At 48.4% G+C, this 57,671-nt stretch carries 53 protein-coding genes and 3 riboswitches (2 of these 56 only partly in view); of the genes, 27 read left to right on the top strand and 26 right to left on the bottom strand.

The features are described 5' to 3' along the window. The 5 genes from P404_RS0107925 to rlmH form a co-directional block, all read left to right on the top strand. Positions 1-96 carry the end of a two-component system regulatory protein YycI gene (locus P404_RS0107925; protein ID WP_014971727.1) on the top strand. Its footprint begins 741 nt before the window's first position, so only the last 96 of its 837 coding nucleotides appear in the window; its start codon lies beyond the left edge, outside the window; it ends in the stop codon at positions 94-96. Between the two features lie 10 nt (positions 97-106). Continuing rightward, complete coding sequence (locus P404_RS0107920; RefSeq protein WP_026830485.1) at positions 107-898, top strand: MBL fold metallo-hydrolase; 792 nt, start codon at positions 107-109, stop codon at positions 896-898. Between the two features lie 105 nt (positions 899-1,003). Then, on the top strand, positions 1,004-2,293 hold the full coding sequence (locus P404_RS0107915; protein WP_026830484.1) for a S1C family serine protease: 1,290 nt from the start codon (positions 1,004-1,006) through the stop codon (positions 2,291-2,293). Between the two features lie 366 nt (positions 2,294-2,659). Then, a complete protein-coding gene (locus P404_RS18215; RefSeq protein WP_014971724.1) occupies positions 2,660-2,821 on the top strand; it encodes a CxxH/CxxC protein in 162 nt (53 codons plus the stop codon). Positions 2,822-2,893: 72 nt separating this feature from the next. Then, positions 2,894-3,373, top strand: coding sequence for a 23S rRNA (pseudouridine(1915)-N(3))-methyltransferase RlmH (rlmH, locus tag P404_RS0107905; protein WP_012371884.1), 480 nt, complete (start codon positions 2,894-2,896; stop codon positions 3,371-3,373). A gap of 489 nt (positions 3,374-3,862) precedes the next feature. Here rlmH and P404_RS17445 read toward each other — a convergent pair whose 3' ends face one another. From P404_RS17445 to P404_RS0107875, 4 genes are all read right to left on the bottom strand, one after another. Continuing rightward, positions 3,863-4,369 (bottom strand): class I SAM-dependent methyltransferase, encoded by a 507-nt coding sequence (locus P404_RS17445; RefSeq protein ID WP_051590473.1) that lies wholly within the window; start codon positions 4,367-4,369, stop codon positions 3,863-3,865. A 476-nt stretch (positions 4,370-4,845) separates the two neighbouring features. After that, a complete protein-coding gene (locus P404_RS0107885; RefSeq protein ID WP_026830483.1) occupies positions 4,846-5,631 on the bottom strand; it encodes a hypothetical protein in 786 nt (261 codons plus the stop codon). 202 nt (positions 5,632-5,833) lie between these two features. Further along, positions 5,834-6,076 (bottom strand): hypothetical protein, encoded by a 243-nt coding sequence (locus P404_RS0107880; protein ID WP_014971721.1) that lies wholly within the window; start codon positions 6,074-6,076, stop codon positions 5,834-5,836. A 15-nt stretch (positions 6,077-6,091) separates the two neighbouring features. Continuing rightward, entirely contained in the window at positions 6,092-6,724 is a 633-nt protein-coding gene (locus P404_RS0107875; protein WP_014971720.1) for an HNH endonuclease family protein, read from the bottom strand. A gap of 342 nt (positions 6,725-7,066) precedes the next feature. Between P404_RS0107875 and P404_RS0107870 the strand changes: the two genes are divergently transcribed. From P404_RS0107870 to P404_RS0107860, 3 genes are all read left to right on the top strand, one after another. Then, positions 7,067-8,263, top strand: coding sequence for a DUF4317 domain-containing protein (locus tag P404_RS0107870; RefSeq protein ID WP_026830482.1), 1,197 nt, complete (start codon positions 7,067-7,069; stop codon positions 8,261-8,263). 256 nt (positions 8,264-8,519) lie between these two features. Continuing rightward, positions 8,520-9,629: an alpha/beta hydrolase gene (locus P404_RS0107865; protein ID WP_026830481.1), complete on the top strand. Its 1,110-nt coding sequence runs from the start codon at positions 8,520-8,522 to the stop codon at positions 9,627-9,629. 4 nt (positions 9,630-9,633) lie between these two features. Further along, on the top strand, positions 9,634-12,408 hold the full coding sequence (locus tag P404_RS0107860; RefSeq protein WP_026830480.1) for a glycoside hydrolase family 3 protein: 2,775 nt from the start codon (positions 9,634-9,636) through the stop codon (positions 12,406-12,408). Positions 12,409-12,497: 89 nt separating this feature from the next. Here P404_RS0107860 and P404_RS0107855 read toward each other — a convergent pair whose 3' ends face one another. From P404_RS0107855 to tnpB, 3 genes are all read right to left on the bottom strand, one after another. Then, complete coding sequence (locus P404_RS0107855) at positions 12,498-13,493, bottom strand: tRNA dihydrouridine synthase (RefSeq protein WP_026830479.1); 996 nt, start codon at positions 13,491-13,493, stop codon at positions 12,498-12,500. Positions 13,494-13,594: 101 nt separating this feature from the next. After that, a complete protein-coding gene (locus P404_RS17440; RefSeq protein WP_051590472.1) occupies positions 13,595-15,190 on the bottom strand; it encodes an FMN-binding glutamate synthase family protein in 1,596 nt (531 codons plus the stop codon). Between the two features lie 158 nt (positions 15,191-15,348). Further along, positions 15,349-16,521 (bottom strand): IS200/IS605 family element RNA-guided endonuclease TnpB, encoded by a 1,173-nt coding sequence (tnpB, locus tag P404_RS0107845; RefSeq protein ID WP_026830478.1) that lies wholly within the window; start codon positions 16,519-16,521, stop codon positions 15,349-15,351. 217 nt (positions 16,522-16,738) lie between these two features. Here tnpB and P404_RS0107840 point away from each other — a divergent pair, with 217 nt between their 5' ends. Genes P404_RS0107840 through P404_RS0107830 form a run of 3 tightly spaced genes read left to right on the top strand, consistent with a single transcriptional unit; the run spans position 16,739 to position 18,270 of the window. Next, the gene (locus tag P404_RS0107840) at positions 16,739-17,224 is read left to right on the top strand and encodes an LURP-one-related/scramblase family protein (protein WP_026830477.1); all 486 of its coding nucleotides are present in this window, start codon (positions 16,739-16,741) and stop codon (positions 17,222-17,224) included. Positions 17,225-17,241: 17 nt separating this feature from the next. Further along, positions 17,242-17,751 (top strand): LURP-one-related/scramblase family protein, encoded by a 510-nt coding sequence (locus tag P404_RS0107835; protein ID WP_026830476.1) that lies wholly within the window; start codon positions 17,242-17,244, stop codon positions 17,749-17,751. Continuing rightward, positions 17,752-18,270, top strand: a complete 519-nt coding sequence (locus P404_RS0107830) for an NUDIX hydrolase (RefSeq protein ID WP_014971712.1) — start codon at positions 17,752-17,754, stop codon at positions 18,268-18,270. 41 nt (positions 18,271-18,311) lie between these two features. Here the strand turns inward: P404_RS0107830 and P404_RS0107825 are convergent, their stop codons facing one another. Together P404_RS0107825 and P404_RS0107820 are read right to left on the bottom strand one after the other, a co-directional pair. Continuing rightward, positions 18,312-19,556: an MFS transporter gene (locus P404_RS0107825; protein WP_026830475.1), complete on the bottom strand. Its 1,245-nt coding sequence runs from the start codon at positions 19,554-19,556 to the stop codon at positions 18,312-18,314. Positions 19,557-19,769: 213 nt separating this feature from the next. After that, positions 19,770-20,312: a histidine phosphatase family protein gene (locus P404_RS0107820; protein WP_026830474.1), complete on the bottom strand. Its 543-nt coding sequence runs from the start codon at positions 20,310-20,312 to the stop codon at positions 19,770-19,772. Between the two features lie 217 nt (positions 20,313-20,529). After that, a riboswitch (glycine riboswitch) is annotated at positions 20,530-20,605 on the top strand. 162 nt (positions 20,606-20,767) lie between these two features. Here P404_RS0107820 and P404_RS0107810 point away from each other — a divergent pair. Then, positions 20,768-22,135 carry an amino acid permease gene (locus tag P404_RS0107810; protein ID WP_014971709.1) on the top strand — a complete coding sequence of 456 codons (1,368 nt, stop codon included), beginning with the start codon at positions 20,768-20,770 and terminating at the stop codon, positions 22,133-22,135. Between the two features lie 145 nt (positions 22,136-22,280). Here the strand turns inward: P404_RS0107810 and P404_RS0107805 are convergent, their stop codons facing one another. Continuing rightward, positions 22,281-23,807, bottom strand: a complete 1,527-nt coding sequence (locus tag P404_RS0107805; protein ID WP_026830473.1) for a cryptochrome/photolyase family protein — start codon at positions 23,805-23,807, stop codon at positions 22,281-22,283. Between the two features lie 233 nt (positions 23,808-24,040). On the opposite strand from P404_RS0107805, the gene P404_RS0107800 reads away from it, so the two are divergent. Beyond that, on the top strand, positions 24,041-25,534 hold the full coding sequence (locus tag P404_RS0107800; RefSeq protein ID WP_026830472.1) for a malate:quinone oxidoreductase: 1,494 nt from the start codon (positions 24,041-24,043) through the stop codon (positions 25,532-25,534). Between the two features lie 63 nt (positions 25,535-25,597). On the opposite strand, the gene P404_RS0107795 is transcribed toward P404_RS0107800, so the two are convergent. The 7 genes from P404_RS0107795 to P404_RS0107765 all read right to left on the bottom strand — a co-directional run bounded on the left by P404_RS0107795 (position 25,598) and on the right by P404_RS0107765 (position 33,850). Beyond that, positions 25,598-26,140 carry an ECF transporter S component gene (locus tag P404_RS0107795; RefSeq protein ID WP_026830471.1) on the bottom strand — a complete coding sequence of 181 codons (543 nt, stop codon included), beginning with the start codon at positions 26,138-26,140 and terminating at the stop codon, positions 25,598-25,600. A 340-nt stretch (positions 26,141-26,480) separates the two neighbouring features. Then, on the bottom strand, positions 26,481-28,010 hold the full coding sequence (ahpF, locus tag P404_RS0107790; protein WP_026830470.1) for an alkyl hydroperoxide reductase subunit F: 1,530 nt from the start codon (positions 28,008-28,010) through the stop codon (positions 26,481-26,483). Positions 28,011-28,024: 14 nt separating this feature from the next. Beyond that, on the bottom strand, positions 28,025-28,588 hold the full coding sequence (gene ahpC, locus P404_RS0107785) for an alkyl hydroperoxide reductase subunit C (RefSeq protein ID WP_026830469.1): 564 nt from the start codon (positions 28,586-28,588) through the stop codon (positions 28,025-28,027). A gap of 220 nt (positions 28,589-28,808) precedes the next feature. Then, a complete protein-coding gene (gene gnd / locus P404_RS0107780) occupies positions 28,809-30,209 on the bottom strand; it encodes a decarboxylating NADP(+)-dependent phosphogluconate dehydrogenase (RefSeq protein ID WP_014971703.1) in 1,401 nt (466 codons plus the stop codon). Positions 30,210-30,227: 18 nt separating this feature from the next. Continuing rightward, positions 30,228-31,574, bottom strand: a complete 1,347-nt coding sequence (locus P404_RS0107775) for a GntP family permease (protein WP_014971702.1) — start codon at positions 31,572-31,574, stop codon at positions 30,228-30,230. A gap of 25 nt (positions 31,575-31,599) precedes the next feature. Beyond that, positions 31,600-33,141, bottom strand: coding sequence for a gluconokinase (gene gntK / locus P404_RS0107770; RefSeq protein ID WP_026830468.1), 1,542 nt, complete (start codon positions 33,139-33,141; stop codon positions 31,600-31,602). Further along, positions 33,134-33,850 (bottom strand): GntR family transcriptional regulator, encoded by a 717-nt coding sequence (locus P404_RS0107765; RefSeq protein WP_026830467.1) that lies wholly within the window; start codon positions 33,848-33,850, stop codon positions 33,134-33,136. The genes gntK and P404_RS0107765 overlap by 8 nt, the downstream gene beginning before the upstream one ends. A gap of 181 nt (positions 33,851-34,031) precedes the next feature. Between P404_RS0107765 and P404_RS0107760 the strand changes: the two genes are divergently transcribed. From P404_RS0107760 to mmuM, 4 genes are all read left to right on the top strand, one after another. Then, on the top strand, positions 34,032-34,943 hold the full coding sequence (locus P404_RS0107760; RefSeq protein ID WP_026830466.1) for a ketopantoate reductase family protein: 912 nt from the start codon (positions 34,032-34,034) through the stop codon (positions 34,941-34,943). A 213-nt stretch (positions 34,944-35,156) separates the two neighbouring features. Next, complete coding sequence (locus tag P404_RS0107755; RefSeq protein WP_014971698.1) at positions 35,157-36,575, top strand: polysaccharide pyruvyl transferase family protein; 1,419 nt, start codon at positions 35,157-35,159, stop codon at positions 36,573-36,575. A gap of 107 nt (positions 36,576-36,682) precedes the next feature. After that, positions 36,683-36,784: riboswitch (SAM riboswitch) on the top strand. Positions 36,785-36,865: 81 nt separating this feature from the next. Then, positions 36,866-38,266, top strand: a complete 1,401-nt coding sequence (locus P404_RS0107750; protein WP_014971697.1) for an amino acid permease — start codon at positions 36,866-36,868, stop codon at positions 38,264-38,266. Beyond that, a complete protein-coding gene (gene mmuM / locus P404_RS0107745; protein WP_026830465.1) occupies positions 38,241-39,173 on the top strand; it encodes a homocysteine S-methyltransferase in 933 nt (310 codons plus the stop codon). The genes P404_RS0107750 and mmuM overlap by 26 nt, the downstream gene beginning before the upstream one ends. 63 nt (positions 39,174-39,236) lie before the next feature. Here mmuM and P404_RS0107740 read toward each other — a convergent pair whose 3' ends face one another. Beyond that, entirely contained in the window at positions 39,237-39,659 is a 423-nt protein-coding gene (locus P404_RS0107740) for a MarR family winged helix-turn-helix transcriptional regulator (RefSeq protein WP_026830464.1), read from the bottom strand. 184 nt (positions 39,660-39,843) lie between these two features. On the opposite strand from P404_RS0107740, the gene P404_RS0107735 reads away from it, so the two are divergent. Beyond that, on the top strand, positions 39,844-40,299 hold the full coding sequence (locus P404_RS0107735; protein ID WP_014971694.1) for a CBS domain-containing protein: 456 nt from the start codon (positions 39,844-39,846) through the stop codon (positions 40,297-40,299). Between the two features lie 15 nt (positions 40,300-40,314). Further along, positions 40,315-41,553, top strand: a complete 1,239-nt coding sequence (locus P404_RS0107730; RefSeq protein ID WP_026830463.1) for an MFS transporter — start codon at positions 40,315-40,317, stop codon at positions 41,551-41,553. 61 nt (positions 41,554-41,614) lie between these two features. Here P404_RS0107730 and P404_RS0107725 read toward each other — a convergent pair whose 3' ends face one another. Continuing rightward, entirely contained in the window at positions 41,615-42,037 is a 423-nt protein-coding gene (locus tag P404_RS0107725; protein ID WP_026830462.1) for a DUF1801 domain-containing protein, read from the bottom strand. 110 nt (positions 42,038-42,147) lie between these two features. Here P404_RS0107725 and P404_RS0107720 point away from each other — a divergent pair, with 110 nt between their 5' ends. Then, positions 42,148-42,495, top strand: coding sequence for a hypothetical protein (locus tag P404_RS0107720; RefSeq protein WP_236624374.1), 348 nt, complete (start codon positions 42,148-42,150; stop codon positions 42,493-42,495). Between the two features lie 39 nt (positions 42,496-42,534). On the opposite strand, the gene P404_RS0107715 is transcribed toward P404_RS0107720, so the two are convergent. Together P404_RS0107715 and P404_RS0107710 are read right to left on the bottom strand one after the other, a co-directional pair. Continuing rightward, positions 42,535-43,692, bottom strand: a complete 1,158-nt coding sequence (locus tag P404_RS0107715) for an ArgE/DapE family deacylase (RefSeq protein ID WP_026830460.1) — start codon at positions 43,690-43,692, stop codon at positions 42,535-42,537. 168 nt (positions 43,693-43,860) lie between these two features. Next, positions 43,861-44,682, bottom strand: coding sequence for an SDR family oxidoreductase (locus tag P404_RS0107710; RefSeq protein WP_014971689.1), 822 nt, complete (start codon positions 44,680-44,682; stop codon positions 43,861-43,863). A gap of 146 nt (positions 44,683-44,828) precedes the next feature. Between P404_RS0107710 and P404_RS0107705 the strand changes: the two genes are divergently transcribed. Next, positions 44,829-45,701 (top strand): hypothetical protein, encoded by an 873-nt coding sequence (locus P404_RS0107705; RefSeq protein ID WP_026830459.1) that lies wholly within the window; start codon positions 44,829-44,831, stop codon positions 45,699-45,701. 82 nt (positions 45,702-45,783) lie between these two features. Next, entirely contained in the window at positions 45,784-47,649 is a 1,866-nt protein-coding gene (gene htpG / locus P404_RS0107700; RefSeq protein ID WP_026830458.1) for a molecular chaperone HtpG, read from the top strand. A gap of 97 nt (positions 47,650-47,746) precedes the next feature. On the opposite strand, the gene P404_RS0107695 is transcribed toward htpG, so the two are convergent. The 3 genes from P404_RS0107695 to P404_RS0107685 all read right to left on the bottom strand — a co-directional run bounded on the left by P404_RS0107695 (position 47,747) and on the right by P404_RS0107685 (position 50,913). Then, positions 47,747-49,330 carry a Na+/H+ antiporter NhaC family protein gene (locus P404_RS0107695; RefSeq protein WP_026830457.1) on the bottom strand — a complete coding sequence of 528 codons (1,584 nt, stop codon included), beginning with the start codon at positions 49,328-49,330 and terminating at the stop codon, positions 47,747-47,749. A gap of 105 nt (positions 49,331-49,435) precedes the next feature. After that, positions 49,436-49,611: riboswitch (Lysine riboswitch) on the bottom strand. A gap of 69 nt (positions 49,612-49,680) precedes the next feature. Next, a complete protein-coding gene (locus P404_RS0107690; RefSeq protein WP_026830456.1) occupies positions 49,681-50,421 on the bottom strand; it encodes a uracil-DNA glycosylase family protein in 741 nt (246 codons plus the stop codon). A gap of 153 nt (positions 50,422-50,574) precedes the next feature. Continuing rightward, a complete protein-coding gene (locus P404_RS0107685) occupies positions 50,575-50,913 on the bottom strand; it encodes a heme oxygenase (protein WP_014971684.1) in 339 nt (112 codons plus the stop codon). Positions 50,914-50,998: 85 nt separating this feature from the next. Between P404_RS0107685 and P404_RS0107680 the strand changes: the two genes are divergently transcribed. The 5 genes from P404_RS0107680 (at position 50,999) to P404_RS0107660 (ending at position 56,160) form a co-directional block, all read left to right on the top strand. Continuing rightward, positions 50,999-51,631 carry a methyltransferase gene (locus tag P404_RS0107680; RefSeq protein ID WP_026830455.1) on the top strand — a complete coding sequence of 211 codons (633 nt, stop codon included), beginning with the start codon at positions 50,999-51,001 and terminating at the stop codon, positions 51,629-51,631. Positions 51,632-51,671: 40 nt separating this feature from the next. Next, positions 51,672-52,553 (top strand): ABC transporter ATP-binding protein, encoded by an 882-nt coding sequence (locus P404_RS0107675; protein ID WP_026830454.1) that lies wholly within the window; start codon positions 51,672-51,674, stop codon positions 52,551-52,553. After that, positions 52,550-53,356 carry an ABC transporter permease subunit gene (locus tag P404_RS0107670; RefSeq protein WP_014971681.1) on the top strand — a complete coding sequence of 269 codons (807 nt, stop codon included), beginning with the start codon at positions 52,550-52,552 and terminating at the stop codon, positions 53,354-53,356. Before P404_RS0107675 ends, P404_RS0107670 begins: the two co-directional genes overlap by 4 nt. Before the next feature lie 144 nt (positions 53,357-53,500). Then, positions 53,501-54,574 carry a dual-specificity RNA methyltransferase RlmN gene (gene rlmN, locus P404_RS0107665; protein WP_014971680.1) on the top strand — a complete coding sequence of 358 codons (1,074 nt, stop codon included), beginning with the start codon at positions 53,501-53,503 and terminating at the stop codon, positions 54,572-54,574. A 140-nt stretch (positions 54,575-54,714) separates the two neighbouring features. Continuing rightward, a complete protein-coding gene (locus P404_RS0107660) occupies positions 54,715-56,160 on the top strand; it encodes a DEAD/DEAH box helicase (protein WP_014971679.1) in 1,446 nt (481 codons plus the stop codon). A gap of 44 nt (positions 56,161-56,204) precedes the next feature. Here the strand turns inward: P404_RS0107660 and P404_RS0107655 are convergent, their stop codons facing one another. Then, positions 56,205-57,515, bottom strand: coding sequence for an NAD(P)/FAD-dependent oxidoreductase (locus tag P404_RS0107655; protein WP_026830453.1), 1,311 nt, complete (start codon positions 57,513-57,515; stop codon positions 56,205-56,207). A 73-nt stretch (positions 57,516-57,588) separates the two neighbouring features. Next, on the bottom strand, positions 57,589-57,671 hold the 3' end of the coding sequence (locus P404_RS0107650; protein WP_014971677.1) for a nitroreductase family protein. Its footprint extends 553 nt past the window's final position; 83 of the gene's 636 nt are visible here — the last part of the coding sequence; its start codon lies beyond the right edge, outside the window; the stop codon is at positions 57,589-57,591.

Below are 57,671 nucleotides of genomic sequence, written 5' to 3'. Positions count from 1 at the left end.
CAGATTGAACTGAATGGAGAAGAACTGTATTTCGTCAATGCGATCGACGGCGGAGTTCAGACCATCGAACGGCTTGATACCGTTTCAGAGAAATGAGGAATGCACGATGAGCCTACACTATAGCGTCCTTGCCAGTGGCTCGACGGGGAATGCCCTCTACATCGAAAGTGAACAGACGCGCCTGCTCGTCGATGCCGGATTGACTGGTAAAGCGATGATCGCCCTGTTTGATCAGATTCACCGGTCGCCGGAAAAAATCGACGGGTTGTTCGTCACCCATGAACACTCGGACCATATCAAAGGCGTCGGGATTTTAGCACGTAAATATAAGATTCCGCTGTATGCGAACGAAAAGACATGGGCAGCGATGGAGACGAAGATCGGGAAGATTGATCCCGCCCTCAAGTTCCTCTGGGAAGTCGGCGAAGTGAAACAGTTTGGTGACATCGAAGTCGAATCGTTTAACGTCAGTCATGATGCGGCCGATCCGATGTTCTTCCAGTTTGCCCACGACGGGAAACGCCTCGCCCACATCACAGATACCGGCTACGTGTCGGACCGGATGAAAGGGGTCATCCGCGGTGCTGATGCCTATATCTTCGAAGCGAACCACGATATCGGGATGCTCCAGATGGGACATTACCCGTGGAGCGTCAAACGGCGGATCCTCGGTGACTACGGTCACGTCTCGAATGAGGATGCGGCGATCGCGATGAGCGAAGTTTTGGATGATCGGACAAAACGGATCCACATGGCCCACTTGAGCAAGGACAACAACATGAAGGAGCTGGCCCGCATGAGTGTCTCGCAGACACTTACGAGCCGAGACGTCGATCTCAGCAAGATCCAGTTGCTCGATACGGATCCGGTCATTCCGACGCCGCTCTTGAAGCTCTGATTATGGGAAATTACTGAATATGCTCAAAAGACCCCCACATTTGGCTAACTCGTCACGTGATGGGGGTATACTTGTGTAAAGAGAGTTAGAAGGAGGCGTGTGTCGATGGATCGACCAGAAGAACCACGGAACGAATCGGATCAGCCTTACGCATCGACCGATGAGACAAACGGCTTTCCGCCGCGACGACCAAGTGAAGACGAGCCGGTCAGTCCTTATCGTGAATCATATGAAGAAGAACCACCCGTACCAAAACGCCGTGGCGGCGGGAAAGCCTTTTTTGTCGGCTTGATCGGCGGTATCATCGGTGCCTTGTTGATTGCCTTGATCGCCTGGCCGTTCGTCCGCGACGAGATGACAAGTGCACCGGTCTCGACCGCGATGCCGGAACAAGCGGCGACGAGTGCGACGGAATCGGAAAATGATATCGTCAGTGCCGTCAGTCAGACGAAGGAAGCGGTCGTCAGCGTGACGAATTTACAAAGTTCGTTCCAAGGTGCCGATCAAGAGACCGGTGCCGGGTCCGGGGTCATCTATAAAAAAGACGGCAATAAAGCATATGTCGTCACGAACTATCACGTCGTCGAAGGGGCAAGCCGTTTGTCGGTCACGTTATCCGACGGGACAGCGCTTGAAGCAAAAGTGCTCGGAGAAGATCCGACGTATGATTTAGCAGTCCTCTCGATCGATGCCTCAAAAGTGACGCAAGTCGTCAAACTCGGTGATTCGGATACGTTACGTGCCGGGGAGACGGTCCTTGCAATCGGGAACCCGCTCGGGATTTTTGCGAACTCGGTGACGCGTGGTGTCATCAGTGCCCAGGAACGGACGGTGCCGGTTGATACGAACAAAGACGGTCAGCAGGACTTCAATACGGAAGTCATCCAGACGGATGCGGCAATCAACCCGGGTAACTCAGGCGGAGCACTCATCAATACGTCCGGTCAATTGATCGGGATCAACTCGATGAAGATCGCCGAAGCAAGTGTCGAAGGCGTCGGTTTTGCGATTCCGATCAACGAAGCCTTGCCGATCATGCGTGACCTTGAACAAAACGGTGAAGTGATTCGTCCGCAACTCGGCATTCAGATTCGGGATGTCCAAGAGTTTCCGAGCGGTTTCCGGGAAGATCGTCTGAAGTTACCAAATGACGTCACACGCGGAATCGTCGTCGTCGGTTTGACCGGCAACAGCGGAGCGGAAAAAGCAGGAATGAAAGAAAATGATGTCATCGTCGAGATCAACGGCAAGGACATCAACTCGTTTGCCGATCTAAAAAGTGTCCTGTACCGGGATGCGAAAGTCGGCGATAACGTCAAGGTGACGTTCTACCGTGGCGGCGAGAAACAGACACTTGATGTCAAACTGTCGGCGCAAGCGGCGACAGTACAATAACAGATTCAGATCGACTACTCGTATACGTACGGGTAGTTTTTTTGTGCACAGAAAAGATAGTGTCTCTGGTTCTCATCGTATCTTGCTGACATGCGCTTTCCTCAGGCGAGGAACAAGTCGCGGGCTGCTTGCCTGTCGGCGTCGATGCCCGGGTCTCGTTTTCCTCTGACAGCGCGGACGAGCCGCGCTTTTTCCTGTAGGAGTCGCGTGCAGCGGACACGATGAAGGGATTGGTGGTGAAGGGGGAGCCGATCAAGGAAGTAACTCCAAAGAAGAGGTGTGGATAACTTTTTCCGACCGGAGAAGTCAATTTTTGTTATACTGGTAGCGGATAAATGTGGATAACTTAAAAGGAGGAGAAGACCTGTGGATAAATATGTCTGTTTGGAACACGTCGAGTTAGCACTTGACGAAGTAGTCGATGAAACGGAACAATACCCGATTTTGGAAGAGGTATCGGCAGAGAAAAACATGACCTGTGAGTACTGTGACCAGCCTGCGACATATCTTGTGTCAAGCAAAAAATAATTATCAACATGTGGACATGTGGATAACTCTGTGGATAACTCCTGAATTTTCTGTCAGAAAGCGAGAAAAATGATGCAAATTACCATTATCACGGTCGGAAAGCTAAAAGAGAAGTACTTGAAGCAAGGAATTGCCGAATATACAAAACGTCTCGGCGCCTATTGTTCGATTCAAGAAATCGAGGTGCCGGACGAAAAAGCACCGGAACAATTGAGTGATGCCGAGATGCAACAAGTGAAGAAAAAAGAGGGCGAACGGATTTTAGCGAAGATTGGACCGGATGTTCATGTCTATGCACTTGCTATCGAAGGAAAGCAACGGACGAGTGAACAGTTTGCGACAGAACTTGATCGTCTGGCGACGTACGGCAAAAGTAAAATCGCGTTTGTCATCGGCGGATCGCTCGGTCTGGCGCCGGAAGTCATGCAACGGGCGAACGATACAATTTCCTTCTCGAAGATGACGTTCCCGCATCAATTGATGAAAATGATTTTGTGTGAGCAGATTTACCGGGCGTACAGGATTAATCGGAATGAACCGTACCATAAGTAAATGCGGTTGCTCAAAAAATTTCCATGACAATAAATAGTGAGTTCCAAAAGTCAGAAAAGACGACTTTTGAGGATGGCCCTTTCTCCACCTTAAATATAGTTATAACGAAGAAGCACCAAAAACTATACGATAGCTTTTGGTGCTCTTTTTTGGTGCCTAACACCGATTTTAATAGCCTGTGAATTGGAATCAGAGAGGAAGAAGAAAAATATAGATATACAATGGTGTGAGGTGGAAAATGGACGCAATTATTTCTTTCGTTATTCTAGTTTAATTCTATACATAGTACATACTTTAAGAGAGGCATTATTTTAACTCAGCTGCCCAGCCGCCAATTTGGTATGCAGAGTAGAATTTGACAATGCTCTGGAACCCCGCCTCATCCAGTAATTCTAATATCCTTTCTTCTGGAATGAGGGGCATTTTAAGAATTCTTTGTACGTCCTCACTCTTCTCGGGGTCCACCCCGTTACTTCGAAAACGCTCTTTTCAGGCAGCAAAATTTTTGTGGAATTCAGCAGATTCTTTATCTCCAAATATACTCACAAGAATAAAGGGAGCCCCATGTTCCAGCCGTTCAGCCACGCTCTTTAACAAGTTGAGTTTAGCATTATCATCCGGCAGGAATTGGAGAACTAGGATGCAGGTAGCCATATCAAATTTACTATCAGTTGGCAATTCATGAACAAACCCTTGATGCAGTTTGACACGGTTCTCTGTACCTACCTGCCGTATTTTATGCGAAGCAATCTTCATCATTTGGTCGGAAGGGTCCACTCCTGTAAGAAACCAGCTAGGGTGGGTTTGACTAAAGTAAAGTAACTCAGCTCCTCCTCCGGCTCCAACAACCAGGAGATTTGGAGACGTTTTTTTCGGTTGATAAAAAAAAGAATCAGACATCGAAAATAATTGATCATAGGCAGGAACTGCTAAACGAATAAATGAATCATATTGTAAAGCAAAATCAGAGTTAAAATCGGGCTGGCCATTATTCATGATTAACCTCCTAAGATTTCAGATGTTGTTCATGATACCAAGGAAACTTTATCCACCCCCTTTAGAAAGAATCAAATCATTCTCTTGTTCAGCACACGTTGCAATAAATCCACTGATTGCGATAGAGTCAGATGCTCGAATCAATTCATGGATCATGGCGTTGCCTCCTTATAGATAACGGTCAATCTACCTTCTTCTTTTTCGTTAACATTGCTAGGGCTACACCAAAAGTGACCGTAACCAAACCGATAAAACCCTGTGGGATATGTCCATACAACAACATGAAAATACCGGCACTACTCAGCGCTACACCTGATCCAATCAAAATTTCTCTCATACAGAACTCCCTTAAATAAATTATTTGATAAATAATTCTCATCATGAATCAAATGTATTCGATAAATAGGAGCAACATCAATCGACGTATTTTTAATCTTTAGTAACGAGTAAGTGAAAAATGTATAACGACCTGTAGATTATTTAGGATAGCGTATGTATTTTCGCTGCCCTTCAATTATTGGTTTATTTTCTTCTATCATTTTATTGTAATTCAAGGTTATCATGGTTTCAAAATCGTCATCTATGATAAGGTTCAGATTGTCCATGCTCTTACGCATTTTCCCAGGATTACCACTAATTCCTTGAACGAACTTTTTAGATTGTCGATCAAGTTTCCTCCATTGTTTCGTTGTCTTTAAAAAAGAAGAGAAAGCATGTATTTCATCATTGTTATCAAGTAAAATTTTTAAATTTAAGTATTGATAAAGTGTCAATAAATTTGCTGCTTCCTGTGTTTTAATAATGTCTTTCATAAAGATTTCCCGACGTATTAATATATCGCTCTCATAATATTGCTTATATTCAGTTACTAACGAAAATATTTTTTGCTGATTTTTCCAAAGCTCTGAAAATGCTTCTTTTCCAGTCAATACAGACAAATTAGCGTCATCAACAGGTATACTGAGCGGTTGTGTAAAATAGTTTGAATTAATTTTTAAAAAAACTGTTCCGATATCAAATATATTATTATTTAAGTCGGCAAAAATCGCCAAGTGTCTTTGAGCCTCTAATGCCTCGTCTAGCTTTTCATCACCGATGGTCAAATATGCTGTTGCCACAGGAGCATTATTCTTAGTAAATCCAGCCATATAATAAGGTGTTCCATTTACCATCCAATACACCGGATTGACAAACCCTTCCTCTGTCCATTTCTTATACTTTTTTACTTTTTTCATGAGCAGTCGAGTAACTGAATCATCCATTTCTATATCGCCTCCTTTAAACATTATTACCAAATAATAGCACTATCTAAACTATGGGTATGTAAATTCCGTGTTTAAGAAATGAGATAGCATTTCTAAAGATGTGTTGTAATGAAAAATCCCTTTATAAAGATAAGCAGATTCATTGAACTGCTTATCTTTATAAGGGAGATATCAAAAGAATTATATTGTTTTATACTTTTTATGTCCGTTCCAGCACCGTCGCGAGCATCCGGTGCACGACTTCGTGGTCGCGGACATCATGCAGCTGATAATCCTTGCCGGGTAATGTGTAAACGTCGGTTGAGCCGACGTAGGAGATGGCGAGTTCGAGTTTGCCATCTTCTTGGCAGGTCGTCCGTAATTCCAGTTCGCCGCTGATGACGCCGACTTCATTCGTCATCACGCCATGCGTGGCGGTGAAAGTAGAGGTTTTCGTTTCCATCGAATCGACTCCTTCTTAGTAAGTACACGTGTTCAGCATCGTTTGCAGTGCTGTTTTTTCAGAGGATTGGAGACTTAAGCCCCAACGGCTTTTCGTGTTGATCCACATCTTCGAGTACGCACAGCTTGCGCCGGCACGGGTTGGTTTCCATGTTGACGGATCCTGGTCACCTTTTGAACGGTTCGAACTTGCGGAGACTGCAATCAATTGCGGACCGTTGAGGTCGTTTGCGAACGCCTGACGTGTCGTTGTCGTCCAACTGCTTGCACCTGACCGCCATGCTTCCGCGAGCGGCACGACATGATCGATGTCGAGATCGGACGGATTCGTGAATGTCAGTCCATCATAATAACTGTACCATGAGCCGGACGTGACCGGACAGTTGCCGACATAAGAATCCGCATCACGTTTCAAGACGACTTGTCGGGTATCACAGCCGCTTCCTTGGCTGCTCCAATGCGGGAAGAGATCACGGGAGTAACCGATCATCGTGCTTTCGGTCTTGACTGTCAACGCGTTGAGCTCGGATTGCGCCGTCGCTTTTGACGGAATACCGGACGGAAGGGCGGAAACGGGTGAGAGGTCGAACTGAAATGCAGTGAGGAACAAAACAAACGATACGGCGAGTAACTTGAGTTTCTGGAACATGAACTGCCTCCTCTTATGTATGGTCGTGAAAGAAATCTCTCACATCTCCCAGTATCCCATTGAACATTTTGGATAGGGTTAAAATAATGTAAATATTATAAAAGTTGAATACTTTTTATTAAAAATATTTTTTTGGAATTAGGTCCAAAGTAATAGAGAAAGGAATTACTTAAAAAAATAAAATCAATATTAGACAAAAAACAAAGTGAATGATTTAAAATTGCTGGGACTTTCAACATAAAAAAATTCAACTCTTGTATAGTAAAGGGGTACCTCTGTTCGATTCGGACATGAGTTGAGAAGTTATCAGGAATTCAAACGCCAAGGAGCTGAGACCGTACCATGAACAAACAAGACATCAGTGATATCCGTCGCCATTTTAAGGTCGACTCGGAACTACTTAAAATCAACGAAATTTATAACGTATATATCCGCAAGGAAACGAGTGAAATATTCTACGAAGAAAGCCGACCGTTCGCTTTTCTCGAACTCGAGCAACAGGAGCTGTTCCTCGCGAACTTCAAGAAAGTCCTGACCGGGAAACTCGACATCAAGCTGTTTGAGGTCAAGTTCCAGCAACCGGAAGAAGGGGCGACCGGACATACGCAGCAACTGCTGTATGAAGGATTGTACACGGAAGAGACGGAAGACTGGACGGAACAGATGCAACAGATTGCATTGAAGATGGTCCAGGACGTCCAGTACGACAACGATATTGTTGTCACCTTCATCCGCGGACAGTATTACAAGACAACGAAACGGCAGGCGGACGAGACGGAAGTCGATAAGAACGATGAAGTCTATACGACACCGTTCATTCTCAGCAGTCTCAATCAGACGGAACTGCCGAAACAGTCGCTTGTCTTTGACTATGTCGATCTCGAGTTCAAGTCGAACCTGCTGATCAATCCGGTCATCAAACTGGCTTCACCAATCGGCGGCTTTTTATTCCCGTGTTTTACGGACAACGCGGCGGACGTCAACCGTGTCCTCTATACGGCAAGCAAACCAAACAAACCGGACCTTCTGTTTATCGAAAACGTCTTGAACGGTGACCAGATCGTGACGGCGGAAGAAGACAAAGCCGTGTTTGAAGAGATCGTCAAACTCGTCATCGGCGAATCAGTTGATTCGAAAACACTGGCGGGTGTCTACGAGGAAGTGAATCATCTGCTCGTCGTAGAAGACGAGAAGGAAGATGAGGCGGAAGACATTCCGATGCTTAACGTCAAAGAAGTGGAACGGGTCTTAAAAGCAAGCGGCATCGAAGACATCAGCACGGAACAGGTCGAACAGGCCTTCAAGACGGTCATCGATGATACGGCATATGAGATGAAGGCGAGTAACATCGTCCCGAACTACGAAGCAAAATCGATCAAAATCAATACAAAAGTCGCGAACATCTCCGTCAGTCCACAAGACTTGAAGTACATCAAACAAGTCAATTACAACGGGAAACAGTGTCTCTTGATCGAAGTTGAGGAAGACACGATCATCGACGGTTTCAAGCTTGTCTCGGAAGAAAATATTTTAAGTTAATTAAAAAAGGCACTCGTTTCGCGTCATTCCGACAAGGAAAGTACACGAAAGACGGGTGCCTTTTTTTGAATCATCCAGAATGATTGATTAATCGGATGAAGATGCGTATGATTGATTTTGTAAGCGGTATCTTTTTGAGAAAAAAAGATATCGAACATTTTTTTTAATTATTTACGAAAGCGGTTTCGATACTTATTTTGACAAATGAGATATCTCTGATAAGCAGGAATATGATTCGGTTGAAGGAGGAAGATTCATGGCGCAGGACTACAATAAACTGGTTGATCTTTTAGCGACGGACATGACGAGTGAGCTGCAAGACGGTGTTCAAGTCGTCATCAAACCGGTGCCCGACCGAAAAGAACGTGGGGTACTTGATCCGCGTGTCTTAGCAGTCACGCTCAAGCAGCAACAAGAGCACCTAGCTGAATCTGTCCCGTTTTCACTGGAAGCAGCGCGGGCCGGGATGGGCTGGGTCAATACAGATTTAACGACGACGGTGATCACGACAGAAGAAGTGTTGATTCCAAGCGTCGCGCAACCGATTCTGGCGCGGGTCTATCGTCCCCAGTCGACGGAACTGCTACCGGCGGTTGTCTATTTTCACGGCGGCGGCTTTTTTGGTGGAACGCTTGAACCGGTCGAACATCCGTGTCGGCTTTTAGCGGAGCGGGCGAACGTCGTCGTCATTTCCGTCGATTATCGCTTAGCACCGGAACACCCATTTCCAGCCGGTCTGAACGATTGTTTCACTGCCGTCACATGGGTTTACGAACAGGCGGAAGAGCTCGGAATCAACCGCACACAACTGGCTGTCGCCGGGGACAGTGCCGGTGGAAACTTAGCGACCGTCTGTGCCCTGCTTGACCGCGAACAGCAGACACGGATGATCCAGTATCAAGTCCTGCTCTACCCGGTCGTCAATCTCGCCGCTTTGCCGACAGATGATTTCGAGTGGCGTCTTGATGACTATGAAATGAACGAGAATCGGGAACTCCTCGAAGGCATCGTCACAGCTCTTGCAGACACGGATGGCTTGTTGAACCGCCTATACCTGCAAGGGACGACGGACGTCCAGGATCCGCATGTGTCCCCGCTCTTCAGCGACAAGCTGGCAGGACTACCGGAAGCATTGATCATCACGGCGGAATATGATTATCTCCGTCTCGAAGGCGAAGCGTATGGACGGAAACTCGCACGTGCCGGCGTTAAAACAAAACGGATTCAATATAACGGCATGGATCATGCTTTTATCGAAAAACTCGGACAGTATCCGCAAGCGGAAGACTGCATCACGGAAATCGCGAACGGTCTGAAAGGCCGGTTTGCTGTAATGAAATCTGATACAAAAACCATAGGGAGATGAGCAGATGACGACATATACATTAGATTGGAACGCTTATACGGCACTGGCCCGGCAGACGGTCGCAGAAGGTGCGGTCCTTCTGAAAAATGACAAACAGACGTTGCCGCTCTTAGCGGGGACGACGATTTCGGTCTTCGGACGCAATCAGTTTAATTATTATAAAAGCGGAACGGGATCGGGTGGGATGGTCAACGTGTCGCACGTGACAAGTCCGCTGGAAGCCCTGCAGCAACACCCGGACCTGACGGTGAACCAATCATTGCTCGACGTCTACGAGGCATGGCTCAAGGACCATCCGTTTGATAAAGGCGAAGGCTGGGCGGCGGAACCATGGTCGCAGGAAGAAATGTCCGTCACGGATGAAGTCGTCACTCAGGCAGCGGGGCAGTCGGATGTCGCCATCGTCATGATCGGTCGGACGGCGGGTGAAGACCGTGACAATACGGCAGACCCGGGCAGTTACCTGCTGACGGACGTCGAATTGACATTGATCGAAAAAGTCTCGCAGACGTTCCCGAAGACGGTTGTCTTGTTAAACGTCGGCAATGTCATCGACATGCAGTGGGCACTTGATTTTAACCCGAGTGCGATTTTGTATGGATGGCAAGGCGGAATGGAAGGCGGCAATGCACTAGTCGATCTCTTGACAGGTGCGGTCACACCATCCGGGAAACTGCCGGATACGATTGTCCGTTCCCTCGACGCGTACCCGTCAACACCGTATTTCGGCCATGAGGACCGGGCGATTTACAAGGAAGACATCTATGTCGGATACCGTTACTTCGAGACGTTTGCGAAGGACGACGTCCTCTATCCGTTCGGATTTGGCTTATCTTATACGACGTTTGATGTCGTAACAAATACGGTCGATATGACGGAGCAACAGGTGACGTTAACGGTTGCCGTCACGAATACAGGGACGCGCAGCGGGAAAGAAGTCGTGCAGGTGTACCTTGAGAAACCACAGGGACAACTCGGCAATCCGGTCCGCGGACTCGTGACCTTTGCGAAAACGCAGCAGCTCGAACCGGGTCAACAGGAGACCTTGACGTTGACCGTTCCACTGACGGAATATGCAAGTTACGATGATGCTGGTGTGACCGGCCATAAATCATCTTACGTCATCGAAGCAGGGGCCTATCACCTGTACGTCGGCACGGACGTCCGGACAGCGGCGCACGTGGCGACGCAAACGATCGATACGTTACGTGTCACCGAGACGTTAAGCGAGAACATGTCACCGGTCACGGCATTCGACCGGTTAAAGCCGCAACAGACAGAGACCGGGTATGACGTCACGTACGAAGCAACACCGCTACGGAAGATGGATCCGGAAGCCCGTCGCTTAGCCGAGCGACCTGCTGATCGAACGTACTCGGACGATCAAGGACTGACACTGAAAGATGTCTACGAAGGCAACACATCACTCGACGTTTTCCTCGATCAGTTAACGGATGAGGATCTCGCGGCGATCGTCCGCGGTGAGGGGATGAACTCACCGCGTGTCACTCCGGGCACGGCGGCTGCTTTTGGCGGTGTCACCGATCGGTTGACGGCCTTCGGTATTCCGGCAGCCTGCTGTGCCGACGGCCCGTCCGGCATCCGGATGGATATCGGAACAAAAGCCTTTTCGTTACCGAACGGGACGCTTGTCGCCTCGACGTTCAACGTGGATCTCGTAGCGGACCTGTTTGAAATGACAGGACTCGAGCTCCGGAAAAACGGCATTGATACATTGCTTGGACCAGGGATGAACATTCACCGTCATCCGCTCAACGGCCGGAACTTCGAATACTTCTCGGAAGATCCGCACCTGACAGGAATGATGGCCGTCGCCCAGCTCGACGGCATGCACCGGGTCGGTGTGACCGGAACGCTTAAACACTTAAGTGCCAACAATCAGGAATTCCATCGCCATGATCTCGATTCGATTGTCTCGGAACGGGCTTTGCGTGAGATTTATCTCAAAGGATTTGAGCATGCCGTCAAACGGGGACAGGCCTATGCCATCATGACGACATACGGTGCCGTCAACGGACTGTGGACCGCTGGATTGTATGATCAGAACACGCGGATTCTCCGTGATGAGTGGGGCTTTGACGGTGTCGTCATGACCGACTGGTGGGCGAAGATTAATACGGAAGAAACGGAAGCCAATCGTCAACAGACGGCGACGATGGTCCGTTCGCAAAACGATCTCTACATGGTCGTCGGGGAACCGGGTGCGAATCCGTTTGAGGATGATACGTTGTCGTCGCTTGCAGACGGTACGTTGACACGGGCGGAATTGTTACGGAGTGCGGCGAACATTTGTCAGTTCATCTTGCGGTCACCGGTCATGGAACGGACGCTCGGTCAAGAATCGACAGTCGACGTCACCGGATTACCGGAAGAAACAGATGAGCTCAACGAACAGGCGGTGACGCATCAGCAACTTCAGAGCGGCGTCCCGATCGTATTTGATGAACTCGATACGTCGACTGGAAGCAGTCATGTCTTTGCCGTCACGGCAGAAGAAACGGGAATGTATCACGTCACGTTCGAGGCCCGGTCATATGCCGGTGAACTGGCGCAGATGCCGGTGACGTTGTTTGCGAACAATATGCCAGTCGCAACGTTTACATTCAACGGGACAAACGGCGAATGGGTGACGCAGACGAAAGACGTCTTCGTCTTTAATCCGCACAACTACTTCAAGCTGTACTTTGCACTTGGCGGGCTTGAGCTCAAAAACATTACGTTCACGTTAACAGAGTCATTCCATATGAAAAACGGGTAAGTGTGTCACAATATCTAAAAAACAGGGACGACAAAAAGAGAGAAGCGATGCCTAAGCTGCTTCTCTCTTTTTGTGCTTCTATTTTTTTCTTAAATCGAAAACGAATTAACAGCGTGAATGCCTTCTTGTTCGACGAACTCGTCAAGGAGTGCGCGAACGTCATCCGTTGAATTCGTGTCCATCAAACGGGCACGCAATTCGCTGGCGCCGCGGAAACCACGGACATAAATCTTGAAGAACCGACGCAGCGGCTTGAAGAGACGGGGTTCGAATTCAGATGAATACTGATCGTGTAAGTCGAGTTGCAGACGTAACAGATCAAGTAATTCTTCACTCGAATGGTCTTTCTTTTCGACTTCGAACGCAAACGGATTATGGAAAATCCCGCGTCCGATCATCACACCATCAACACCGTACTGCTCGACGAGTTCAAGACCGTGTTGCCGGTCGTTGATATCTCCGTTGATTGTCAAGAGTGTCTGCGGCGCGATTTCATCCCGGAGTTTCTTGATTTCCGGAATCAGTTCGAAGTGCGCCGGGACGGCACTCATCTCTTTGCGCGTGCGTAAGTGAATCGAAAGGTTGGCGATGTCTTGCTCGAGGATGTGGCGTAACCAGTCGTGCCACTCCTCGACTTTCGAGTAACCGAGACGTGTCTTGACGCTGACCGGCAGACCGCCGGCTTTTGCTGCTTGAATCAGTTCAGCGGCGACATCGGGACGGTTGATCAGCCCCGATCCTTTTCCGTTGACGGCGACGTTCTGAACCGGGCAGCCCATGTTGATGTCGATACCCTTAAAGCCCATTTCCGCCATCCCGATACTCATCTCACGGAAATATTCCGGTTTGTCGCCCCAGATATGGGCGACCATCGGCTGTTCATCTTCCGTGAACTCAAGGCGTCCGCGGACACTCTGTTTGCCTTTCGGGTGACAATAACTTTCGGTGTTCGTGAACTCAGTAAAGAAGACATCCGGTCGTGCCGCTTTCGCGACGACGTGACGGAAGACGACGTCCGTGACATCTTCCATTGGTGCAAGTACAAAAAATGGTCGTGGCAGGTCCTGCCAAAAGTTGTTTTTCATCGTATATAAAACCCTTTCCTTAAGGTAATTCGTTTTGCTCAATTAAAATTTCATCAACTATACACTTTAAGCGTAATAAAGAAAAAGTGCAAGTGGATGGTTTAGGAAAGGGGGGGTGTCGGATAATGAATCAAGGCGGTGGCGGGTGTGACTTGTCCGTTTGATTGTTTATAGATGATATGTGCTGCCGATAACTCGGTCGGAGAGGTTAGTCCGGCAGCGGCGGTCAAGTTATACAAACCTTCCCGCAACGAGATGATGTAGTTCGTCACCCGAAAACTTTTTTCATCGACGATCAACGCTTGCTGGAGTTTCGGATCGGTCGTCGCGACCCCGACCGGACAGTGGTTCGTATGACAGACCTGTGCTTGAATGCAGCCGACGTTAAACATCAATCCGCGGGCGATGTTGACGAAATCAGCGCCGAGCCCTAAGGCGACGGCAATCTTATCGGCACTGATGAGTTTTCCGGAAGCAAACAGTTTGATCCGGTCACGGATGCCGTGAGCGACGAGTAACTGATGCAGGTACGGCAAGGCCGACTTGAGTGGTAAACCGGCTGCATCCGCGAGTTCTTGGAACGACGCCCCCGTCCCGCCTTCGCCCCCATCCACGGTAATGAAATCAGGATGTTTTCCGGACTCCGCCATGTAGGCGACAAGTTCGTGAAGATCATGAAGGTTACCGACGACGAGTTTGATCCCGACTGGTTTGCCGCCTGTTTCGCGCAACAGTTCAACAAAGGCGAGCATCTCTTCTGCTGTCTTGAATTCGTTGAATCGGTTCGGACTATCGATACTGACGCCGACTTTGACGTTCCGGACCGCCGCGATTTCAGCCGACACCTTTTCTCCCTCGAGGTGTCCACCGCGTGTTTTTGCACCTTGGGCGAGTTTCAACTCAAACGCTTTGATTTGTGTCAGCTCACTTTTCTTTTTGAATTCCTCGAGCGAAAAGGTCCCGTCTTCCGTCCGGACACCAAAAAGTCCGGGACCAATCTGGAAGATGATGTCGACGTCCCCTTTTAGATGATAGTCGGATAATCCGCCTTCCCCGGTATTCATCCAGGTCCCACGTGCGCGTCCGAGACCGATTGATAGAGCTGTGATCGCCCGGTCCCCGAGGGCGCCAAAGCTCATCGCGGATTGACCAATCAATCCAAACACTTGAAACGGTTGACGACAGGTATGTTCACCGATAATCGGAGCATCACGTGCCGGGAGTAAAAAAGGAGCGATTTGTTTTTCGACCAGATGTTCTTTTCGTGTCAACAGATTATCTTGATCGAGCTGATACAAATGCGTCGAGACCGTATACTGATTGTCGACCCGCAATTCCTGCCGATTGGTCGGGAAAAGCGCATTTTGGAGATAAAAACCCGCTTGTTCAAAATCCCGTTCGGAACCAAACCCCATCGTCCGCGTATTATATTTACCGGATAATACCGCTGTTTTGTAATCATTCCGGGAAAACGGTTTGTCTTCATTGTTGTTGAGGAACAAATATTGCCGGAGTTCTGGACCAATCTTTTCGAGAATATAACGGATTTTCCCGAGAACCGGGAAGTTCCGTAAGATGGAATGTTCTTGTTGTCTGTGATCGATGTTCCAGAGATACAGACCAAGTGAAAGCGGGACGAAGAGGATGAGCGAAATCAATGTCAGGATGATCGTCAGAATGATTGTATCGGTCGACATAGGAGTGCCTCCTTCAAAGGACAGAGCGGCGGAGTGATGAGGATGGGAAGGGATGGAAGGGCATATCTGTCGGATAGGATACGTTGAACTACCCCCACCTACGCCTTGCTTAGAGGTGGGGGATTCCTGAGTTATTCGACCTGACGGTCGAAACCTGATCAGGCTAGCCCCGTCGTCCCGACGGTTGAAGAAGCCAAGATGCGTTTAGCTTCTCGTTTAAGATTCAGTCCTGCGTTCACATCACGGTCGTGGTGGATCCCGCAATTCGGACATGTCCATTCACGCAAGCCAAGATGTTTCACGTCTTTGTGTTGATGTCCGCAACTGGAGCACAGTTGGCTGGAAGCAAAGGTCTTCCCGACCTTCACGACGTTCTTCCCGCACCAGTCCGCCTTATATTCGAGCATGCGGAAGAACTCCGACCAACTGACCTCGGAGATGGACTTGCTCAACTTGCGGTTCTTCTGCATGTTCTTCACCTGCAAGGTCTCGATTCCGATGACGTCGTGGTTTTTGACGATCTCGGTGGATACCTTGTGAAGGAAGTCGGTTCGCTTGTTGTCAATCTTTTCGTGGATGCGGGCGACCTTTCGCTTCTGCTTCTGGTAGTTCTTCGACTCGGAAAGTTTCACTTTCTTGTCCAAGGCCATGCGCTGACGACGAGAGAGCTTGCGTTGCTCGCGCGCCAGCTTTTTCTCGAGCGAACGGAAGTAGCGGTCGTTCTTGTATACCGTACCGTCCGACAGGATGGCAAAGTTCTTCAACCCGACGTCTACGCCGACGGATGAACCGGTCTTCGGCAGTTCGTGGATTTCCTGCTCGACGAGCAGGGAGACGAAGTATTTTCCTGAAGCGTTACGCCGGATGGTCGCGTTCAAGATGCGTCCTGCGACCTGCCTCGAGTTGGCGAAACGCACCCACTTCAGCTTAGGAAGTTTGAGCTTGCTGCCGACGATTGAGACCTCGGGAAGCTGGTTCTTCTTCTCGATATTTGTCTTGTATGATTGGACGGGATTGCGCTTCGATTTGAATCGAGGCCGTTCGTTCTGCTTCTTGAAGAAGCGGTCATACGCATCGGTCAGGTGTTTGACACTCGATTGAAGCGAATGGCTATCGACTTCTTTCAGCCAGTCGAACTCTTGCTTCAGCATCGTGATTTCTTTCGAACAAGAACCGTAAGACAGTCCTTTGCCTGTCGCTTTATACGTCTCATCCCACTTCGCTAAAAAGTGGTTGAAGACGAAGCGCGAACAACCAATGGTCTTCGCGATCAGGATTTCCTGCTCTTTTGTCGGGTAGATTCTGAATTTGTAGGCCTTATGCTTCAACATGATTTTCACCTCCTTGAAAGGTATTATACCCGAAAGGGAGGGGGGCGATTCACCTCCCACTTTCACTTCGTTTAGAAGTGGGAGTACTCTCGCCTAATTTTGATAGAGAGGACTGTTGTATCTCGATACCACTTGTATATGGAATGCAAACCTAACTACCGGGGGTGCCGGAAGAGAATCGGGCAGGCTGATTGGACAGACGAAAGGATGAAGTCGGATGCATACACTGTACATGAAACAGAAAGCACTGAGTTTACGAGGCCGTTTTTCGATTAAGGATGAACAAGAACAGGATCAGTATCTCGTCGAAGGCAGCTTCATGAAAATTCCGAAGTCGTTTTCGATTACGACGACGGATGGGGAAGAAGTGGCGACGATCACGAAAAAGACGTTCAGCCTCCGACCGAAGTTTTTTGTTGAGGTCGATGGACAAACGATGACGATCGAAAAGGAATTTTCGTTGTTCAAAGCCCGTTATACGATTGACGCAGCTGGAATCGAGATTGACGGAAACTGGTGGGACATGGATTTCCAGGTCAAGCGGCAAGGGGAAGTCGTCGGACAGGTTGAGAAAAAGTGGTTGTCGTTTGGCGACAGCTACGAAATTCAGGTGATTGATGCCGCGATGGAGACGATTCTGATTGCGCTCGTCGTTGCGATTGATTGTGTGAAGGCAGACGATGCGGCAAACGCGTCGTCTTAACAGAATAGGAGAGACGGATGAAGCAACTTTTGATGAAACAGACGTTTGAGTTAAACAGGAGATTCACGATTCAAGATGAAGCCGGACAGATTACGTATGAAGTGACGGGACAAGTATTTCAAATGCAGAAAAACTGGCAACTCCTTCATAAAAAAACAAAGGTCGGTCGTGTAACGAAACAAACATTCAGTATGTTGCCGCATGTCCTCGTGGAAGTCGACGGACGTGTCATCGCGACGATCCAAAAAACAGGTGCTTTTATCTTTTCAGATTACCGGATTGACAGCCGTGAACTAAAAATCGACATCAATTGGTCGACGATGGCATTTAGCGTCATGTACCAGGGAAACAAAATCGGGCAAGGCAAAAGACGGTGGGTCCGCTTCGGAAAACAGTACGAACTGACGGTATTCGATGACGCAGCAGAAGTACTGTTTTTAAGTGTCGTGCTCGGACTGGACCGGGCGAAAGCGGATAAGACGGTCTCCACGCTCTTTTCTGACAATTGGACAGGGAGGAAGAAGTGAATGGAGCAATGGGATATCTATACAGCCGACCGTCAAAAGACCGGACGGACATGGCCGCGTGGGAAAGAGTTGCAGGACGGGGACTACCATCTCGTCGTTCATGTCTGTCTCTTCAACCAACAGGGACAGATGTTGATTCAACAACGCCAACCGTTTAAGTCAGGCTGGCCGAATATGTGGGACCTTAGCGTCGGTGGCAGTGCGACGACGGGAGATACGAGTCAAACGGCAGCAGAGCGTGAATTGTTTGAGGAACTGGGACTATCCCTGTCATTCGCAGGACGGCGTCCGCATATGACGATTCCGTTTGAAGTGGGGTTTGACGACTATTACTTAATCGAAACGGACGTTGATCTGACGACACTGACGTTGCAGGAAGAAGAAGTCCAAGCCGTCAAGTGGGCGACGGAAGACGAGATCATTGCCGGCATCAAGGAAGGTACGTTCATTTCATACCATGAACCGTTGATCCGGTTACTGTTCATCTTACGGCATCAATACGGTGCCCATCGAAAATAAACAATCCCCAGGTCGCGAACGACTCTGGGGATTGTTGCGAATCAGGCTGTTTTTTTCGAAGCCGGAACCGCCTGTTTTGGTTTGGTTTCCGGTAAGAAGACACTGAAGAGCAGATACGTCGAACAGCAAAGGAAAAAGACGACCATCGAAGCCGTGTATCCCATTTGTCCGAGCGTATAACTCCAAAGAATCGTAAAAAGTGTCTGCGTCGCATAGGCAATCGCCCAGAACAGACCGAATAAGACGGTGATTTTTTGCGGTGTCATGCCCTTCATCTCGTGGGCCAGATTCATGAAAATCGGATACTGGATGTACATCGCAAACCCGGAAACGAAGGCAAAGACATACGAAACGAGTGGCGAAATGTTGCCGAACGCGACCGTAACGATGAAACTGCCGATCATCACGAATCCGCTGATCAGAAGAATCGGTTTTCGCGGTGTACCACGGCTTCCGATTTTCAGACCGACAAACGTCCCGATGATGCCGGCACCGGAGACGAGCAGATTGACGAGTGATCCGTTTAACTCCGTATACGTATCAAACACCGGTTTGAGTCCGACGAGCGACAGGATATAGAGCGTTAAGAAACCACCAAACGCTAGAGCATACTTCCAGAGGAACCGATCTTTGATCGCATCCCCGTAGCCGTAGGCCGTGACGACTTCGTTTTGATCACTTGCCGTGTTCAAATCAAATTCTTCACTGAAGATCAACCAGGCAAGGAACAGGACGGCTGTCAAAGCAGCAAAAATCGTCAACGTCAGTTGCCAGTTGTTCGTGAACTGTGTCGCAAAAAACGTAAACAGTAACGAAACGACGAACGCTCCGACATTATAGGAGACGGTATTCAGCGCATTGATCCGCAGTTTTTCCGTCGGATCACTGATGTAGCGGGTGACGACCGGATTCATGTAGACGATGACCATCGAACCACCAAGGCCCATGACCATCCGTGCTGCTGTGTAGGCCCAGTAGTTCGGCAGATAGATGGCAACGATCGACATCATCAAGAACAACAAGGCGAGCATCGGTGCTTTTTTCGGTCCAAGCTTCATCAGGATGAGTGCTGCTAAGATATTCGCAAAAACGCGTGCTGTCGTGATTGAATAGTTGACGAGTTGTGAGATCAATGGATCGACGGTCCGGTCTCCGAAGAAATGAGCCGTAATCTGTGGTGTTAATGAGGATCCAGCGACCCAGTTCATGGCGAACGTCGCATACGCGAACCAGAGAACGGCCATCATCAAGTAACCTTTACGTGCATGATTGGATTGTGTAGACATAAGATACCCCTTCTTTTCCTAAGCCGAATCTCCGCGTACACGGGGATTCGAATTACTTCATCTTGTTATCAATTCGTTAAATGTAGCGGAGTTCGAAGGGGAAGTAAAATAGATAATTCTTATGTTTTCCATAAGTTAAAAGAATAGGTTAAAAGTATTCGTATGCGTTTGTCGAATACATGAAAAATACCTTTCACCTTTTTACTGTTCTGTTCAGCCGAAGTTCAACCGTTCGTAAATCAGAGTCTCAGACGTCTGGACGAGACGATACACTTCGGGATTGCGTAGCCGATTCCAGTCCTCGTAACTAAAGGTCGAATCGATTGATTTCAATAATAAGGCCATCGCATTTCCGTGCGTGACAAGTACAGTATGACGGGCGGGATAGAGCAACGCTTCTTCGAGTACAGACGACATTCGTTCCATCGTCTCACGACTTGATTCACCACCGGGAAACCGGAGATCTAGGTCGACGAATGTTTGCTGTAAGGCAGTGCGCCAATCGCTTAAAGGCGAGATGCTGAGAATCCGTTCTTGAAGCTGATCCTCGATTTCAACCGGACAATCATGAAGAGTGGCGAGAGGTAAAATCGTTTCCCGTGCCCGGCGAAACGGACTGGATACAATCCGGTCGACCGGGATGGTCTTGAAAAAGTCGGCGAGTGCGTCTGCCTGGTTTTGACCTTGTTTCGTCAAAGGAGCATCGGGAGCTTGCCCGGTTGCTTCACAATGGCGGACGATATAGTATGTTTTCACGATCAGTTCCTCCTCCTGCTGTAGTCTTGTAGGAGACTTCTGGAAATGGAAGGGAAAGTCCTGTTTCACGTTATGAAAGAAGAAATGAAAGAATTACATAAAACGGTTGACAAACGATCACAAGATTACTAGTATTAGAAACAATTCAGGTGATTATGTCACCTCAGCAACCGAATAAAAAAAGAAAGCTATGATTGTCATGGGTCACACTATGGCAGGAGCAGCTTCTGGAGAGACCGTGTATACGGCGCCGAAGGGTTCACAATCTCAGGCAAAAGGACAGAAGAGTACTGAATTTTGGTTTTTTGTATTGGCATCGCTGATACGGAAAATGATTATTTGCTATTCTGATGATTTTTTTGAGATTGGACACCCGTCCAGTCTCTTTTTTTGTTGGACTGACAGAACAGTCTGACCGAGGGAAACAGAGAGATCATCAAAGGAGGAGTTTTGGTTTGGAACAGCAAGGATTAAAACGGGATTTATCGAATCGTCATGTCCAATTGATTGCGATTGGTGGAACGATCGGAACAGGGTTGTTTTTAGGATCGGGGAAAGCGATTCAACTGGCCGGTCCGTCGATTGTATTTGCCTACCTGCTTGTCGGGATTGCGATTTTCTTCGTCATGCGGGCACTGGGCGAATTGTTATTGTCAAAAGCCGGTTATCAGTCACTGACGGATATCGCGGAAGATTATCTCGGTCCGCGGGCCGCGTTCGTGACCGGCTGGACATATTGGTTCTGTTGGATCATGACGGCGATGGCAGATGTCATCGCGGTCGGTGTCTACGTGAAATATTGGTTTGATATCCCGCAGTGGATTCCGGCCGTCATCGCCTTGTTGATTTTACTCGGTTTTAACCTTTTGACGGTCAAACTGTTCGGGGAACTCGAGTTTTGGTTCGCGTTGATCAAGGTCATCACGATTTTAGCCTTGATCGGCGTCGGGATCGTCTTGCTCGTGATTGGCTTTAACACCGACGCCGGACCGGTCACGGTCAAGAATCTGTGGCAGCACGGCGGGATGTTCCCGAACGGCATCACCGGGTTCCTGTTATCGTTCCAGATGGTCGTCTTCGCTTATGTCGGAGTCGAGCTCGTTGGTGTCTCGGCAGCAGAAACGGCCGATCCGAAAAAGAATATTCCATCAGCCATCAATAAAATTCCGTTACGGATTCTATTTTTCTACGTCGGTGCCTTGCTCATTCTCTTGATGATCAACCCGTGGACAGGACTGAACGCAACGGAAAGTCCGTTCGTCAAGACGTTTAGTCTGATCGGGATTCCGCTTGCTGCCGGAATCATCAACTTCGTTGTCCTGACGTCGGCCGCTTCCGCTTGTAACAGCGGAATGTTCTCAACGAGCCGAATTTTGTATAATCTCGGGAATCAAAAGCAAGCACCCAAATCTTTTTCGAAGCTGAATAAAAACCACGTGCCGGCAAATGCCTTGTTCATCTCGACATTGGTCGTCTCGGGTGGTGCGTTATTAAGTAAATTAATTCCAGGACAAGCGTTCAGCATCGTCACGACGATCAGTGCGATCTGTTTCATCTGGGTCTGGGGTGTCATTCTCGTCTGTCACTTGAAATACAAGAAGACACAGCCGGAACTGCATGCGGCGTCGACATTCAAAGCACCGTGGACACCATTCGTCAACTACCTCGTGCTTGCGCTGTTTACGCTGATTCTAGTCGTCATGCTCGTCGCGGATGAAACACGTCCGGCCTTGCTCCTGACACCGGTCTGGTTCATCGGATTGTTCGTCTTGTACCAGCTGCGGACAAAAAAACATCAAAAAGCAGAACGGCATAGTGCGTGATTGGTGAAGAATACAGAACAGAGTCTGACGAAAAAGAAATCCTTTTTCTTCACTCGCGTTCCTGAGATGAAATACAGAGACCCGATTTCCTGTCGAAGAAGACAGGGAATCGGGTCTTATTTGTCGAGCTGTCTTAGTGACAGACTCAGCGGTGAAATTCTCCGTCCGCCAACTGCTGTTTCAATACGGTCGCTTTTTTACGAATCGCCTGCTGACCCGCTTGATTCCGTTTCGCCCATTGCCGGTACATCATCGTCATCCGTGGGTTGCCGGCAAAACGTTCCTCATGCCGGGCGATGAAGTCCCAGTACAGGGCATTGAACGGACAGGCATTTTCACCGAGTGCATCCTTCTGATTAAAGGGGCAATTCCCGCAGTAGTCACTCATCTTGTGGATGTAGTTTGCCGATGCGATATACGGTTTCGTCGACAGGAGACCACCATCCGCGTGCAACGCCATCCCGAGGACATTCGGGAGAACGACCCAATCGTAGGCATCGATGTACATCTCGTTGAACCAGTCCGCTGTCTGTTGCGGGGAAATCTCAAACAGATTGGCAAAGTTTCCAAGCACCATCAGCCGCTGGATGTGATGGTTGTGCGCATTTTCGATGACGGGACGTAACGACTCTGCGACACACGTCATCGTTGTCTGACCATCCCAGAAGAAATCAGGTAAATCACGGTTATGTTGCAGGACATTGACCTGTTCGTAACCCGGCATCTGACTCAAATAGACGGCCCGCATGTATTCGCGCCAACCGAGAATCTGCCGGATGAATCCTTCGACAGCATTGAGCGGTGCGTCCTGGTCTTCCAGTGCGGCGGCGACAGTTTGAATGACTTCGTCCGGTGACAGCAAGCCGATATTAATCGATGAAGAGAGCAGGGAGTGCGATAACGTATCCTCTCCCGTCAGCATGGCATCCTGATAGGTCCCGAACGTCGCAAGCCGTTCGTCGATGAAACGGGCGAGCGCCCGCTGTGCCTCTGCTCGCGTGACCGGCCAATGAAACGCATCGAGCTGACCCGGATGGTCGGCAAACGACGTCTCGACTTTTTGGATGACGTCACGCGTGATCTGATCCGGGCGGAACCGGATCGGTGCTTTAAAATCAACGCCGTCCTTCGCCGGTTTTCGGTTATCGGCGTCAAACGACCACTTTCCGCCGAGCGGTTTGTTTCCGTTCATCAACAGTCGGCGGTCCTTTCGAAGCTGCCGGTAAAAGCGGTCCATCTTCCACGGTTGATCTCCGAGCATCGACACCGCTTCGTCTTGCGTCAATAAAAAGAGCGGAACATCGGAACAGACATCGACGGTGATCGTTTTCGGGAGAGTATCCTGAAATTTTTGCATGACACGGCGCATCGGTTCTTCTGTGATGGCTGTATACAGGAGATGCGTCGGTTGGTACGTCTTCTGGTGCTGCTTCCACGCATCGTCAAACGAGTCTGCTTCCCGGTAATCGACCGTGAATCCTTTGTCCCGAAGTTCTTCTGCGAAATGACGCATCGCTGAAAAAATCAGTACGAGTTTTTGTTTATGATACGCTTTCCAGGTGGAGCGCGACGTCGCCTCCACCATCAGGATAATATCTTCTTTCGGATCCGCTTCCGTCAGAAGCGGTAAGCTGTGACTGAGTTGATTGCCGAAAATCCAACGCGTTGCCATGCACGTTCCTCCTTTTTCTTCTATATGAGTATATAGCCCGTTTATCCGAAAGTATGTCTTCGGATGTGTCGCCTTATATCAGGAAGTGGATTTTTTTTAAGTGGAGACACCCAATATTTTAATTTATGAATGACCTGTGATAGGGTTATACTGGAAAGGTAAGTTGTCGTCATACGAGCGCTTTCAACTGGTATGACAGGTCCATAATATCAAACGGGGATAGGAAGGATATCATGAGCAGTATGCCTAAACAAACAGATGTTATTTTGATTGGTGCCGGAGTCATGAGCGCAACACTAGGGGTCTTATTAAAAGAGCTTGCGCCAGACATGAACATTAAAGTATTCGAGAAATTAGCGAGTGCTGGGGAAGAAAGTTCAAATGAATGGAACAACGCGGGGACAGGTCACGCAGCACTCTGCGAACTGAACTATACGACGGAAAATGCTGACGGAACGATTGATATCAGCAAGGCGGTCAAGGTCAACGAACAGTTCCAACTGTCACGCCAATTTTGGTCGCACCTCGTCAAAGAACAAGTCTTGCCGAATCCGAAAGAATTCATCATGCCGATTCCACATATGAGTATGGTCGAAGGAGCGGAAAACGTCACATTCCTGAAAAAACGATTGGAAGCGCTCTCAGCTAATCCGTTGTTCAAAGGAATGGAATTTTCGGAAGATCCGGAGCAACTGAAACAATGGATTCCGTTAATCATGGAAGGCCGGACGTCACCGGAGCCGATCGCAGCAACTAAAATCGATTCGGGTACAGACGTCAATTTCGGAGCACTGACACGGATTTTGTTTGATCACTTAAAACAACTCGATGTCGAGATCAATTATGGTCACGGTGTCGAAGACTTGAAACGAGTCGACGGTGGTTGGGAAATCAAAGTCAAAAACGAACGCGACAACCGGATCGAACACCATACAGCGAAGTTCGTCTTTATCGGCGGCGGCGGCGGAAGCTTGCCGTTACTTCAAAAAACAGGGATTCCGGAGTCGAAACAGATTGGCGGATTCCCGGTCAGCGGCTTGTTCCTCGTCTGTAAAAATCCAGAAATCGCCGAACGTCACCATGCGAAAGTCTACGGGAAAGCCAAAGTCGGTGCGCCGCCGATGTCTGTCCCGCATTTAGACACACGTTACATCGACGGTCAGAAGTCACTCTTGTTCGGACCGTTCGCTGGTTTCTCACCGAAGTTCCTTAAAACCGGATCGAATCTTGACTTGATCACATCCGTCAAACCAAACAATGTCTTGACGATGCTGGCGGCAGGCGCAAAAGAGATGGGACTGACGAAGTATTTGATCGAGCAGGTCTTACTGTCGACAGAGCAACGGATGAACGAACTGCGTGAGTTCATTCCGAACGCGAAGACCGAAGACTGGGATGTTGTCGTTGCCGGTCAACGGGTCCAAGTCATCAAGGATACACCGCAAGGCAAGGGGACTCTCCAGTTCGGAACGGAAGTCGTCAGTGCGGCAGACGGTTCAGTCGCAGCGTTGCTTGGCGCTTCACCAGGTGCGTCAACAGCCGTACCGGTCATGCTGGAAGTGCTCGGAAAGTGTTTCCCGGATCAAATGCCTGAGTGGGAATCGAAAATCAAAGAAATGATTCCGTCGTACGGGACGTCACTCGTCGCGAATCCAGAGCTCTTTGATCAAATCCATGCCGAAACCACGAAAACGCTCGAATTGACGGAAGCCCAACCGATTCGTTAAGAGTATTTATTGGCAACAAAAAAGCCCCGTCCTCTTGAAGAGGACGGGGTTGCTTGTGTAAAATCAGCCGCGTTGACGGAAGAAACGTGTTTTCTTCAAGGCAATTCCAACTGGAATCGCGACGAGAATACCGACGACGTTTTGCGTGATGTTTCCCGGGATTGAAGCAAGTGGAGCCGCCCAACTGCTGAAGGCAATTCCTTCATGAACAAAGTAGACGAGCAACATCACCGGTACGGAAGCGATCATCCCGATCAAATTGAATGCGACATTCGTTCCTTTTCGACCACCGGACCAAGCGATGTAACCAACGATCAACCCTTGAAGTCCACGAGCGATAATGGTACCAGGTGCCCAAATGGTATAGCCTAGCAGAATGTCAAATAACCCCATTCCAACGGCGCCGGCAATAAGTGCTGTACGTGGACCGAATAAAATCGCAATCAGGAACAACATGGCTGTTCCCATGTGGATCAGTCCACCATTCGCTGCGATGGGCAATTTGATATTGATGAACATTGTTGCGACAAGAACAAGTGCAATCGACATCGAAGTGATGACGAGTTGCCGGGTACGAGTGCTTGAATACGGTGCTGCTTTTTGCATGTGCCTGACCTTCTTTATGATAGATTTTGAATACTCTCAATCTATCAGATAACTGGTCTAGCTAAAAGTGTCAATTTCGAACAATTTATAGAGGTCAGTTTAAATCTGAATCTTTCATAATGAAAGCGTAGACCTAAAAGATGATTTTCCGTGACTTCTACGGGAAAAAGCGCGTTTACGCGCTGTCAGAGGCAGGCGAGACCCGGCTTTAAGACCTGTTGGTCGTAAAAAGCCGCGGCTTGCGCCTCGCCCGAGAAAAGCACGGAAAGAAACATCTTTTGTGAAACATACCTTTTTTCTAATCAAAAAAACGCCTTGCCGAAGCAAAGCGTTTCGATAATCAGTTACGAATCATGTAATCGAAGGCACCGAGTGCAGCTGTAGCACCTGATCCCATCGAGATGATGATCTGTTTGTAAGCACTGTCCGTACAGTCACCGGCTGCGAAGACACCCGGGATGTTCGTTGCGCCATGACGATCGACAAGGATTTCACCGAACTTGTTGCGTTCGATCGTTTCGCCGAGCCAGTCTGTGTTTGGCACAAGACCGATTTGGACGAAAACGCCTTCGAGCTCGACATGATGCTCAGCACCTGTTGCGCGTTCGACATACGTGATGCCGTTCACTTTATCCGTACCTGTGATTTCCTTCGTCTGGGCGTTGGCAACGACCGTGACGTTCGGAAGACTTGCCAGACGGTCTTGTAAGACCGCGTCTGCTTTCAGTTCCGGTGCAAATTCAAGCACCGTCACATGTTTGACGAGACCGGCAAGATCGATCGCAGCTTCGACACCGGAATTCCCGCCGCCGATGACAGCGACACGTTTTCCTTCGAAGAGTGGACCGTCACAGTGGGGACAGTACGCAACCCCTTTGTTCTTGAACTCGAGTTCGCCCGGTACACCGATGTTGCGCCAGCGTGCTCCTGTTGAGAGGATCAGACTTTTCGTTTTCAAGACCGCACCGTTCTCAAGTTCCAGTTCGACGAGGTCTTTTTTCTCAAGACGTTTTGCCCGCTGGAGGTTCATGACATCGATGCCGTACTCTTTGACGTGTTCTTCAAGACTCGCAACGAGTTTCGGACCTTCCGTATACTTCATGCTGATGAAGTTCTCGATGCTCATCGTATCCATGACCTGACCGCCAAACCGTTCCGCGACGATCCCGGTCCGGATGCCTTTACGGGCTGCATAAATCGCGGCACTTGAACCAGCAGGACCTCCACCGACGACAAGGACGTCGTACGGATCTTTGTCCGCAAAGTCAGACGCATCGACACCTGTGCCGAGTTTCGCAAGAATTTCTTCGAGCGACATCCGACCGTTTCCGAACGCTTCGCCGTTGACGAAGACCGTTGGGACAGCCATGATTTCTTTCGCTTCGACTTCTTGTTTAAACGCGCCACCATCAATCATCGTGTGGCTGATATTTGGGTTCAGGACACTCATGACGTTTAAGGCTTGGACGACATCCGGACAGTTGTGGCAACTGAGACTGATGTAGGACTCGAAGTGGTATGTTTCTTTGATGCCTTTGATCTGATCGATCAGTGAAGCATCGACTTTTGGTGCACGACCGCTGACTTGGAGTAACGCCAAGACGAGGGACGTGAACTCGTGACCGAGTGGAATCCCGGCAAACGTGATTCCGCTCTCTTCACCGACACGATTGACGCTGAAGCTTGGTGTCCGAGCCAGTGACGCCTGCTCGATGCTGATTCGTGGTGACATGCTCGCGATTTCTTCGACGAGCTCGCTCATCTCAAGAGAAACGGAGTCTGTCCCGGCGCTGACCGCGAGGACAAGATCTCCTTCCAATAACTCCAGGTATTGAGCGAGTTGTGCTTTAATATCTGCTGCTAAAGCCATCTCAAATCCGCTCCTTAAATTTTTCCGACGAGGTCGAGGCTCGGTGTGAGTGTTGCAGAACCTTCTTCCCATTTCGCTGGGCAAACTTCGCCTGGGTTGTTGCGTACGTATTGTGCTGCTTTGATTTTGTTAACGAGTGTGCTTGCGTCGCGACCGATTCCGTCTGCGTTGATCTCAACCGTTTGGATGACACCGTCTGGATCGATGATGAACGTTCCGCGGTCTGCAAGTCCGTCTTGTTCGTTCAAGACTTCGAAGTTACGTGAGATGACGTGTGACGGATCACCAATCATGACGTACTCGATTTTACCGATTGTTTCTGAAGTTTCGTGCCAAGCTTTATGTGTAAAGTGCGTATCTGTTGAAACTGAGTAAACTTCAACGTCAAGCGCTTTGAGTGCTGCGTATTGGTTTTGAAGATCTTCGAGCTCAGTCGGGCAAACGAATGTAAAGTCTGCTGGGTAGAAACAAACGACACTCCATTTTCCACGAAGGTTAGCATCTGTAAGATCGACGAACTCTCCGTTATGGAATGCTGATGCACTGAATGGTTTTACTTCACTTCCGATTAAAGACATGATAAAAATCCTCCTGTTGGGTTCTATTTAAGAATCTGTTCTAGTGAAAAGAAAAAGCTGTATCTATCACACTAGAATAATTCTAATCTAATACTAATTTCATATAACCGCTCTGTTTTGTCAAGAGATAACCTGTAATTTCCTATTCTGATAAACAAAGTGTGAACAAAAAAAGAACTCCCGTTTTCCTGAACGAAACAGGAAACGAGAGCTGTATGAGTTACTGCCAGTCCGTATGGAACGTCCCTTCGCGATCGGTTCGGGCATATGTATGTGCACCGAAATAATCACGTTGGGCTTGTAAGATGTTGGCGTTAGAACTAGCAGTTCGGTAGCTGTCGTAATACGTCAATGAGGTGCTGAGACATGGAGCAGCGAGTCCGGACAAGAAACCTTCTGCGACGACTTGGCGCAGTGACGTTTGATAAGCCTGAACCTTCTCGGCGAAGTACGGCGCGAGCATCAGGTTCGCCAGTGACTCGTCCTTGGCAAAGGCGTCACTGATGACGTTGAGGAAATCGGCCCGGATGATGCAGCCGCCGCGGAAGATCAAGGCGATTTCTTCGAGGCGTAAATTCCAGTCATACAGTTCGGACGACGCCCGGTACTGGGTGAAGCCTTGGGCATAGGCTGCAATTTTCCCCATATAAAGCGCTTGGCGGATTCGCTCGATCCAGACGTCTTTATCAAGCGTTTCACGGGCGTCTGGTCCGCCGAGGACAGTAGCCGCTACGACACGTTCTTCTTTGACGGCCGAGAGATAACGGGCGAACAAGGCTTCGGTAATGATCGAAGAGGCGATCCCATTATCAATCGATTGCATGCTCGTCCATTTGCCTGTGCCTTTTTGACCGGCTTGGTCCAAGATGACATCGATCAATGGAAGACCGGTCGCATCATCTTTTTTCCGGAGAATATCCGCTGTGATTTCAATCAGGTAACTTTTCAGTTCGCCTTCGTTCCAAGACGAGAAGACATCAGCGATTTCTTCAACGTCGAGTCCAAGACGGAACCGGAGGAAACTGTACGCTTCTGCAATCAATTGCATGTCCGCATATTCGATGCCGTTGTGGACCATTTTGACGAAATGACCGGCCCCTTTTGGTCCGATGTAGACGCAACACGGCTCGCCGTTCACTTTGGCGGCAATCTTCGTCAAAATCGGTGCAACTTGTGCGTAGGCTTCTTTTGTTCCACCCGGCATGATGGCAGGACCGGTCCGGGCACCGACTTCACCGCCGGAGACACCGACGCCGATGTATTCGATCTTGTGTTGTTGCAATTGATCAAAACGACGTTCTGTATCGAGGAAATGAGAATTCCCGCCGTCCATGATGATATCGCCTTCTTCAAGATGCGGAATGAGTGATTCGATGACTGAATCAATCGCGCTTCCTGCCGTGACCATCACGAAAATTTTCCGTGGACGGGCAAGGGATTGAACAAAATCTGCTACTTCGTAATAAGGATGCAGCGGTAATCCTTCGTTATGTGCCATTAAGTCATCTGTTAAATCACGTGTGTAGTTGTAGACGGCGACGTCTTCTTGATGGCTCGCCATGTTGAGGGCGATGTTGCGCCCCATGACACCGAGCCCGATGACTCCGATTGAATGTAGCATATAGATCGACTCCTTTTTTTAGACGACGAGACTGAGTAAGAGGACGAATCCAAGTCCGAAGACGGAAATGATTGTCTCAAGCAAGGTCCACGTCGCGAACGTTTCTTTCATCGTTAATCCAAAATATTCTTTAAACATCCAGAACCCGGCATCGTTGACGTGGGAAGCGATCAAACTGCCGGCTCCAGTCGCCAAGACGACGAGTGCGAGGTTGACGTCCGATTGACCGAGCAACGGAATGACGAGACCGGCTGTCGTCAGTGAGGCGACCGTCGCCGAACCAAGTGAAATCCGTAAGATGGCGGCGATGATCCAGGCAAGTAAAATCGGTGATAATGTCGTTCCGTCAAAGATTTCAGCGACGTAATCACCGACACCACCATCAATCAGCACCTGTTTAAAGGCACCACCACCACCGATGATCAATAACATCATCCCGATTTGGGTGATCGCGGTCGTACATGAATCCATGACCGTTCTGATCGGAATCTGGCGAGCCAGTCCCATCGTATAGACAGCGACGAGCAAGGAAATCAGCATCGCCGTCGACGCGTTTCCGATGAACTGAATGGCAGCTAAAGTGGGGTTGTTGTCCCAGCCAAGCGTCTTTTGTAATAACGTTAATACGGTTGCGATCGACATCAGGAGGACCGGTAACATCGCCGTGAAGACACTGATGCCGAACCCTGGTGTATCATTTAAATCAAATTCCTTCTGTTCCCCGAGTGACGCGATGTTGCCTGTTTTCTTGAATGATTCCGGTACGATACGCTTCGCGATTTTCGTGAAAATCGGACCGGCGATGATGACCGTCGGTACGGCAACGATAAAGCCGTATAAGAGAACTTGACCAAGGTCGGCGCCGTACTCGCCGGCAATGACAGTTGGGCCCGGATGGGGCGGCAGGAAACCGTGTGTGACCGATAAAGCGGCGACCATCGGAATCCCGAGATAGAGAATCGAGACCCGTAACTGACGTGAAATCGCGAAGACGATTGGAATCAATAAAACCAATCCGACTTCAAAGAACAAGGCAATCCCGATGATGAATGAAGCGACGACGACGGCCCATTGGATATTCTTTTCCCCAAATTTCGCGACAAGCGTCATCGCGATTCGTTGCGCACCACCAGCGTCGGCAATCAGCTTTCCGAGCATCGCACCAAGTCCGAAGATCAAGGCGAGGTGACCAAGCGTTCCGCCGAGACCGGCTTCGATCGTCGTGACGATTTGATCAAGCGGCATTCCAAGCAGTAACGCGACGACGAATGAGACGATGATCAGTGAAACGAATGTATTTAATTTTAACCCCATGATTAAGACGAGTAATAAAACAATCCCGATGGCAACAATGACTAATGGCATGTGACTTCCCCCAAAAAACGTTAAGTTAAATTTCTTTTTGAATCAAACCCCGTTGATACGTAGCGATGCGTCGATAGTCGTTTTCAAGAACGCGCGCTAAACTGATGAAGATCGGTAATAACTGACGATACTCGTGCATCGCTTCTTCATTTGGTACATGACGATGTGTATCACCGATCATGTCGGCTGCCACCTCAAATGAATCGACTTCCCCCGTCGCATACAATCCGAGAATACAGGCCCCAAGACATGAACTTTCAAAACTTTCCGGAATGACGACTTCTGATTCGAAGATATCCGCCATCATCTGACGCCACACTTCAGAACGGGCGAACCCCCCGGTCGCCTGAATCCGTGTGACCGGACCATCCATACATTCAATGAGCGCAAGGAAAACGGTGTACAAGTTATAGATGACACCTTCCAGGGCTGCCCGAATCATATGTTCCTTTTTATGCGACAATGTCAGACCAAAAAATGAGCCGCTGACGTCCGGATTCCAGAGCGGCGCCCGTTCGCCGGACAGATACGGATGGAACAGTAAACCGTCCGAACCGGGGCGGACCCGTTCCGCGATTTTCGTCAAGACGGCATACGGATCAATCCCGAGTCGTTTCGCCGTTTCGACTTCAGACGATGCAAGCTCGTCGCGAATCCAGCGTAAGACCATCCCTCCGTTATTGACCGGACCACCGATGACCCAATGGTTTTCGGTTAAGGCATAACAGAAGATCCGGCCTTTTTCGTCCGTTTGCGGCCGGTCGATGATCGTCCGGATGGCACCACTCGTTCCGATCGTAATCGCGATTTCGCCTTTGCGGATCGCATTGACGCCAAGATTCGACAGGACGCCGTCACTGGCTCCGATCAGGAATGGTGTAGAGGAATCTAGTCCAATTTGTTTGGCGTATTCCGGTGCGAGATTCGTAAACGAAGTCGTCGTTGAAACCGGTCGTGACAGTTTGGATGCATCGATGCCGGCGACGTGCAAGGCTTCTGTATCCCAGTCGAGTTCATGAATGTTGAACAAGCCGGTTGCGGACGCGAGTGAGTGGTCGATGACATATTCACCGAACAAACGTTGGAAGACAAATTCCTTGATGCCGATATATTTTTTTGTCCGGGCGGCGATGTCGGGATGTTCTTCGACGAGCCAACAAATCTTGCTGAGTGGTGACATCGGATGGACCGGTGTTCCTGTCCGGTGATAGATCGAATAACCATACTGTTCTTTGATCTTGTTCGACCAGGCCTCGCTTCGGCTGTCCGCCCACGTGATGCAGGCAGTCAACGGTTGATCGTGTTCGTCCATCGCAATCAGACTGTGCATCGCGCTGCTGAAGGCGACGAACTTGGGATGTTCCGTCGGATGTTGTTTCGTCATCAACCGGATGCTTTCCAACACAGCATGAAAAATCTCTTCCGGATCCTGCTCCGCCGTCGAACGGTTTGGTGTATGAAGCGGATAACCGACATTCGTTTGTCCGACGACTTCCCCTTTTGTCGTGAAGAGCACTGCTTTTGTACTTGTCGTTCCGATATCGATTCCTAACATATATTCAGTCATGCGGCTCTACTCCCTTCGTCATCAGTTGTTGCGATTTCCATAAATCCTCAACTTCCTGTACATCATCAAAGTTCTGGTGCAGGGAAGCGATCATCCGTTTACGATCGCCGGTCTCGATGGCTTCGATGTAGAGCGCGTGGTTCTCAAGAATCCGCTCGAAATCTTCGATATCATCATCCAGACGCTGACGCATCGACAATAAGATGAAGCTTTCCATGACGGGCTTGAGATTCTGCCACATCATGCTGACATAGCCGTGATCAATCGATCGGATGATCGTTTCATGGAACAGGACGTCTTGATAAGAAAATTCATCCGCATCCTTATACTTGATGGCAATCTTCATCATCTCGAGAATCTTGCTCAATTCACGGACAAGATCCTGGCGATCCATCCGGACGATACGTTCGAAGACGAACGTCTCGATTAACAGACGGACATCGTAAATTTCCTGGATGTCTTGCTTCGACAGTCCGACGACGACGGCACCCATCCGTTCCAACCGGATGATGCGTTCTGACGCCAACACCTTCAGGGCATCCCGGACAGGCGACCGACTGACGGAAAAATCAGCGGCTAATTTGTTTTCAGATAAGACTGTACCGCTCTCGATCTTGCCGGAAATGATCCGCATGCGCAGTTCATAGGCGACACGATCACCGGCGGATGCTTTTGATAACCACTTAATCGGGTATAAAAGATCAGACATAAAAACACCTACTTTGTTTGATGAGTATACTTGTATACAAGTAGTATAAACGACGGAAACTAAAATGCAAGCGCTTTAATTAAATTGTCATCTTTGTCCAATTCGGTCTGATCTGTATGATAGGCTAGACAAAGAACAGGTACTAATGGAAGAAAAAAATCAGAGATCCGGAGGGATGAAAATGAAAATTCTAGTTGTCGGAGCAGGGGCGGTCGGCGGTTATTTTGGAGGACGTTTGGCGGAAAAAGGGGAGGATGTCACGTTTTTAGTCCGTAAACGCCGCATGCAGGAGTTAGAAAAATCCGGACTCCAGATCAGCAGTCCGCACGGTGATTTTGAGATGTCGCCACGTGTAATCGAAGCTGGAACAGATGAGACGTTTGATCTGATTCTGCTTTCGACGAAAGCCTACCACCTGAATCAAGTCGTACAGGATATCGAACCGTTTGTCGTGGAACATACATACATTCTGCCATTGTTAAATGGAATGGCACATCTGGAGCGGTTAACTGAAACATTTGGTGAACACCGTGTGCTCGGCGGACTATGCTTTATTGAATCGACACTGGATGAACAGGGACGGATTCTTCAAACCAGTCCTTCCCATCATCTGTTGTTTGGTCCATTAACGGGGGAACGGACGCAACGCTTGGCAGAACTGGAACGGCATCTGACCGGGACAAAATCGCCGATCAAGTATTCGGAAACCATCATCCGTGACATGTGGAACAAGTATCTTTTCATCACGACGTTTTCCGGTGTGACGTCGCTCTTCCGTTCGGCGATTGGTCCGATCCGAGAGCAGGAACAGGGGATGGAGCTGATCCGTCAATTGACGGCTGAAGCAAAACAGGCGATGGAGCAACAAGGTGCTGTCTTCAGTGACGAGATCGAACAGGTTCAAGAAAAACAGATCGTTCAAATGACCGACACGATGAAATCCTCCCTGCAACGCGACATGGAAAAGGGACAGGATGTCGAGGACGATCATCTCTTCGGAAGTCTGCTCATGACGGCGGATCAAACGAGGTATCCGCTGTTACGAGCTATTTATGCCAACTTACAGGTCTATCGAGCCACACGCACCTCCTGAAAATCAAGTAATGGGTTTATTATATTGGAAAAATTACCATGAAAATCGATCATTTTCAGGTCTGTTTGAAAACGGATCTGCTCGGCTATACATTGACTTTTTGAATCAAACTCCTCTATTCTTAATGAGATTGATAAAAACCGTTAATATATTTTTTGACGTTAATTTAATGATAAAACAAGAACACCAGATGTGAGAGGGGATTTACTTTACATGACACGTATTATTATTCGCGCAGGTATGACACCGTTTGAACAGTTTGACGCAGAGTATCTCATGAAACACAATTCAATCGGAGGAAATGTTGGGAACTTGATTTATCAATACAGCATCTTCCGTACATTGATGACAGAAGGTACGACGATTACACCGGATTACTACTACTATGAAGAAGAGCGTGCAGATGAGATCAACGCGAACTTTGATTTGTATGTCATTCCGCTCGCTGACGCATTCCGTAAAGAATTCGTCCCGACACTGCGTAAATATACGAAATTAATTAAAAAACTCAAGATTCCAGTCGTCGTCATCGGCGTTGGTTTACGCGCACCATTTGAGCCGGATCTAAAAGAAGGTTTCTCATTCGATGAAGATGTGAAAGCTTTTGTCAGCGCAGTTCTTGAACGCTCAAGCATGCTTGGACTTCGCGGCGAAATCACATCAAAATACTTGACGCGTCTTGGTTTCCGCGAAGGAATCGATCACAAAGTCATCGGTTGCCCATCGATGTATGCCTTTGGCCGTGATTTAAAAATCCGTGAGACGAACATCACAAAAGATTCGATGATCGGTGTCAACTCGTCACGTCTTGCACCACAAAACGTCCTCAACTTCATCACACGTGGAATGGAAGAGTACCCGAACCACTACTTCATCCCACAATGGATGAAAGAGTTACGTTTGACGTACACAGGAACACATCCGATTGCTGACTTATCTGTAACGAACTATCCGGTTAAAATGTCGGATCCGACTTACATGAACGACCGTGTCCGCTTCTTCTTGAACGCACAGACATGGATCGACTTCTTGAAAGAAGCTGACTTCAGCTTCGGAGCACGTCTTCACGGTAACATCACGGCAACACTTGCCGGAACACCAAGTATCCTGATTCCAAAAGATGCACGGATGCGCGAATTAACGGATTATCACCAATTGACACACATCTGGGCAAACGACATCACAGACAGCACACGCTTGTCAGATGTAATTGAGTCGGCTGACTTCCAAAGCCCGACACGTGTCCAAGCGCGTAACTTTGATAATTTCGTTGAATTCTTGAACACAAATGATTTAGAGCACATCTACAAAGAAACGAACTACCCAGAGAACGTTCCGTTTGATCGTGAAATGGCAAAAGCAGAGTTGCTTCCAGTCGTCAAACCGATCACAGGAATCAGTATTGAAGAAGCCGTTTCACGTTTTGAATCGTACTTCCCAGAAGAAGAACAAAAAATCGTCGCAGCTCAAAAACGCGATAAAGCAAAAATGGCTGAAAAAGATAAGAAAATCAAATCGCTTCAAGGCAAGTTGAACAGTCAGACAAAAGAAATCAAGCATCAACAAGGCACACTGAACCGGAAAGCGGTTCGGATGGCATTGAAGACAGCTGATTTGTTTGCGAAGAAATAAGCTACGGACGTCTTATACCATTTTGGTGTAAGGCGTTTTTTTGTGTAATGAATTCTGAATTGTTTTGACAATTCAAAACAGGGTTGGTACTGTTATGAAAAATTACATTCTTATCCAGAGAGGTGGAGGGACTGGCCCTTTGAAGCCTCAGCAACAGGTCGAAAGATACTGTGCTAATTCCTGCGGGTGTCGTACCCGATCGATAAGCTTCTTTTTATTGTCGACCGACGCACCCATGTATGTGGGTGCGTTTTTTTATTTTATGAGAAAAAGAGGAGTGTGGAGGAGTAATGAAAGAAGGAACATTTCGCCGGAAAATGGAATCCCGGCATATCGTCATGTTGTCACTCGGCGGCGTCATCGGGACCGGATTATTTTTAAGTACAGGTTACACGCTCGAGCAGGCAGGGCGGGTCGGAACGATTTTATCGTACTTGGTCGGAGCACTCGCCGTGTATCTAGTCATGCTCTGCTTAGGAGAACTGGCCGTACATATGCCGGAGACGGGTGCCTTTCACAGCTACGCGACGAAGTATCTTGGATCCGGAACAGGTTATACCGTCGCTTGGCTCTACTGGCTGACGTGGACGGTGGCGCTCGGTTCAGAATTTACGGCAGCCGGTTTATTGATGCAACGGTGGTTTCCGGATGTCCCGGTCTGGCTGTTCAGTGCCTTGTTCGTCGTCATGATTTTAGGCATCAATGTCTTGACGGTTCGTTTGTTCGCAGAAGTTGAATTTTGGTTTTCGGCTGTCAAAGTATTAACGATTTTAGTATTCATCGTCTTAGGGACAGCAGCGATTGTCGGATTTCTGCCACTCGCGGACGGATCGCAAGCGCCGCTTCTTGCCCCGTTGACGGATGGCGGATTATTCCCGAACGGAGCATTCGCCATCCTGATGACGATGCTCGCCGTCAACTTTGCCTATTCCGGAACAGAGTTGATCGGGATTGCAGCAGGTGAGGCCGTCGATCCGAAACGGACGGTTCCGCTGGCCATTCGAACAACGGTCTTCCGGCTTGTCTTATTTTTTGTCGGGACGATTATCGTTCTCGCGATTCTGTTACCCAACGATTCAAAAGGAGTGCTCGAAAGCCCATTCGTTGCCGTATTCGAACGGATTGGTCTGCCGTTTGCTGCAGATATCATGAATTTCGTCATCCTGACGGCGATTTTGTCAGCGGCGAACTCGGGTCTGTACGCCGCTTCACGGATGCTTTGGTCACTTTCCGATCAACGGATGATCACGCCGTTCTTTTCTAAATTAAATGCAAGCGGAGTCCCGACACGTGCCGTTCTCTTCAGTATGCTCGGAGGTCTACTCGCCTTATTGTCCAGTGTCTATGCACCGGGTTCCGTTTACATTGCGCTCGTTTCGATTTCCGGACTGGCAGTTGTCGTCGTCTGGATGAGCATCAGTGCTTCCCAGTTCATGTTTCGCAAGCGCTATCTGCAAGAGGGACATGATGTAAACGATTTGGTTTACCGGACACCTTGGTATCCATTTGTCCCGATTCTGTCATTTTTAATGTGTTTGGCTTCACTGATCGGGATCGCCTTTGATCCGACACAACGGGTCGCTCTGTATTTCGGGGTGCCGTTTATCGCCGTCTGCTACATCGTGCATCATCTAACGAAAACCTCATGGAAACGGAGTGAAGAAGATGTCAAAGAACAACAATCCAGTTGAACAACTGTTAAAGGAAAAGCCGTATCTTTTATTGGACGGCGCATTGGCGACGGAACTCGAGCGCCACGGGAGCAATCTCGAGGACCCGCTGTGGTCGGCTCGGGTATTGCTTGAGGAACCGGAGCAGATTCACCGCGTCCATACGGATTATTTTAAAATTGGGGCAGATTGCGCCATCACGTCCAGTTATCAAGCGAGTGTCGCCGGTTTTAGCAGCCGGGGAATCAAAGAAGACGAAGCGATTGAACTGATGAAACAAACGGTTTATCTGGCGCAACAGGCGCGTGCGGAAACCGGACAGGCGGCAAGTCACGCCCTGATTGCGGGATCGGTCGGTCCTTACGGTGCGTATCTGTCAGACGGTTCCGAGTATGTCGGTCATTACGGAGTCGACGATGCACAACTGGAAGCATTCCACCGTCCGCGGCTTGAAGCGTTGATTGCAGCAGGGGCAGACGTGTTGGCGTTTGAGACGATTCCGTCCTTACAGGAAGCAAAAGTACTGTTTCGACTGCTCGAAGAATTTCCGGAACGATCTGCGTGGCTTGCCTTTTCTCTGCGTGACGCAACACACATCAGTGAAGGAACACCGTTAAGTGAATGTATCGAGTCCTTAGGGGAGCATCCGCAACTGGCGGCAATCGGCGCCAACTGTTTTCCGGCGTCGATCGCGACCGACTTCATCACGACATTAAAACAACTGACGGATGTGCCGATCATCGTCTATCCGAATTCTGGGGAACAGTATGATCCGGTCAGCAAGACCTGGTCCGGTGAAGCAGTCTGTACCGCGTTTGAAGACGTTGCCCCCGAATGGTATGCCGCAGGTGCCCGGTTGATCGGCGGCTGTTGTCGGACGACGCCGGAGCAAATCGAACGGATTCAACAGAAGGTGACAATCGGTTAACAGGCGACAATAAAAAACAGAGGGCGGATGGAAATCCGTCCTCTGTTTCATATTCTAAGGAGTTCACCGTTCCCGTAATGCTTGGTTGAACTTCTTCAGCAATCGCCCAAATGACTCGGCATCTTCATCCGGCCAGTCTGTCAGCAACCGTTCGATACTCGTCAGACGGGCCGTCCGGTAAATTTCGAGCTCCTGTTGACCGTAATGGGTGATGTTGTAAAAGAAGGCCCGGCCGTCTGTCGGGTCTTTTATTTTTTCGACTAATTTTTTCTGATCGAGCGCAGCAGCTTGCCGGCTGACGGTCGACACATCGAGTTGTAATTCGCGTGCCAGTGTCTTGACACCGACCTGACCGGAATCGGACAACTGGCGCAAGAGTAAGTAGGAAGCGCGATCCAAGTTACGGTTATCGGCCGTCGCTGTCGTCAAACGACGAATTAAAATCGCCAGTTGGAGCTCGATCGTTTCCAGGGATTGATTGGACATGTTGTCACCTCTTATTTGCATTCATTGCCCTCATCATTACGCACACACTGTCCTCTGTCAATCAAAGGCAGGCTTCTTGACAGGGTTATAGTTGTATTATACAATCATAAATGTCATTTAATTGTATCGTGCAACTTATTAATAAGAACTCATCCATTACAGCATGTTACGAAGGAGAATTCCGATGAAAGCTTATCAATCGATGAAAGAGACGGTCATTACCGTCAACGAACAAGATACAATCCGGACGGTTGTTGAACGTTTTATCACGTCTGGAATCAGTGGGGTCCCGGTCGTCAACGACCAGCAGGAAGTTGTCGGCTATATCAGCGATGGGGATATCATGCGAGTAATCGGCAAACATAAAGATATCATCGTCGATACGTTTTTGTACGTCGACGTCATCAAAGGCGATGACAAAAACTACGAAGAACGGGTCCGTCACATCTTGACGCGTCCCGTCATGGACATGGCGCGCCGGAAAGTCGTCACAGCCAACGTTGAGACCGAGATGGAAGAAATTGCGGCTACACTTGGCGCAAAACGAATCAAAAAATTACCGATTCTAAAAGACGGAAAGCTCGTCGGAATCATCAGTCGCGGTGACGTCATCCGTCACTCCTTTAAACAGTTTATTTAAGAAAGAAGGATTTATATGGCTTTTGCTGAAAAAACAACGACACTTGCGCCTGAGACAGTCTTAGAGGAAAGCAAACATGGTTTACTGCATCAACCGATTGCTGTATGGGCAGTATTTTTTGCCAGTATCACGGCTTTCATGGGAATGGGACTCGTTAATCCGGTCTTACCGACGATTGCCGAAAATCTAGAAGCCTCTAAAAGTGAAGTGACACTCTTATTTACGAGCTATAATGCCGTCATGGCGTTTGCGATGTTGATTACCGGTGCGATTTCGTCTCGGATCGGTCAAAAGGGAACACTGATGCTTGGGATTGCCGTCATTGCGGTTGTCGCCGGTTTTGCATCACAAGCAGATAGTATCTGGACACTCGTCGCCTTGCGTGGCGGTTGGGGGCTCGGAAACGCCTTGTTCGTCGCGACGGCACTTGCTGCCATCGTATCCCTCTCATCCGGCGGAACGGCGAAAGCCATCATCTTATATGAAGCGGCAGTCGGTCTTGGTATTTCGATTGGGCCCTTGCTTGGTGGAACACTTGGTTCGATCACCTGGCGTGCCCCGTTCATGGGTGTCGCGACGATCATGGTCATCGCGTTCCTCGTTTTGTTATTCTTGATGCCAAAACCAGTCGCAACGGCGACACCAGCGAAAAAGATTTCGTTGATTGCCCCATTCCAGGCGATGAAGCACCGTTCGCTGTTGACACTTGGGATCGTCGCAGCCTTGTATAACGTCGGATTCTTCACGATCATGGCGTATGCACCATTTGTCATGAAGTTGCCGGCGCAAGGACTCGGCTTCGTCTTCCTCGGTTGGGGAATGTTGCTCGCCTTGACGTCTGTTCTGACCGCACCGAAATTAAAACAATGGCTCGGCACGATCAAAGCAATGGTGCTGATGCTTCTCTTGTTCGCCGTCCTGTTACTGTTAATGGGAATCTTTACAGAAACACCGGCTGTCGTCATCGTTTGTGTCATTCTTGCGGGAGCCGTGCTCGGGAACAATAACACCTTGATTACGACGGCAGTCATGGATGCAGCACCGGTCGAACGTTCGACGGCGTCAGCGGCATACAGTTTCTTACGTTTTCTCGGGGCAGCCATCGCGCCATTCATGGCCGGTAAATTGGCTGAGATCTATAACGCCAACCTCCCGTTTTATGTCGGGAGTGCATTCGTTCTTCTGTCTGTCGTCATCATCGGGGTCAATCTCAAACATATTCGTCATATCGACACAGCAGACAGTGGACATTGATTTAAGCAGCAAGCGTCCCTTCTTTCGCAGTCAGCGGAAGAGGGGACGTTTTTTAGTGCCCTCAGGATTTTGGATACGTCTTTTCGAGGAAAGCGACCGAATGGACAATCAGTTCCCTTAAGACAAGCAGATCGATATCTGCTAGTTTATTGATAGAGATGCAACTTTTTCCACTCTTGTGTTTGCCGAGACGTACCAAGAATTGCTCCCGCTCCGGACCTGTTGCGAAATACAGACTGATGTTCGCTTTGCGGGGCGAGAATCCGACAAGAAATGAATCTCCTTCGTGTCCGGAGGAATAACGATAATGATAGTGACCAAATCCGATCATCGTGTTCCCCCATATGACGGCCGGATAACCCGTCATTTCTTCAAAAATCTGCCGTAATTGCTCACAATCCGTCCGTTTCATCGGTGGCGTGATCGTACTCAAAAAGGCATCGACGTTTTGATCTGTCGGTAAGGTCTTTTGCTGATCGGTCATAAGAAAACTCCTTTCGTGAGTCGATAACGGTACCCTGATGTCTATAGTAAGAAGATTCCCGATTTCTGGGATGTTCACTCCAAAGAAAAGAGGTGAATGAGTTGAAACACGTGATTTCATTTGTAGGATACGATGAGACGCTTGTCTGGCAAATCGTCGAGGTCAATCCAATCATAGAGACACTGCAGATCGAAGTCTTGTATCAGGATATGCTTATCCATGAAATGATGCTGTCCTTCTCCGAGTATGATCAATTTGCAAGCCGGTTTCGGCGGGTGCATGAACAGTTGCCGGGTGTCGTGTCGTTTCAAGATAACGGCTTTTTGTTTAAACTCGTATACGACCGACTCGGTCATGTCCGGATCGAATGGTGTGTTGCCGGTGAACCGAAACACGTCCTGCCGTCTGATCAGAGTTATATTGGGCAAGCGCTCGCTTTAATGGGTGTCTACACTTAAAAATCCTCCATCTGTCCCTTAAACAGATGGAGGATTTTTTCAGTCATAGGAATGTAGCGCAAGACGCATACACAACTCGATCGTTTCCGCATATTCCGACAGGGGAATCGACTCATCGATTTGATGGGCCAGCCGGAAATCGTGGAACGAAGCCACCGCAATCGGGAAGCTCCGGGCGGCCTGGCTGAACATGGCACCGTCTGTCCCGCCAGGAATCGCGACGCGCTGTGTCGGCTGCTGCCGGATTGATTCCATCGTGTCCGCAACAATTTGTAAGAATGGATCGTCACGATCGGTCTCACAGGAGGGGATGTCCTTGATGATCGTGACTTCCATCGAGAAGCTGTCGTCCTGTTGACGCAGCCGTTGGTTAACTTCTTCGAGCGCCTGCAAGACCTGTTCCCGTCCAAATCCGGGAATCGTCCGGATGTCCAGATAAAAAGCAGCATGGCTCGGAATGACGTTGGGACCTTCCCCGCCTGTGATTGATGTGATGGAAGCGACGACGGGTCCAAGTTCCGGATGACTATGATTGGTGATCGCAAAACGATCGGATTTGATTTCTCGAATCACACGATACAGATCATCAATCGCGTTTTTGCCGAGTTGGGGCGAAGAACTGTGGGCACTTTTTCCCGTACACGACACTTCCACGCCGATGACCCCTTTTTGCGCGTAACCAAGAAAACCGCTTGTCGGTTCTGTGATCAACAGAGCGTCTAAATCATCTGCGTCACCACGCTCGGTCAAATGGCGGGCTCCGGTCATCCCGTTTTCTTCATCCGACGTAATCAATAACTTCAGGTGATTTGGTAAGTCGGTCCGTGTATTTAAATCAAGCATCATACTGACAAGCGCCATGACACCGGACTTCATGTCGGAGGCACCGCGTCCGTAGATCCGTCCGTCCTCAATGTTGCCTCCGAACGGATCTGTCGTCCACTCGCTGATTTTGACCGGGACCGTATCGAGATGACCGGAGAAGCCGATCGTTTTCGGTTCAATGGCAGAAGCACCGGCCTGAATCGTAGCAACAAGGCAAATCCGTTTCGGTGATACCTCGATCCATTCGGTCTCAACCCCGTGAGACGTCAAGAGATCATAGACGTACACGGCGGAGTTCTCTTCCCCGTCGAGTGGATTGGTGCTTGGGATCTGTAAACAGCGTTGCAAATAAGTAATCGGTTCTGTCAGCATAGATTCTCCCCCTTTGCTTTATTTTTCCCATTCAAAAGTAGTTCAGTGAGGTAAACTAATTCTCAAAATATTTAAAGGAAATGAATTTCTTAAACTTCAACCGTTTGAAAATGAACAAAAAAAGCACGGCTCCACAAATGGGGGCCGTGCTGAACGGAAAACCATCGCTTATTCGGCGTCTGTTTTCCATTTATCGTCGATCAACATCTCTCCCGGCCACGTATACGCCATGATGCCGCCGTCAGCCGTGATGTCTTCACCCGTGACGTATGAACTGTCATCTGACGCGAGGAACAGGGCGACTGTCGCCATCTCGCGCGGTTTACCGAGACGGCCGAGTGGTGTAATCCAAGCATTGGCGTCGCGGAATTGTTTCCCTTGCTCGTCTTCTTTCCCGCCGACGAGTGTATCGATGAGTGGGGTTTCGATTGTCCCCGGGGAAAGCGAGTTGACACGGATGCCGTCGCGGGCATAATCAATCGCCATCGCCCGCGTGAAGTTGGCGATTCCGCCTTTTGCCGCGTTGTATCCCGAACGGTTCAAGTCAGCAGCCCGTCCCGACATCGATGACGTATTGATGATCGATCCGCCGTTTTTCAGCATTAACGGAATGACGAACCTACTTGTCAAAAACGTACCGCGTAAATCAACGGCGATGATTTGATCAAACAGTTCGATCGGATATTCATGGACTTTTCCGCCTTGTTGATCAATCCCGGCATTGTTGAACAAAACATCGACCGTCCCGTATGTAGACTGTAGATGGCCTGCGAGTTGTTTGACGCTGTCGACTTGTGAGACATCGACGTGAACGGCTTCTGCTTTTCCACCGGCCTGCTCAATCTGTTTTACGGTCGCTTGTGTTTTTTCAAGATCGATGTCAGCACAGACGACGGTTGCCCCTTGCTCCGCAAAGACAAGTGCCGTTGCTTGACCGATTCCTGTGGCCGATCCGGTGATGACTGCTACTTTGTTTTCAAGTCGTTTCATAAAAAATCTCCTCCTGATAAGTAATGTCCGATTTTGTACTTCACCTTATGAAACATTCCCTGAGCAGATGCGGATAAACCCATCGAAGTGTCTAACGTTTTTCTGGAACGGGAACAGGTAAAACAGAAAAGCGCAAAGTGAAAGGGATGAGAACGCTGATATCAGATCAATGGAAGTATGCAAAAAAATTATTGGCGGAAGCCGTTCAGCATCAAATCGAGTTAGAGAATGGACCGATGAAAAACGAATTGATTGAGGGGACTACTCCTGTCTTATGGTTTGGCGACGCGACGAAAACAAGCTGGTTGACGGTGGCGACCAATCCTTCGGCGGGACAGTTCTTAAAAAAAGACGGGACGATGCGTTACGATACAACCGGTCCCTTCTTTTTACGCGAGTCGGGAGTATCCTTAAGTACTTACCAAAACGACAGATATTATGACCAAACCATCGGGAACTATAACCGTTATTTTCAGCAAAAGGACGTCTACAAGACATGGTTCGGAAAAGAACAGGGTGGCAAACTGGAAGGTTTTCTAAACGGGTTTGGTGCGTCCTTGTATGACACGTCCCTGCTCCCCGTGATCCACACGGATTTTTTCCCGTTTCCGACAAGACGCTACATGGGGACGATCGCGATGCGGCAGGATCTCGAACAGACAGCATTCGGTCAAACCTTTTTCAAGAAGTTGCTGCATCTGTTTTCTCTGCATGGCATCATTTTATTAGGACGTGAACACACGGAGAGGTTTCGGAGTTTGGATCCAAGCATCACGTGGCAAGCACCGGTAACCGTCACCAATTATCCGGATGCAATCGTCGAATTTGGTTATTCGGCTGAATTATGTATCCCGGTCATCGGACTACACTTTAAACCGAGTGAACAGTTTATAGGTCTGGGCAGTCGTGTCGATGAGAAGGGGGTCAGTCACGGAACATATGGGTCGACGAAAGGATTACATGAGATTGGACGGGAGGTACGCAAAAAATTGAATCAATTCTATGAGGTGAAGGATTGACAGCCTTTTTCATATCCGTAATAATGGAAGTGAATTAGCACTCTAATGACTTGAGTGCTAAAAACAACAGGGGGTATCGAACATGAAAACGAAACAATTCAAAGCAGAATCTAAACGATTGCTCGAAATGATGATTCATTCCATCTACACACATAAGGAAATCTTTTTACGTGAGTTGATTTCGAACGCCAGTGATGCAATGGACAAGATTTATTATAAGGCGTTGACGGACGAGACGATGACGTTTGACAAAGAAGCCTACAAGATTACGATTGAGCCGAACAAAGAAACACGTCAACTGATTTTACGTGACACAGGAATCGGGATGACAAAAGAAGAGCTGGAAGAAAACCTCGGAACGATTGCGAAAAGTGGTTCGCTTGCCTTTAAAGCGGAAAACGAATCAAAAGACGGCCATGACATCATCGGGCAGTTCGGAGTCGGTTTTTATTCCGCCTTCATGGTCGCTGATACCGTGACCGTCGTGACGAAACCGTTTGGCAGTGACGTCGCCTATAAGTGGGAGTCGCACGGAATAGACGGGTACACGATCGAAGAGGTCGACAAAGAAACAGTCGGAACGGACATCACACTTCATATCAAAGCAAACGAAGAAGAAGAGAACTACGATGAATACTTAGAGCCGTACCGTCTTCGGAGTATCATCAAAAAGTACTCGGATTTCATCCGCTATCCGATCGAGATGGAAGAAACGGAACAGCGCCCGGTCGAAGGATCGGACGAAACAGAAGACGTGACGGTCATGAAGACAGTCAACAGCATGATCCCGATCTGGCGAAAAAACAAACGGGAACTGACGGATGAAGACTATGTCAACTTCTATCAAGAAAAACGGTATGGATTCGATACACCAGTCAAACATATCCATATTAGTGCGGATGGCGCCGTCCGGTATCAATCAATTTTGTTCATTCCCGAGCAACCGTCGTTTGATTACTATTCGAAAGAGTTCGAAAAGGGACTCGAACTGTATGCGAACGGTGTCTTGATCATGGAAAAATGCAGTGATCTGTTGCCGGATCATTTCAGTTTCGTCAAAGGAATGGTCGATTCAGAAGACTTGTCGCTCAACATCTCGCGCGAAATGTTGCAGCACGACCGTCAGTTAAAATTAATTGCGAAGAACATCCAAAGCAAAATCAAAACACAACTCGAGGCATTACTTCGTGACGACCGGGAGAAATACGAGACGTTTTACCAAGCCTTTGGCCGTCAACTGAAGTTTGGCATCTATAACGATTACGGAATGCACAAGGACAGCGTAAAAGAACTCGTCTTGTTCCATTCGGCAAAAGAGAAAAAATTAGTGACGCTCGCAGAATACGTCGCAGCGATGCCGGAAGAGCAGAAGTATATTTATTATGCGTCAGGAGAAAGCACGGATCGGTTGGATAAGCTGCCACAATCAGAGCTCGTCAAGGACAAAGGATTCGATATCCTCTATTTTACGGAAGAGATTGATGAGTTTGCGATTCAGATGCTTCTCAACTACGACGGAAAAGAATTTAAGTCCGTGACGAGCAGTGATCTTGGCATCGAGCAAACGGACCAGGCAGAAACGACAGAGACACAAGTCGAGATGTTTACAGCGATGCAGGACGTACTGGCGGGACAAGTCAAAGAAGTCAAAGCATCGTCGCGCTTGAAATCACATCCGGTTTGCTTCGCGACAGATGGTGCCGTATCGATTGAAATGGAGAAAATCCTTAAGGCGATGCCGAACAATCAAGATGTCGCAGCGGTGAAGATCCTCGAACTGAATACGTCACATGACGTCTTCAAAGCAATCGAAGCAGCGTATGCAGCAGATCGTCCGAAATTCGAACGGTATACGAAATTGATGTACCAACAAGCGTTATTGATGGAAGGATTACCAATTGAAGATCCGGTCGCGTTTGCGAACGAAGTCTGTGCGTTGATGGTTTGATCCGGTTCCAGCAATAACCAAAATTCATGTAAAAAAGCCGGATCCGATTTTTTAATCGGGTCCGGCTTTTGAATGGAAACAGTTTAACAGGCTTGGTTTATTCAGAACGAAGTTGCGACGGGACTTCACCGCGTCGTGACAGCACGTTCAACATGACGAGGAAAATCATGAAGGCGACAAGCGCACCGATGAATCCGAAGACAGACGAACCGGTGACACCGAGCATAAGGTACCCGACAGCCGACGTTGCTGCACCAATCAACGCATACGGCAATTGTGTCGTGACGTGATCGATGTGGTGGGATCCGGCACCGGTCGAGCTGAGAATCGTCGTATCGGAAATCGGCGAACAGTGGTCACCGAAGACTGATCCGGCAAGGACAGCTGCAAGCGTTGGTAGCAACAGACTCGGCTCAACCGCCATGATGAGGTCAGCACCGATCGGTAACATGATACCGAATGTTCCCCAACTCGTTCCGGTTGAGAATGCCATGATACTCGCGATCAAGAACAACAGGAACGGCAGATAGGAAGCAGGAATTGATTTGCTGACGAAACTTGCGAGATAGTCGCCGGTCTTCATGTCACCGATGACGGCAATGATGGTCCAGGCGAACAACAGGATGACGACGGCTGGCCACATGGATCTCATTCCAGCCCAGATGCTGATGCGATACTCACGTGCCGGAATCTTCCGGCCGATCAACATCAAGAAGGCAACCACTAAACTGATGACGACACCAGCAACGAGCGAACGTGTGACATCGGTCGCTTCGAACGCACCGATCAATGTGAAGGGACGATCGTCAGCAGCTAAGGCTTGAGCACCTGTCCACAGAAGAGCAGTGACGGTTGCGATGACTAACACGACAATCGGAACAACTAAGTCACGGACTTTTCCACCATCGTGTTCCTTGACTTCTTCTGCCATGCCCATCGGTGTTCCTTTGTTTGTATCAAACAATTCACCTTGAAGTGCACGTAACTCGTGCGTCCGCATCGGTCCAACAGCAATCCCGGTATAGGCGATGTAAAGTGTCAGTAATAAAGCAAAGATGGCATAGAAGTTTAACGGCACGATCATCATGAAGGCACTAAACGCCGAATAATCAGTGATCGAATGTGTCGTTAAGATCCCGGCGATGATCGAGATGATGAACGCACCCCAACTCGATAATGGACTGATGACACAGACCGGTGCAGCAGTGGAATCGATGATATAAGCCAGTTTGGCACGCGAGACACCACGACGGTCCGTCAACGGGCGACTGACGTTTCCGACAGCAAGACTGTTGAAGTAATCATCAATAAAGATTAAGATCCCTAAACCAAAAGCGGCGAGACGTGCACCACGTGCCGTCTTGACGTGGGTCGTTGCCCATTCGCCGAAGGCACGAGCACCACCGGATGTTTGAATCAATGTCGATAAGACACCCAGTAAAAGTAAGAAAACGAGTAATAAGACGTTCCATTCATTTAATGCACCATCTGCCCAAAACAGACTGAAGATGTTTTTGCCGAGATAAACGACCGTGTCGATTGGATTAAAACGATGAAGCAGTAACGCACCGATTAAAATCCCGACACCGAGTGAGATGACGACCTTTCGTGTGACGATCGCCAAGACGATGGCGATGACCGCCGGCGCAAGCGCGACGATGGAATCTGAATAGTTGACCATGGTTGTGGTTCCTCCTCTTTTTTTAGAAGATGAGACCCATTGCATACAAAAAAGCAAGGGCACCGGCAACAAAGCCGACACCCTTGCTGGATGCGTCTTTCTTAGCCGAATTGGAGCGCTCCATACAACATACGTATGGCAATCGAACGGGTATTTCCCAATTCGACCAGCATCGTCAAGTCTGACACATGACGATACTTCGGCGGCATCACCTTTCTTTGATCGTCTTTGTTGTCATCCTCAGACCAAATACTTTTTGAGACCGCGCCTCTACCTCATCGATAGAATAGTCATATTCTTTTCATAAGAAAACTTTATCATATTTCAGAAAATAGTTTCAAGTCTGTTTGTTAAATATTGAAGTAGGACGTCAACTGCTTCAGTAAATAATCTTTATTTTCTTCAAACTGTCGCTTTCGGTGTCCGTTTGCACCGGAAGGGTGAGGGAAACCAAATAATACGGTATGTTTTTTGATGCGCCCTTGATGCAGTAATGTCCGGACCGTAGACTCGACAACACGTCCAAACGGAACGAGGATGACCGGATGGGGTAACTGATTCAGCTCAGCGGCAAAATGTTCATACGCGTAATGTTGCAGAAGGGGGGTCCGGTCGATTTTCGGTTGATGTCCCGTATAATTTTTATCCCGGTAAAAAACAGGATGTCTCAGAATCGAAGTCGTGTGCAACAGTTCCTGATCTGTATGAAATAAGGTTGCTGTGGAAGGAATCTTTAGTAGACGATTTAATTCGAGCTCATCCAACATCATTGTCAAATTACGACGCATCGGACCAGCAAAACTGGCACTGTATTTGACGATTTTCGACGTTTCCTCGATTGTCGCACCATGATGAAAGGCGTCAGCGGCTTCTTCGTAAGCAATTCGCATCTGTTCAAATCCGGGTGTGATTCCAATGAAGACGATTTTCGCAGAATGATTGATGTATTCGCCGATCGGTGAATAATAGACGGATAAACCCTGATCCTGTTGTAATAAAAAACTGTCCACGCATAAATCCTGACGTGTCAGAGGGCGGTCAATCGGTAAAGTCCGAATGGCCTGTTCGAAAATAGACAATGAATTCAGCATGATAAGTCCTCTCTCTTTCTGTGTTGGACTTATGATAACAAATAATGGTATTACATACAATTTACACCCATATCAATATAGTGGAGGGTCTTTTGGAGTGAAGACAGAAAAACCCTGAATCCAGAATGGACGCAAGGTTTTCAGTAGGTGGGATCAAGAAGAAGCAGAAGTCCGTTCTTTGACGGAAGCGACTTCGTAGGTGATGATTTCACTTCCAAGCATCGGAGATTCTTCTTGTTTGCCGTCTGACGGAGCAGGACGTTTATGGGACTCTTTAAAATCATCACTGTTCCGCCATGCTTCAAAATCCTTCATGTCTTCCCAGTACATGTTGACGTTCATTTCATCGTGTTCTTCGAGACCTTGAGTCAGTAAAACTTCGACACGAACAAATCCCTTCATCGAGTCAAGACCACTTGGGCGAGTAAAGCGTGGTGCGAGTGCAGCAGCCATTCCTTTTTTGACTTTGATCCGGTTCGTCACGACGATCATAAAAACATCCCCTTTTATCGAATTGTGTACCTTTTAAGTATAGTACGATGGAAACAACAATGCTTGAAAGAAGGAATCCATCATTATGAATGAACAAGATTATGAAGCACGTCTACACATCAAGACGATCGAAGTCCAACATCTCTATAACGCCTTCAGCCACTACAACCGTTACGAGCCGACTCCTTACGCGGCACTCGAGGAATTATGTGCCGTCTATCCGTTTGACCAGACCGATACGGTGATTGATTTTGGGTGCGGAAAAGGACGGTTGAATTTTTACTTGCATGATCGGTTTGATTGTTCCGTCATCGGAATTGAGATGAATGGTCAGTTTTACGAGGATGCGCTTGCGAATCAGATGGCGTACACGAAAAAGATGAAAAAGCGGCGGGGGAGCATTCGTTTTGAACATACGTATGCGGAAGCGTATTCGATTCCGGATGACGTCACGACATGCTATTTTTTTAATCCATTTTCGATTCAAATATTTATGAAGGTCGTCGACCAGATTCTGATGTCTGTCGAGCGGCATCCACGTCCGGTCGATCTTATCCTTTATTATCCGGCAGATGAGTACCGGTATTATTTAGAGCATCAAACGGTATTTGAACAAATTGAAGAAGTTCGTTTAAAGGAATTGTTTGAAAAAAATCACGACGAACGATTTGTCATTTATCGGACCGGTCTGTCCCAAGAAGTGCCAAAACGGGTATAAGGTACTAACGGTGATCTCCCAAAAAAGTGAGGCGATTCGGATGATTCATTTGGAACATGTGACGAAGGAATTTGCACCGAAACGAGGTTTGTTTGATGTCAGTTTTTCGGTGGAACCGGGGATGGTATTTGGTTTCATCGGACCGAACGGAGCGGGGAAGTCAACGGCGATCCGGCAACTGATGGGTTTGATTCGAGCGGACTCCGGTCACGCGACGATCGGTGGTTATGATTGCTGGAACCAAACAGAAGATGTAAAACGAATCGTCGGTTACTTACCAGGAGAAATCAATTTACCTGGTGATTTTACAGGCGAGCAAATTCTACACTTGATGCAGAAATTACATCACAGTAAACCGGAACGTCAATTGGAATTGTTGGAACGTTTTCCGTTTGAGACGAAAACGAAAATTCGAAAGATGTCGAAAGGGATGAAACAGAAACTGGCATTAGTCGGCTGCTTCATGAAAGATGCACCGGTCTATCTGCTCGATGAACCGACGAGTGGACTTGATCCGTTGATGCAGGAACGTTTCTTAGCCTTGATTGATGAAGAACGACAACAGGGGAAAGCGATTTTAATGAGTTCACACCATTTTCCGGAGATGGAAAAATCGTGTGACCGGGCTGCCCTTATCAAAGAAGGACGACTCATCATCGAAGCCGATATTCACGAGCTTGTCCGGTCGAGTCGAAAACAATACACGATTGAATTTGGGTTAGGGGCACATGCGGAACAATTCGCCAGACAAATCGGAAGTGAACGGATGCAGAATCAGGTGTCTTTTGTGACGACGAAGCAATTGACCTTAAATCAAGTCATCCGTTTCTTGACGGAGTATGATGTGCGGACGATTCACTCTTCCGCGGATGACTTGGAACACGTCTTCTTACATTATTATAGTGAGGAGGAATCACCATGATGACCATCATTTGGTCGTTATTGAAGCATAACGGAAAACCGATTACAGCGTATGCCATTGGAACGAGTCTGTATTTATTGATGCTTGCGGCACTGTATCCATCGATGATGAAGAGTGGTCTGCTCGAAGCGAAACTTCAAGCGTTGCCACCGGAAGTCTTAAAAGCCTTTCAGTATGACAAGGTGACCGGGTTTGATAACGTCCTGGATTTACTGGGCGGTAATTATTACGGATTGATCTTTCAAATCATTGCCTCCCTGTTCTTGTTATCCCTTGCGGCGCGCCTGCTGGCCCGACCGATCGACAACGGGGAACTGATTTTATACTTGGCTGCGCCGATTACACGCCATCAATATACTGCGTCTGCGATGATCGTGATGATGATTGCCAGTACATGCCTTGTATTATTCAATACGTTTGTCTTGCTGCTAGCGGACTGGTTCGTTGCCGGTGTTTCGATTGATGGGATGACCCTGGTCCGCTTTCAAGTGAATGCGCTGTTCTTGCTCTATGCGATTGGTGGCTTCACCCTGTTCGTCGCGACCTTGTTTGACGATGAGCGGCGTGCCTTTTCGATTGCGGGTGGTGTGCTTGTACTATCGATTGTCTTGACGATTGGGGCAGGATTGAGTGAAAAAATGGATTGGATGCGCTATGGTTCGATTTTCAGTCTTTTTAATACACAGCAGTTATTAGAAGGGACGGGTGATTTATTTCTGCACCTGTCGATCCTTACGGGAATCAGTCTGTTTTTTAACGCAAGTGCGTTTTTGGGTTTTCGGAAACGAAGTTTGTCGATCTGACACAATCGAATCAGAAAACAAGCAAAAGAGAACGTGGAAATCTACAGAAAGTGAACATTTAGGATTTGAACGTTGCGTAAGTGCTCGATTTTTACTAAGATAAAGGAATGTTATAGTTCTGGAAAAAGAAATGAGGTCTCACTAATGAATAAACCGTCCATTTATGGATTAACAATTGAGCAGATGACAGAATGGTTATCGCATCAAGGTCACAAACCGTTCCGTGCGAAACAAGTATGGGATTGGTTGTATCGTAAACGTGTCACTACTTTCGCTGAAATGACGAATGTCAACAAGGATTGCCTTGAGTTGTTAGATCAGAGTTTTGCGATTAATTCGATGACAGAATCCGTCAAACAGGAATCGGCAGATGGAACGATCAAGTTCCTCTTTAAATTGTACGATGGTAGTTTGATTGAAACAGTCTTGATGCGTCACAAGTACGGCTTGTCTGTCTGTGTCACGACACAAGTCGGTTGCAACATCGGCTGTAGTTTCTGTGCCAGTGGCTTGATCAAGAAGAGCCGCGATCTCTCGGCTGGAGAAATCGTCGAGCAAATCATGAACGTCCAACATCATCTCGATGCCGTCGGTAAAGAAGAACGTGTCAGCCACGTCGTCGTCATGGGTATCGGTGAGCCGTTCGATAACTTCGACAACATGGTCGATTTCTTGAACGTCATCAAGGACCACAACGGTCTTGCGATCGGTGCGCGTCACATCACGGTCTCGACAAGTGGACTTGCAGACAAGATCTACAAATTCGCCGATTTAAAACTTCAAGTCAACTTGGCGATTTCGCTTCACGCGCCAAACAACGAACTGCGGACACAAATCATGAAAATCAACCGTGCGATTCCGCTCGAGAAATTGATGCCGGCCATCGATTACTACGTCAAGACGACGAACCGGAAAATCACGATTGAGTACATCCTCTTACGTGGTGTCAATGACCAAAAAGCCCAAGCGATCGAGCTTGCGAAACTGTTCGAAGACAAACGTCATTTGACGTACGTCAACTTGATTCCATACAATCCGGTCGACGAGCATGGTCAATACCAACGGAGTACGTCGGAAGACATCTCGGCGTTTTATGATACGTTGAAAAAGAACGGTCTGAACTGTGGGGTACGTCTTGAGCACGGTACGGATATTGATGCTGCCTGCGGTCAATTACGTAGTAAACAGATCAAAAAAGATACAGTCGCAGCAAAATAAGCAAGTCGAGCTTCCCGTCAGTTGACGGGAAGCTCTTTTGACGTCCTGTCGAAAGTAGCGCATAATGAGAGGTCACGTCTAATGCCTGACACATCATTCTACATTTCAAATTAAACTATAAAAATAAATGAGGTATTCTTATGTCTAAAAAACCATTCACCGATTTTCAACTCAGTGCACCCATCCTAGAAGCAATCGAACAGCTCGGTTACCATACACCGACCGATGTCCAGCAAGCGGTCATCCCGGTCGCCTTATCCGAAAAAGATATCATCGTCAAATCACGGACCGGTAGCGGGAAAACGGCATCGTTCGGGATTCCGCTTTGTGAACTGATCGAGTGGGAAGAAAATAAACCACAAGCGTTGATTTTGACACCAACCCGCGAACTTGCGCTGCAAGTCACGGAAGACGTCATGAACATCGGACGTTATAAACGCATCAAGGCGACGGCTGTCTTCGGTAAACAGCCATTCCGAGGTCAAGTCGCGGAACTCAAACAAAAGACGCACATCGTCGTCGGTACACCAGGTCGTGTCCTCGATCATTTAGAGCGGGGGACATTATCGCTTGAGAAGGTCAAATACCTCGTCCTTGATGAAGCGGACGAGATGCTTAATATGGGCTTCCTCGATCAAGTCGATACGATTTTGAAGCAATTACCGAAGCAACGGACGACGATGTTGTTCTCAGCGACGTTCCCGCAAGATATTCATCAGTTAAGTGACCGCTACATGCAGGCACCAAAGGAAGTCGAAATCATGACGAAGGCAACCGAAATCGCAGAAATCGAACACAGTTATATTTCTGTGACCGACAAAACGAAGTTCGCCATCCTGAAAGATGTCACGGTCGTTGAAAATCCAGACCGTTGCATGATTTTCTGCCGGACAAAAGAACATGTCGATTTTGTCGCACAAGGATTAACCGCGATGGAGTATCCGGTCGAAAAAATTCATGGTGGTATGGAACAGGATGAGCGTCTTGCCGTCATGAAAGCGTTCCGAGCAGGTGAATTCCGTTATCTCGTCGCGACGGATGTCGCAGCACGGGGGATTGATATCGAAAACATCACCCATGTCATCCAATACGATATGCCGGTCGAAAAAGAAAGTTATGTTCACCGGACAGGTCGGACAGGGCGTGCCGGTGCACTCGGAAAAGCCATCAGTTTAGTGACAGAGTCGGACATGCGTCGTCTGCGTGAAGTCGAACAATACCGGGGTGAGGCGATTGAAAAACGCCAGGCACCGACTGAACGGGAATTGATTCGGACGGCAGATGCCTTTGAAGAAAAAATCACGACGGCAGATGTCCGGGCGTCAAAAACAGAGCAGCTTAATGCGGATATCATGAAGCTGTATTTTAACGGCGGGAAGAAAAAGAAACTGCGTGCCGTTGATTTTGTCGGAACGATTGCGAAAATCGAAGGCATGACCGCTCAAGACATCGGAATCATCACGATTCAGGATACCGTCACGTACGTGGAAATTCTGAACGGAAAAGGCCCGCTCGTCCTGCGGGCGATGAAGACGACGAAAGTCAAAGGTAAACAGTTGAAGGTGTATGAAGCGTTTAAAAAATAAAGTACCCTACACGTTCAACCAGCCGTCTCAAGAGAACTTATCTCTTAGGACGGCTGTTTTTGTGTCAGGTGTTGTCCGAGGTGGAGTCCGCTCGCAGCGGCTTGCGACAGCGAGTGCGTCACACCGGAACAATCGCCGATTGCATACAGTCCCGGGATGTCCGTCTCAAAGGTAACGGACGTCGACAGCATCGGAGCATAAAATTTTCCGTCCATTCCATACAGCAGTGTGTCGTTTGAGAGAGGCGTCTCAAGCAACTGCTCAAGTCGTTTCAGGAACTCCAACAAGACCGTGATGTCTGTGCCCGGGACTTCCTCGATCAGATTACCCGCTGTCGCTGCAAGTGTCGGGCGCACTTTGTTTTCGGTGAGAGCACCTGACTGCGTCGAACGACCGGTCCGCAAATCCCCGAGTCGTTGCACGACAATCCGGTCCGTCCCTTGATTGATTTTTCCAATGACGGAAGCGGCATAATGATTCGCTTCTTCGAGTGTCGCAAAATAGCGGGGTAAAAACAGTGTAAAGTTCAAGTTGGTCGTACCGGAATCCTGTTCGCGGAAGTTTTGCCCGTCCGGCATGATCAGACCTTCCTGATGTTTTCGGATGATCCGTCCTTTCGGATTCATGCAGTATGTAACGGCGGTCCCTGCTGCTGACGCATAAGCCAGTTTTGTTTCGAACGTATCCTGTAACAACGTTCGGAATGCCGTTTCTTCCATCTCGATCCGGATGCCGAGGTCGAGACGGGTTTTGCTTTGAGCCAGACCTAATGCCTGAAGTTGCTCCTGCATCCACGCAGTACCGGAGCGTCCGGTCGCGAAGACGACGCGTTGACTCGAAAATGTTTCGTGTTCAGTCGTGAGCAAAAATCCGTCCGCTTGTTGTTCGATTGTCGCAACAACCGTCTCAAAACGAAAGGTGACGTGTTGGTGAATTGCGGCTTCGAGCCGTCTTAAAATCCGTTCCGATAGTGCGCTTCCTAAATGCCGGACCGTCGTTTCGATCGTCTCAAGACCGGCCACTTTTGCCCGATCAGCTAGAACGGGATTGGACGTGGAGTACAATTCAACTTCATTTGCCCCGTAGCGACACAAGAGTGCATCGACTTGTTGCATCAAGCGGAGCGTTGTCTTCGGTCCAAGCTTTTCGGCAAGTTCGCCTCCAAATCCAGCAGAATAGTTGTATTTCCCTTCCGATTTCCCGAGACCGCCAAAACCAAGATAGGCTTCTTGCTTGGTCCGTTGTTCAAGTCGTTTTCCGGCATCAATCAACAGGACCGTCTGACCCTGTTCCATCAGTTCATGTGCCAAAAAGATGCCAGCGACGCCGGCACCGATAATCGTCACATCATACATCATTTGACCAGCTCCTTTTCGTCAGTATACAAAAAAACGGATTCCTGTTGAGGAATCCGGAGTTCGAAAACGATTATTTCCAGTCTGTGATGTCGTTGATCGGCAGACGAACCGATGGGTAACCAGCGTCAACTGCTTTTCCGATGGAAAGGAGCA

Source organism: Exiguobacterium antarcticum DSM 14480, assembly GCF_000685865.1.
Taxonomy (GTDB): Bacteria; Bacillota; Bacilli; order Exiguobacteriales; family Exiguobacteriaceae; genus Exiguobacterium_A; species Exiguobacterium_A antarcticum.
This window is presented reverse-complemented; position numbering and strand designations above follow the sequence as displayed.

What these genes read in the sequence shown, in the direction of transcription:
- P404_RS0107760 (WP_026830466.1), top strand. Translation starts at nt 34,032, where the DNA reads ATGAAAATTCTAGTTGTCGGAGCAGGGGCGGTCGGCGGTTATTTTGGA.
- P404_RS0107690 (WP_026830456.1), bottom strand. Translation starts at nt 50,421, where the DNA reads ATGCTGAATTCATTGTCTATTTTCGAACAGGCCATTCGGACTTTACCG.
- ahpC (WP_026830469.1), bottom strand. Translation starts at nt 28,588, where the DNA reads ATGTCTTTAATCGGAAGTGAAGTAAAACCATTCAGTGCATCAGCATTC.
- P404_RS0107680 (WP_026830455.1), top strand. Translation starts at nt 50,999, where the DNA reads ATGAATGAACAAGATTATGAAGCACGTCTACACATCAAGACGATCGAA.
- P404_RS0107885 (WP_026830483.1), bottom strand. Translation starts at nt 5,631, where the DNA reads ATGGATGATTCAGTTACTCGACTGCTCATGAAAAAAGTAAAAAAGTAT.
- P404_RS0107870 (WP_026830482.1), top strand. Translation starts at nt 7,067, where the DNA reads ATGAACAAACAAGACATCAGTGATATCCGTCGCCATTTTAAGGTCGAC.
- P404_RS0107840 (WP_026830477.1), top strand. Translation starts at nt 16,739, where the DNA reads ATGCATACACTGTACATGAAACAGAAAGCACTGAGTTTACGAGGCCGT.
- P404_RS0107915 (WP_026830484.1), top strand. Translation starts at nt 1,004, where the DNA reads ATGGATCGACCAGAAGAACCACGGAACGAATCGGATCAGCCTTACGCA.
- P404_RS0107765 (WP_026830467.1), bottom strand. Translation starts at nt 33,850, where the DNA reads ATGTCTGATCTTTTATACCCGATTAAGTGGTTATCAAAAGCATCCGCC.
- P404_RS0107695 (WP_026830457.1), bottom strand. Translation starts at nt 49,330, where the DNA reads ATGGTCAACTATTCAGATTCCATCGTCGCGCTTGCGCCGGCGGTCATC.
- gntK (WP_026830468.1), bottom strand. Translation starts at nt 33,141, where the DNA reads ATGACTGAATATATGTTAGGAATCGATATCGGAACGACAAGTACAAAA.
- P404_RS0107775 (WP_014971702.1), bottom strand. Translation starts at nt 31,574, where the DNA reads ATGCCATTAGTCATTGTTGCCATCGGGATTGTTTTATTACTCGTCTTA.
- P404_RS0107875 (WP_014971720.1), bottom strand. Translation starts at nt 6,724, where the DNA reads ATGTTCCAGAAACTCAAGTTACTCGCCGTATCGTTTGTTTTGTTCCTC.
- P404_RS0107725 (WP_026830462.1), bottom strand. Translation starts at nt 42,037, where the DNA reads ATGACCGATCAGCAAAAGACCTTACCGACAGATCAAAACGTCGATGCC.
- P404_RS0107735 (WP_014971694.1), top strand. Translation starts at nt 39,844, where the DNA reads ATGAAAGCTTATCAATCGATGAAAGAGACGGTCATTACCGTCAACGAA.
- P404_RS0107755 (WP_014971698.1), top strand. Translation starts at nt 35,157, where the DNA reads ATGACACGTATTATTATTCGCGCAGGTATGACACCGTTTGAACAGTTT.
- gnd (WP_014971703.1), bottom strand. Translation starts at nt 30,209, where the DNA reads ATGCTACATTCAATCGGAGTCATCGGGCTCGGTGTCATGGGGCGCAAC.
- rlmN (WP_014971680.1), top strand. Translation starts at nt 53,501, where the DNA reads ATGAATAAACCGTCCATTTATGGATTAACAATTGAGCAGATGACAGAA.
- mmuM (WP_026830465.1), top strand. Translation starts at nt 38,241, where the DNA reads ATGTCAAAGAACAACAATCCAGTTGAACAACTGTTAAAGGAAAAGCCG.
- ahpF (WP_026830470.1), bottom strand. Translation starts at nt 28,010, where the DNA reads ATGGCTTTAGCAGCAGATATTAAAGCACAACTCGCTCAATACCTGGAG.
- P404_RS0107860 (WP_026830480.1), top strand. Translation starts at nt 9,634, where the DNA reads ATGACGACATATACATTAGATTGGAACGCTTATACGGCACTGGCCCGG.
- P404_RS17445 (WP_051590473.1), bottom strand. Translation starts at nt 4,369, where the DNA reads ATGAATAATGGCCAGCCCGATTTTAACTCTGATTTTGCTTTACAATAT.
- P404_RS0107710 (WP_014971689.1), bottom strand. Translation starts at nt 44,682, where the DNA reads ATGAAACGACTTGAAAACAAAGTAGCAGTCATCACCGGATCGGCCACA.
- tnpB (WP_026830478.1), bottom strand. Translation starts at nt 16,521, where the DNA reads ATGTTGAAGCATAAGGCCTACAAATTCAGAATCTACCCGACAAAAGAG.
- P404_RS0107655 (WP_026830453.1), bottom strand. Translation starts at nt 57,515, where the DNA reads ATGTATGATGTGACGATTATCGGTGCCGGCGTCGCTGGCATCTTTTTG.
- P404_RS0107730 (WP_026830463.1), top strand. Translation starts at nt 40,315, where the DNA reads ATGGCTTTTGCTGAAAAAACAACGACACTTGCGCCTGAGACAGTCTTA.
- P404_RS0107825 (WP_026830475.1), bottom strand. Translation starts at nt 19,556, where the DNA reads ATGTCTACACAATCCAATCATGCACGTAAAGGTTACTTGATGATGGCC.
- P404_RS0107660 (WP_014971679.1), top strand. Translation starts at nt 54,715, where the DNA reads ATGTCTAAAAAACCATTCACCGATTTTCAACTCAGTGCACCCATCCTA.
- P404_RS0107685 (WP_014971684.1), bottom strand. Translation starts at nt 50,913, where the DNA reads ATGATCGTCGTGACGAACCGGATCAAAGTCAAAAAAGGAATGGCTGCT.
- P404_RS0107740 (WP_026830464.1), bottom strand. Translation starts at nt 39,659, where the DNA reads ATGTCCAATCAATCCCTGGAAACGATCGAGCTCCAACTGGCGATTTTA.
- P404_RS0107715 (WP_026830460.1), bottom strand. Translation starts at nt 43,692, where the DNA reads ATGCTGACAGAACCGATTACTTATTTGCAACGCTGTTTACAGATCCCA.
- P404_RS0107880 (WP_014971721.1), bottom strand. Translation starts at nt 6,076, where the DNA reads ATGGAAACGAAAACCTCTACTTTCACCGCCACGCATGGCGTGATGACG.
- P404_RS0107705 (WP_026830459.1), top strand. Translation starts at nt 44,829, where the DNA reads ATGAGAACGCTGATATCAGATCAATGGAAGTATGCAAAAAAATTATTG.
- P404_RS0107920 (WP_026830485.1), top strand. Translation starts at nt 107, where the DNA reads ATGAGCCTACACTATAGCGTCCTTGCCAGTGGCTCGACGGGGAATGCC.
- P404_RS0107830 (WP_014971712.1), top strand. Translation starts at nt 17,752, where the DNA reads ATGGAGCAATGGGATATCTATACAGCCGACCGTCAAAAGACCGGACGG.
- rlmH (WP_012371884.1), top strand. Translation starts at nt 2,894, where the DNA reads ATGCAAATTACCATTATCACGGTCGGAAAGCTAAAAGAGAAGTACTTG.
- P404_RS17440 (WP_051590472.1), bottom strand. Translation starts at nt 15,190, where the DNA reads ATGTCGACCGATACAATCATTCTGACGATCATCCTGACATTGATTTCG.
- P404_RS0107795 (WP_026830471.1), bottom strand. Translation starts at nt 26,140, where the DNA reads ATGCAAAAAGCAGCACCGTATTCAAGCACTCGTACCCGGCAACTCGTC.
- P404_RS0107750 (WP_014971697.1), top strand. Translation starts at nt 36,866, where the DNA reads ATGAAAGAAGGAACATTTCGCCGGAAAATGGAATCCCGGCATATCGTC.
- P404_RS0107865 (WP_026830481.1), top strand. Translation starts at nt 8,520, where the DNA reads ATGGCGCAGGACTACAATAAACTGGTTGATCTTTTAGCGACGGACATG.
- P404_RS0107855 (WP_026830479.1), bottom strand. Translation starts at nt 13,493, where the DNA reads ATGAAAAACAACTTTTGGCAGGACCTGCCACGACCATTTTTTGTACTT.
- P404_RS0107805 (WP_026830473.1), bottom strand. Translation starts at nt 23,807, where the DNA reads ATGGCAACGCGTTGGATTTTCGGCAATCAACTCAGTCACAGCTTACCG.
- P404_RS0107670 (WP_014971681.1), top strand. Translation starts at nt 52,550, where the DNA reads ATGATGACCATCATTTGGTCGTTATTGAAGCATAACGGAAAACCGATT.
- htpG (WP_026830458.1), top strand. Translation starts at nt 45,784, where the DNA reads ATGAAAACGAAACAATTCAAAGCAGAATCTAAACGATTGCTCGAAATG.
- P404_RS0107835 (WP_026830476.1), top strand. Translation starts at nt 17,242, where the DNA reads ATGAAGCAACTTTTGATGAAACAGACGTTTGAGTTAAACAGGAGATTC.
- P404_RS0107675 (WP_026830454.1), top strand. Translation starts at nt 51,672, where the DNA reads ATGATTCATTTGGAACATGTGACGAAGGAATTTGCACCGAAACGAGGT.
- P404_RS0107800 (WP_026830472.1), top strand. Translation starts at nt 24,041, where the DNA reads ATGAGCAGTATGCCTAAACAAACAGATGTTATTTTGATTGGTGCCGGA.